The sequence below is a fragment of the Herbaspirillum sp. DW155 genome (assembly GCF_037076565.1).
GTDB lineage: Bacteria > Pseudomonadota > Gammaproteobacteria > Burkholderiales > Burkholderiaceae_D > Herbaspirillum.
In genome coordinates this window covers 514567-572237 of sequence record NZ_AP029028.1, presented here as the reverse complement: position 1 = coordinate 572237, position 57671 = coordinate 514567, and the positions used below count along the sequence as shown (strand labels likewise).

General features: G+C 59.5%; 51 protein-coding genes, 1 tRNA gene and 1 pseudogene (1 of these 53 running past the window's edge). 27 read left to right on the top strand and 26 right to left on the bottom strand.

Annotation, left to right across the window (positions count from 1 at the left end):
• Positions 1-64: 64 nt before the first annotated feature.
• Positions 65-274, bottom strand: coding sequence for a cold-shock protein (locus tag AACH55_RS02585; protein WP_088756495.1), 210 nt, complete (start codon positions 272-274; stop codon positions 65-67).
• Between the two features lie 459 nt (positions 275-733).
• Here AACH55_RS02585 and AACH55_RS02580 point away from each other — a divergent pair, with 459 nt between their 5' ends.
• Together AACH55_RS02580 and AACH55_RS02575 are read left to right on the top strand one after the other, a co-directional pair.
• On the top strand, positions 734-3655 hold the full coding sequence (locus tag AACH55_RS02580) for an HD domain-containing phosphohydrolase (RefSeq protein ID WP_338717846.1): 2922 nt from the start codon (positions 734-736) through the stop codon (positions 3653-3655).
• Between the two features lie 102 nt (positions 3656-3757).
• On the top strand, positions 3758-4432 hold the full coding sequence (locus AACH55_RS02575) for an alanyl-tRNA editing protein (protein WP_338717845.1): 675 nt from the start codon (positions 3758-3760) through the stop codon (positions 4430-4432).
• A gap of 26 nt (positions 4433-4458) precedes the next feature.
• Here AACH55_RS02575 and AACH55_RS02570 read toward each other — a convergent pair whose 3' ends face one another.
• The gene (locus AACH55_RS02570; RefSeq protein ID WP_338717844.1) at positions 4459-5562 is read right to left on the bottom strand and encodes an SDR family oxidoreductase; all 1104 of its coding nucleotides are present in this window, start codon (positions 5560-5562) and stop codon (positions 4459-4461) included.
• 327 nt (positions 5563-5889) lie between these two features.
• On the opposite strand from AACH55_RS02570, the gene AACH55_RS02565 reads away from it, so the two are divergent.
• The 7 genes from AACH55_RS02565 (at position 5890) to trmB (ending at position 11349) form a co-directional block, all read left to right on the top strand.
• Positions 5890-6663, top strand: coding sequence for a hypothetical protein (locus AACH55_RS02565; protein ID WP_338720441.1), 774 nt, complete (start codon positions 5890-5892; stop codon positions 6661-6663).
• Between the two features lie 429 nt (positions 6664-7092).
• Complete coding sequence (locus tag AACH55_RS02560) at positions 7093-7863, top strand: substrate-binding domain-containing protein (protein WP_338717843.1); 771 nt, start codon at positions 7093-7095, stop codon at positions 7861-7863.
• A gap of 217 nt (positions 7864-8080) precedes the next feature.
• Positions 8081-9109 carry a hypothetical protein gene (locus AACH55_RS02555; protein WP_338717842.1) on the top strand — a complete coding sequence of 343 codons (1029 nt, stop codon included), beginning with the start codon at positions 8081-8083 and terminating at the stop codon, positions 9107-9109.
• 114 nt (positions 9110-9223) lie between these two features.
• The gene (locus AACH55_RS02550) at positions 9224-9397 is read left to right on the top strand and encodes a hypothetical protein (protein WP_338717841.1); all 174 of its coding nucleotides are present in this window, start codon (positions 9224-9226) and stop codon (positions 9395-9397) included.
• Positions 9398-9715: 318 nt separating this feature from the next.
• Positions 9716-10219, top strand: a complete 504-nt coding sequence (locus AACH55_RS02545; protein ID WP_338717840.1) for a hypothetical protein — start codon at positions 9716-9718, stop codon at positions 10217-10219.
• Between the two features lie 257 nt (positions 10220-10476).
• Positions 10477-10550 (top strand) — tRNA-Gly (locus AACH55_RS02540).
• A 79-nt stretch (positions 10551-10629) separates the two neighbouring features.
• On the top strand, positions 10630-11349 hold the full coding sequence (gene trmB / locus AACH55_RS02535) for a tRNA (guanosine(46)-N7)-methyltransferase TrmB (protein WP_338717839.1): 720 nt from the start codon (positions 10630-10632) through the stop codon (positions 11347-11349).
• Positions 11350-11484: 135 nt separating this feature from the next.
• Here trmB and recQ read toward each other — a convergent pair whose 3' ends face one another.
• The 3 genes from recQ to AACH55_RS02520 form a co-directional block, all read right to left on the bottom strand.
• Positions 11485-13332 (bottom strand): DNA helicase RecQ, encoded by a 1848-nt coding sequence (gene recQ / locus AACH55_RS02530; protein ID WP_338717838.1) that lies wholly within the window; start codon positions 13330-13332, stop codon positions 11485-11487.
• 38 nt (positions 13333-13370) lie between these two features.
• The gene (locus tag AACH55_RS02525) at positions 13371-14243 is read right to left on the bottom strand and encodes an undecaprenyl-diphosphate phosphatase (RefSeq protein ID WP_338717837.1); all 873 of its coding nucleotides are present in this window, start codon (positions 14241-14243) and stop codon (positions 13371-13373) included.
• 169 nt (positions 14244-14412) lie between these two features.
• Positions 14413-15267 (bottom strand): undecaprenyl-diphosphate phosphatase, encoded by an 855-nt coding sequence (locus AACH55_RS02520; protein ID WP_338717836.1) that lies wholly within the window; start codon positions 15265-15267, stop codon positions 14413-14415.
• A 360-nt stretch (positions 15268-15627) separates the two neighbouring features.
• Between AACH55_RS02520 and arsC the strand changes: the two are divergent.
• Positions 15628-15987 (top strand): annotated as a pseudogene (gene arsC / locus AACH55_RS02515) (arsenate reductase (glutaredoxin)); the annotation flags it as partial.
• Between the two features lie 126 nt (positions 15988-16113).
• Positions 16114-16281, top strand: coding sequence for a hypothetical protein (locus tag AACH55_RS02510; protein ID WP_338717835.1), 168 nt, complete (start codon positions 16114-16116; stop codon positions 16279-16281).
• A gap of 18 nt (positions 16282-16299) precedes the next feature.
• Here the strand turns inward: AACH55_RS02510 and AACH55_RS02505 are convergent, their stop codons facing one another.
• The gene (locus AACH55_RS02505; RefSeq protein WP_338717834.1) at positions 16300-16593 is read right to left on the bottom strand and encodes a YkgJ family cysteine cluster protein; all 294 of its coding nucleotides are present in this window, start codon (positions 16591-16593) and stop codon (positions 16300-16302) included.
• A gap of 133 nt (positions 16594-16726) precedes the next feature.
• Between AACH55_RS02505 and AACH55_RS02500 the strand changes: the two genes are divergently transcribed.
• The 3 genes from AACH55_RS02500 to AACH55_RS02490 all read left to right on the top strand — a co-directional run bounded on the left by AACH55_RS02500 (position 16727) and on the right by AACH55_RS02490 (position 18524).
• Positions 16727-17356: a TetR/AcrR family transcriptional regulator gene (locus tag AACH55_RS02500; protein WP_338717833.1), complete on the top strand. Its 630-nt coding sequence runs from the start codon at positions 16727-16729 to the stop codon at positions 17354-17356.
• 151 nt (positions 17357-17507) lie between these two features.
• Complete coding sequence (locus AACH55_RS02495) at positions 17508-18173, top strand: protein-L-isoaspartate O-methyltransferase (RefSeq protein ID WP_338717832.1); 666 nt, start codon at positions 17508-17510, stop codon at positions 18171-18173.
• Between the two features lie 27 nt (positions 18174-18200).
• Positions 18201-18524, top strand: a complete 324-nt coding sequence (locus tag AACH55_RS02490; protein WP_338717831.1) for a rhodanese-like domain-containing protein — start codon at positions 18201-18203, stop codon at positions 18522-18524.
• 156 nt (positions 18525-18680) lie between these two features.
• Here AACH55_RS02490 and AACH55_RS02485 read toward each other — a convergent pair whose 3' ends face one another.
• Positions 18681-19325 (bottom strand): TetR family transcriptional regulator, encoded by a 645-nt coding sequence (locus tag AACH55_RS02485; RefSeq protein WP_338717830.1) that lies wholly within the window; start codon positions 19323-19325, stop codon positions 18681-18683.
• A gap of 591 nt (positions 19326-19916) precedes the next feature.
• Between AACH55_RS02485 and AACH55_RS02480 the strand changes: the two genes are divergently transcribed.
• From AACH55_RS02480 to AACH55_RS02420, 13 genes are all read left to right on the top strand, one after another.
• Positions 19917-21125: an efflux RND transporter periplasmic adaptor subunit gene (locus tag AACH55_RS02480; protein ID WP_338717829.1), complete on the top strand. Its 1209-nt coding sequence runs from the start codon at positions 19917-19919 to the stop codon at positions 21123-21125.
• A gap of 11 nt (positions 21126-21136) precedes the next feature.
• A complete protein-coding gene (locus AACH55_RS02475) occupies positions 21137-24283 on the top strand; it encodes an efflux RND transporter permease subunit (RefSeq protein ID WP_338717828.1) in 3147 nt (1048 codons plus the stop codon).
• A 2-nt stretch (positions 24284-24285) separates the two neighbouring features.
• Positions 24286-25737, top strand: coding sequence for an efflux transporter outer membrane subunit (locus AACH55_RS02470; RefSeq protein WP_338717827.1), 1452 nt, complete (start codon positions 24286-24288; stop codon positions 25735-25737).
• Positions 25738-25891: 154 nt separating this feature from the next.
• Positions 25892-26863 (top strand): SDR family oxidoreductase, encoded by a 972-nt coding sequence (locus AACH55_RS02465; RefSeq protein ID WP_338720149.1) that lies wholly within the window; start codon positions 25892-25894, stop codon positions 26861-26863.
• Between the two features lie 2 nt (positions 26864-26865).
• The gene (locus tag AACH55_RS02460; RefSeq protein WP_338717826.1) at positions 26866-28269 is read left to right on the top strand and encodes a hypothetical protein; all 1404 of its coding nucleotides are present in this window, start codon (positions 26866-26868) and stop codon (positions 28267-28269) included.
• A gap of 176 nt (positions 28270-28445) precedes the next feature.
• On the top strand, positions 28446-29003 hold the full coding sequence (locus AACH55_RS02455) for a class I SAM-dependent methyltransferase (RefSeq protein WP_338717825.1): 558 nt from the start codon (positions 28446-28448) through the stop codon (positions 29001-29003).
• A gap of 454 nt (positions 29004-29457) precedes the next feature.
• Positions 29458-29835, top strand: a complete 378-nt coding sequence (locus tag AACH55_RS02450; protein ID WP_338717824.1) for a GtrA family protein — start codon at positions 29458-29460, stop codon at positions 29833-29835.
• Positions 29832-31385, top strand: coding sequence for a hypothetical protein (locus AACH55_RS02445; RefSeq protein ID WP_338717823.1), 1554 nt, complete (start codon positions 29832-29834; stop codon positions 31383-31385). Before AACH55_RS02450 ends, AACH55_RS02445 begins: the two co-directional genes overlap by 4 nt.
• Positions 31382-32329: a glycosyltransferase gene (locus tag AACH55_RS02440; protein WP_338717822.1), complete on the top strand. Its 948-nt coding sequence runs from the start codon at positions 31382-31384 to the stop codon at positions 32327-32329. Before AACH55_RS02445 ends, AACH55_RS02440 begins: the two co-directional genes overlap by 4 nt.
• A 61-nt stretch (positions 32330-32390) precedes the next feature.
• Complete coding sequence (rfbF, locus tag AACH55_RS02435; protein ID WP_338717821.1) at positions 32391-33167, top strand: glucose-1-phosphate cytidylyltransferase; 777 nt, start codon at positions 32391-32393, stop codon at positions 33165-33167.
• A gap of 9 nt (positions 33168-33176) precedes the next feature.
• Positions 33177-34250, top strand: a complete 1074-nt coding sequence (gene rfbG / locus AACH55_RS02430) for a CDP-glucose 4,6-dehydratase (protein WP_338717820.1) — start codon at positions 33177-33179, stop codon at positions 34248-34250.
• Positions 34251-34269: 19 nt separating this feature from the next.
• Complete coding sequence (gene rfbH / locus AACH55_RS02425; RefSeq protein ID WP_338717819.1) at positions 34270-35586, top strand: lipopolysaccharide biosynthesis protein RfbH; 1317 nt, start codon at positions 34270-34272, stop codon at positions 35584-35586.
• The gene (locus AACH55_RS02420; protein ID WP_338717818.1) at positions 35579-36490 is read left to right on the top strand and encodes an NAD-dependent epimerase/dehydratase family protein; all 912 of its coding nucleotides are present in this window, start codon (positions 35579-35581) and stop codon (positions 36488-36490) included. The genes rfbH and AACH55_RS02420 overlap by 8 nt, the downstream gene beginning before the upstream one ends.
• A gap of 24 nt (positions 36491-36514) precedes the next feature.
• On the opposite strand, the gene AACH55_RS02415 is transcribed toward AACH55_RS02420, so the two are convergent.
• From AACH55_RS02415 to rfbB, 19 genes are all read right to left on the bottom strand, one after another.
• On the bottom strand, positions 36515-37294 hold the full coding sequence (locus AACH55_RS02415; protein WP_338717817.1) for a glycosyltransferase family 2 protein: 780 nt from the start codon (positions 37292-37294) through the stop codon (positions 36515-36517).
• Between the two features lie 33 nt (positions 37295-37327).
• Positions 37328-38350 (bottom strand): glycosyltransferase family 2 protein, encoded by a 1023-nt coding sequence (locus tag AACH55_RS02410; RefSeq protein ID WP_338717815.1) that lies wholly within the window; start codon positions 38348-38350, stop codon positions 37328-37330.
• Entirely contained in the window at positions 38350-39210 is an 861-nt protein-coding gene (locus tag AACH55_RS02405) for a GDP-mannose 4,6-dehydratase (protein WP_338717814.1), read from the bottom strand. The genes AACH55_RS02410 and AACH55_RS02405 overlap by 1 nt, the downstream gene beginning before the upstream one ends.
• Positions 39207-40241, bottom strand: a complete 1035-nt coding sequence (gene gmd, locus AACH55_RS02400) for a GDP-mannose 4,6-dehydratase (protein ID WP_338717813.1) — start codon at positions 40239-40241, stop codon at positions 39207-39209. Before gmd ends, AACH55_RS02405 begins: the two co-directional genes overlap by 4 nt.
• A 36-nt stretch (positions 40242-40277) precedes the next feature.
• Complete coding sequence (locus AACH55_RS02395; protein WP_338717812.1) at positions 40278-42767, bottom strand: glycosyltransferase family 39 protein; 2490 nt, start codon at positions 42765-42767, stop codon at positions 40278-40280.
• Entirely contained in the window at positions 42760-44370 is a 1611-nt protein-coding gene (locus tag AACH55_RS02390; protein ID WP_338717811.1) for a GMC oxidoreductase, read from the bottom strand. The genes AACH55_RS02395 and AACH55_RS02390 overlap by 8 nt, the downstream gene beginning before the upstream one ends.
• On the bottom strand, positions 44367-45659 hold the full coding sequence (locus AACH55_RS02385) for an NAD-dependent epimerase/dehydratase family protein (protein ID WP_338717810.1): 1293 nt from the start codon (positions 45657-45659) through the stop codon (positions 44367-44369). The genes AACH55_RS02390 and AACH55_RS02385 overlap by 4 nt, the downstream gene beginning before the upstream one ends.
• Positions 45656-45859 (bottom strand): hypothetical protein, encoded by a 204-nt coding sequence (locus tag AACH55_RS02380; RefSeq protein ID WP_338717809.1) that lies wholly within the window; start codon positions 45857-45859, stop codon positions 45656-45658. Before AACH55_RS02380 ends, AACH55_RS02385 begins: the two co-directional genes overlap by 4 nt.
• A gap of 17 nt (positions 45860-45876) precedes the next feature.
• Positions 45877-46278 carry a GtrA family protein gene (locus AACH55_RS02375; protein WP_338717808.1) on the bottom strand — a complete coding sequence of 134 codons (402 nt, stop codon included), beginning with the start codon at positions 46276-46278 and terminating at the stop codon, positions 45877-45879.
• Entirely contained in the window at positions 46275-46838 is a 564-nt protein-coding gene (locus AACH55_RS02370; RefSeq protein ID WP_338717807.1) for an acyltransferase, read from the bottom strand. Before AACH55_RS02370 ends, AACH55_RS02375 begins: the two co-directional genes overlap by 4 nt.
• A gap of 30 nt (positions 46839-46868) precedes the next feature.
• Entirely contained in the window at positions 46869-47894 is a 1026-nt protein-coding gene (locus AACH55_RS02365; protein ID WP_338720147.1) for a glycosyltransferase family 2 protein, read from the bottom strand.
• Positions 47895-47917: 23 nt separating this feature from the next.
• Positions 47918-48901: an acyltransferase gene (locus AACH55_RS02360; protein ID WP_338717806.1), complete on the bottom strand. Its 984-nt coding sequence runs from the start codon at positions 48899-48901 to the stop codon at positions 47918-47920.
• Positions 48902-48920: 19 nt separating this feature from the next.
• Positions 48921-52157, bottom strand: a complete 3237-nt coding sequence (locus AACH55_RS02355; protein WP_338717805.1) for a glycosyltransferase — start codon at positions 52155-52157, stop codon at positions 48921-48923.
• Between the two features lie 84 nt (positions 52158-52241).
• Positions 52242-53618 (bottom strand): ABC transporter ATP-binding protein, encoded by a 1377-nt coding sequence (locus tag AACH55_RS02350; protein ID WP_338717804.1) that lies wholly within the window; start codon positions 53616-53618, stop codon positions 52242-52244.
• Complete coding sequence (locus tag AACH55_RS02345; protein ID WP_338717803.1) at positions 53608-54429, bottom strand: ABC transporter permease; 822 nt, start codon at positions 54427-54429, stop codon at positions 53608-53610. Before AACH55_RS02345 ends, AACH55_RS02350 begins: the two co-directional genes overlap by 11 nt.
• Entirely contained in the window at positions 54416-55330 is a 915-nt protein-coding gene (rfbD, locus tag AACH55_RS02340) for a dTDP-4-dehydrorhamnose reductase (protein WP_338717801.1), read from the bottom strand. Before rfbD ends, AACH55_RS02345 begins: the two co-directional genes overlap by 14 nt.
• Positions 55327-55872 carry a dTDP-4-dehydrorhamnose 3,5-epimerase gene (gene rfbC / locus AACH55_RS02335; protein WP_338717800.1) on the bottom strand — a complete coding sequence of 182 codons (546 nt, stop codon included), beginning with the start codon at positions 55870-55872 and terminating at the stop codon, positions 55327-55329. The genes rfbD and rfbC overlap by 4 nt, the downstream gene beginning before the upstream one ends.
• Before the next feature lie 81 nt (positions 55873-55953).
• Complete coding sequence (rfbA, locus tag AACH55_RS02330) at positions 55954-56850, bottom strand: glucose-1-phosphate thymidylyltransferase RfbA (RefSeq protein WP_338717799.1); 897 nt, start codon at positions 56848-56850, stop codon at positions 55954-55956.
• A protein-coding gene (gene rfbB / locus AACH55_RS02325; protein WP_338717798.1) for a dTDP-glucose 4,6-dehydratase crosses the window boundary here: on the bottom strand, positions 56850-57671 show its 3' portion. The gene runs 258 nt beyond the window's last position; the window shows 822 of its 1080 coding nt (coding positions 259-1080); its start codon lies beyond the right edge, outside the window — the gene reads right to left on this strand; it ends in the stop codon at positions 56850-56852. The genes rfbA and rfbB overlap by 1 nt, the downstream gene beginning before the upstream one ends.

Genomic DNA, 57671 nt, shown 5'->3' with positions numbered 1-57671 from the left:
TTCCGGAGGCGTTCAGGCGCGGTCAGCGAGGATGTTCGGGTTCGCTTGCGCGAAGATCGCAGTCTTAGATGACCTTGATGTTGGTGGCCTTTTCACCCTTGGGGCCGACACCGCGGTCGAAGGACACGCGCTGGTTTTCCGACAGGCTGCGGAAGCCATTGGACTGGATGTCCTGGAAGTGCGCGAAGACGTCGGCGCCGCCGGCATCCGGAGTGATGAAGCCGAAGCCCTTGGCATCGTTGAACCATTTGACTACGCCGGTTTGACTGCTCATGTTTGTTTCCTTTGGAAAGTTTGGACGAATGAAGGCACATGCCTCGAAGGCACTTGAAACCAAGAACTGAAACCGAAGGAAAGAAAACAGAACGACCGAGGAGGGAACGACAGTCAGGCGGAATTGGAACCAACAAGAATACAACTTGATGCAAGTACAAAGCGTATTGTACACCACTTGCAGCAAGATGCCTGCATCTGTTGACAAATATGTGGTTTTTCCGTCGCCACCAGGCAGGCCATCGCCGCGCAAGCCGCGCCTGCACCGGGCTGCCGGCGCACGTGGCAAAACACCAATCAGCGGCATGAATTGCCCCTTGACCGCCTTATGCTGCACCAGCGTAATTCCGGTATATTGGCTCGAACAAAAAAAAGGCCGTGTCCCGTTGTGCGCCGGGTGGTGGGCGGCGCTGATGGCATCGCGGGTTCCGTTGCATGTCACTCAGCTACTGTGTGCTCGATGCCCCCTCCCGAACGCCCTTTGTTTGACCCCTCTGATGATGACGCCACCGTGCCGGGCCTGCCGGTGCGCTTCGGCATTTCCGGCCTGGTGATGGCGGGCATGATCCTGCTGGCGACGGTGCTGGTTTCGGTAGGCTGGTGGGGCGCGCGCCAGGTGCTGCTGGACATGGCCGAACGCTCGGCCGAAGACGCCGGCCGCATCATGACCGAGCGCTCGCGCCGCATCATCGATCCCGCCGTGGCCACGCTGCGCCAGCTGGCCTTCGATCCGATCACGCAAGCCACCCGTCTGGATGAGCGCCTCGCGCGCATCGCCGCTTTTTCCATCGACCTGGTGGCCAATCCGCTGGTCTCGGCGGTCTACGTGGGCTACCCCAATGGCGATTTCCTGCTGGTGCGCTCGCTGCGCGGAGCCGACCAGCGTGCGTTCTTCTCTGCCCCGACCGGCGCGGCCTTCCTGGTACAAACCATCGTGCGCGACGCCAGCGGTGGACAGCATGGCCAGTTCCGCTTCTACAACAACGAGCTGACCCTGTTGGCCCAGCGCGATGAAGCGGCCTATCGGTTCGATCCGCGCACGCGGCCCTGGTATGCCGCCGCCGACCGTTCGCTGATACCGGCCATCTCCGCGCCCTACGTGTTCTTCACCACGCGCCAGATCGGCATCAGCCTCTCGCAGCGCGCCCGCTACAGCGATGCCGTCGTGGCCATCGACATGACCCTGGATGATCTTGCCGCCAGTCTCGGCAACCTGCGCCTGACGCCGCATAGCGAACTGGCGCTGGTGGACGAAAACCAGAAGGTGATCGCCTACAGCGACATGGCCCGCGTGCTGGAACAGGAGGGTGAGAGCTTCCGTTTCCGCAGTCTTGCAGAACTGGACGTGCCAAGCCTGACGCAGTTGTCCGAGCGCGCGCGCTCGGGGGAATCCAGCGCGCTCTACAGCGTGGACGGGCGGGAATGGCTGGGTCTGTCGCTGCCCTTCAACGTGATCGACGGCCATGCCCTCAAGCTGCTCATCGCCGCGCCCGGCGACGAACTGCTGGGCCAGCTGGACCGCAACCGCAAGACCATGGTACTGATGGCCTTCCTGCTGGTGCTGGCTTTCCTGCCGCTGGGCTGGTGGGCCGGGCGCGCCATTGGCCGCAGCATGGAGCGCCTCGCGCTGCAGGCCGGACGCATGTCGCGCTTCGACTTCCGCACGCAAAACCGCGGCCGCAGCACCTTGCGCGAAGTGAACATGCTCACCGAGATGGTGGATCACGTCAGCCTGACGGTGGAGGCCTTCCTCGACATCAGCGCCATCCTCAGCACCGAGACCCATGTCGAAGAGATGCTGCAGCAAGTCCTGGAAAAATTCGTGCAGGCCACACGCTGCGATGGCGGCGCCGTCTACCTGTGGCAGCGCGAGCAGCGGCAGATGCAGCGCGCGGCGGCCTACGGCCAGCAATGCGACCTGGCCGACAGCATGGCGTATGACGAACAAGGCGCCGCCACCGACCAGGCCCACGAGACCGACGATGGGCGACTGCGCGTGGAACTGGACCTGCGCGGCCGCAACGGTTCGCTGGAGGGCGTGCTGGTGCTGATGCATGCACATGACAGTGCGCACGAAGATCCGCGCTTCCTGGCCTTTGCGCGGCGGCTCTCCGGCATGTTGGCCGTGGCCATCGAAACGCGCCAGCTGATCGCCGCGCAGAAGGCGCTGCTGGAATCCCTGATCCGCCTCATGGCCGACGCCATCGACGCCAAGAGCCCCTATACCGGCGGCCATTGCGAGCGCGTGCCGCACCTGGCCATCATGCTGGTGGAAAGCCTGGCGCAGGAGCGTGAAGGGCCTTATGCGGACTTCACCCTGAACGAAGACCAGCGCTACGCTTTCCAGCTGGCCGCGCTGCTGCATGACTGCGGCAAGGTCACCAGCCCCGAGCACATCGTCGACAAGGCTACCAAGCTCGAAGTGATCCACAATCGCATCCATGAAGTGCGCATGCGCTTCGAAGTGCTGTGGCGCGATGCCGAACTGGAGCTGCTGCGCGCACTGCCCGCCGCGCTGCCTGCGGACCAGGCCGAGGACTTGCGCGCGCGCCTGGAGCAGCGCCGTCATCAACTGCGCGACGACTTTGCCTTCGTCGCGCAATGCAACGTCGGCGGCGAGGCCATGTCCGACGAGGCCATCGTCCGCCTGCAACAGATCGCCACCCAGACCTGGCAGCGCCATTTCGATGACACCCTGGGCCTGGCCGACGAAGAGAGCCGCCGCCTGCTAGCTACGCGCGCCGGCTTGCCTGCGCAGACGCTGCCGTGCACCGAGCAATTGCTGGCCGACCGGCCCGAGCACAAGGTGGCCTGGGATGACGAGCACCGCCCCGCGGTGGAACGCGGCGACCCGCGCAACACTCTGGGCTTCGACATGAAACTGCCGCAGTACCGGCAGAACATGGGCGAGCTGCACAACCTGACCGTGCGGCGTGGCACGCTGACCGAGGAAGACCGCTTCGCGATCAACAATCACATCGTGCAAACCCTGGTGATGTTGAAGCGCCTGCCCTGGCCGGACTCGCTCAAGAGCGTGCCCGACACGGCCGCCAATCATCACGAGAAGATGGATGGCAGCGGCTACCCGCGGCGCCTGATGGCGGGCGAGCTGCCGCTGCAGGACAGGGTGATGGCCCTGGCCGATGTATTCGAAGCGCTCACGGCGGCGGACCGCCCCTACAAGCCCGCCAAAACCTTGTCGGAGTCGCTGCGCATCATGGCCAGGATGTGCCGCGAGCAGCATCTGGATACGCAGCTGTTCCGCTACTTCCTGCAAAGCGGGCTGTGGCGCAGCTATGCCGATGAATTGCTGCGACCGGCGCAGCGCGATGCGGTCGATATTGCGTCCATCGAAGAGCTGCTCGACACCGCCCCGGCATGAGGCGGCCAAGCGTCGGCGCGGACCGCTTTCATCGTAGAATCTGCGCTCACCCCATGCGGGGCATATCGAATTGCAGCATCACGGATTCCGCCAGGCCATACCATGACGCAAAAAATTTTCTGGTCCGCCCCTTACCAGACCGAGCTTGACACCATCATCACCGCCGTCGAGGGCGATCAGGTGCAGGTGGCGCAGACCATCTTCTTTGCCTTCTCCGGCGGCCAGGAAAGCGATGCCGGCACGCTGGGCGGACATCCCGTGCTGCAAGCCGAGAAGCGCGAGCAGGACATCCTCTATACGCTGCCCCCCGGCCATGGCCTCAAGGCCGGCGATGCCGTCACGCTGCAGATCGACTGGACGCGACGCTACCGGCTGATGCGCCTGCACTTCGCTGCCGAGATGGTGTTGCAGCTGGTCTATCAGATGCGCCCCGGCATCGAACGCATCGGCGCGCACATCGCAGTGGACAAGGCGCGCGTGGACTTCGCCAGCCAGACCAGCCTGGCTCCGCTGTTCCCGGCCATCGAGGCTGCCGCACGGCAACTGGTGGCAGCCGGGCTGCCCATCGTCACCGCTTTCAGCGACGAAGCGGCCGGGCGCCGTTATTGGGAAGTGGCGGGATTTGCCCGCATGGCCTGCGGCGGCACGCATCCGCGCACCACCGCCGAAGTCGGAACGATCCGGCTCAAGCGCAAGAACACCGGGCGGGGCAAGGAGCGCATCGAGATCCTGCTCGATGCGCCGGAGTTGGCGACAGGAGGCAATGACAGGGGCTGACTGCTCAGGTCTTGCTCAGGTCTTGCTCAGGTCTTGTAGTCGTACTTCATCTGCTGGGCGATCAGAATATCCTTGCTGGTACGCTCGCACAGCGTCACGTAATGCGTCAGCGGCTGCGGCGGCCGCATGCCCTCTTCCATCAGGCGCGCATTGTCGAAGAGCACTTCCTCGGCCGCAAAATACCCATACGAACGAATCGCCTTGAGCACGATGCGCCGGTTGCAGGGGCCGATCAGATCCTTGAAGCGGTCCTGCATCTGCAAGAAGCTTTCGTAACGGGTCTGGCGGTAGCGCGACATTTTCTTGCCGCCCGTTCCCACGCTGATGGCTTCGTCGATCTGGCCGAAAGTGCAGGCGTGCGCGGGGCCGGAAGAGATGTTGTAGGCCGAGTATTTGAGGGTCGCTTTTTCCAGCAACAGGTGCAGGGCCTCGGCGCAATAGTCCACGGGGATCACGTCGATCTTCTGATCCAGTTCGCACGGAAAAGCCTGCAAGGCGCGCGCCAGGCGGAATACCCAGTAGATGCTGCCCGAGGCGGCGCATCCCAGTTCGGTATGGCCGACCACGATGGAGGGCCGCGCGATCACCAGCGGCAGTTCCGGCAATTCGCTGCGCAGGCGCTGTTCGGCCTGGTACTTGCTGGCGGTGTAGTCGAGGTAGTGCTCCACGTCATCACCGGGGGCATAGTCTTCCGACACAGGACGCGGCGCATTGCGGCCGCAGGACATGCCGGTACCGATCTGTATGAAACGCCGCAGCTTGCGGCCGCGACTGAGCCCATGGGCCATGCTGAGAACGCCATCGACATTGGTGGGAAAGATCGAGCGGTGGCTGCCGAAGGAGGCCAGTGCCGCCGAGTTCACCACATCGCTGACCTGCAGCAGGCGCGGATCATCGATCCAACGCTCCACGCCGGTAAGGTCGCCGCAGATGATCTGCCCGGGCGACAGCCGCAGCAGATTCTGTTCGCTCACGCCATGCAGGCGCAGGTTGGCGACAAGACGTGCGCGTCCTTCTTCGCGGTTGGCCGAGCGGACCAGGAACAGCGTGCGCTCCCAGCGCGGTGTCTTGATGAGACGAGCGGCCAGCGCTCCCCCGATGAAGCCGGTACTTCCGGTAAGCAACAACATAGACGATGAGCGTTCCACAGGAGACGAAGCAAGGACCGGCATACCCCATGCCGGCCAGTGAAATGTGGGCGGAGCCCGCTGCCCATTCCTGAAAAAAAGGGGCAGAAAATTATAAGGGAGGACCTGCAGAAATGAAGCAGTCCAAATGGACTGGACGACGTTGGACATACAGGTTGCGTGCAGGCAATGGACTTCATGCGCACGGCTTTCCAGTCCAAACAGACTGATTTCATTTGATGGAGCGAGCATTAAAATTTGCTTAATGCTGCCTCCCCTGACTGATCTCTCTTCCCCCCTTGCCACGACGTGGCGCCGAGGAGTTTTTCCATGCCGCTTGCCGCTTCGCATGCACCTTCTCTTGCGCGCCTGCTTCGCTGCGCAGACACCGCTGCCCCGATCCGCACCGAGGCAGCGGCCGTGAACGATGACCTCCACGTATTGCCGCTGCATCGGCGCGTCCGGCGAGCCATGCAGATGAGCATCGCCGTGGCTGGCATCGCGCTGGTGGCGGCGGTGCTGCTGCATCGCGCGCTGCCATTAACCGCCGTCGTCACGAGCGTGCTCACTGGCCTGCTGTGCGGCGGCTGTTTCGCGCAACTGCTGTGGCGCGAGCAGCGTGGGTTGTCCGCCCCTACAGGTACCTCAGCAACGCTGGCGGTCTTGCTCGTCTGCGTCGTCCTTGCCGGGATGGCTGATGCGGGAGTGGCATCGGGACAGCGGTTGGAACTGCTGCCGGCCGTAGTGAGTACGCTGCGTCACGTACTCTTGCCGCTGCTGGTGTTCACGTACTGGCTATTGTTCTGCGGACCGGTGGTGCTGCGATGGCGGGTGATGTTGCCGTTCGTGCCGAAGATGGGATGGCTGGCAGGAATGATGATCTGGCCAGCGCAGGCCGGACAGGTACGCTTTCTCTTGCCCACACCGGGCCTGCCGATGTGGGGCGAAGCGCTGGTGCGCACGGGATTGCTGGTCGTGATGTTCGGGCTGGCGCTGGTGGTGTTGAGGCTGATGAAAAAGTGCCTGATCCAGACCGGCGTAAAGTCGCGGGCGTTTGGCGACTGGAATGCCTCGGCGGGCTTTCGGCCCGGCACGCGTCTTTGATCTGAGATGACGCCTCATGGCACGACCCGGAAGATAATAACGATGATCCTCGCCCAGCAGCAGCCGGGCGATGTGTGGCGCCACCGCGCCACTGTGCCCCCGTTCCAGCACCAGCACCGACAACAGTGCGCTCACGCACGCACTGGCCGAAATGATCATGCCCGATGGCAGCAAGGGGAAGTGTCGCGGAAATCGATGAAGATGACGGGAACGCCAGCGTCATGCAGTGCGCGCAGCATGGGATGGAGGGCGTGGGGCCGTGACAGGTAAGCCCGAAGATGACCATTACATTCCGGGTGCGAGGCGCTCCTGTCGCCCCGGCCGCGCAGCGCCAACGCGGTAAAACCACACGACGTATAATCAGCGCGGCTGTCCTTCCCTTCTTCTTGCGCCTGTCTCATCGACCGTGATCGATATCCTGGAGAAACCGTGCGTTCATTCTGTGTCTCGCTTTTTGCTCTCGCCTCCCTGTCCGTCTCGATCGCATCGCCTGCTTCGGCGGAGGAGCTCAAGGTATTCGCTGCCGGCGCCATTGCGCCGGTCGTGCGCATGGTTGCTGCGGACTTTGAACAGCGCAGCGGCATCCATGTGACGGTGGAGAATGCGACCGGCGGTGCGATGGATAAACGTGTGCGTTCAGGAGCGGCCTTCGACGTGGCGGTGCTGCCGGAAGGCGTGTTGAGCGCGCTGGGCAAGGATGGCTATCTGAACTTGTCCAGCAGCCGGCCGATTGCGCATGTGGGCATCGCGGTGGCGGTGAAGCAAGGTGCGCCATTGCCGCTGATCGCTACCGTCGCGCAATTCAGGAAGGCATTGCTGGATGCGCCCTCTGTTGCGCTGATTGATCCGAAGGCGGGGGGATCGAGTGGTATCTATCTGGAAAAATTGTTTGCGCAGTTGGGCATCGCTGCGCAGATGCATGCCAAAGAAGTGTTGGTGCCGGGCGGGTTGGTGGCAGAAAAGCTGGTGGATGGCAGCGCTGCGCTGGCCTTGCATCAGCAGAGTGAAATTCTGCTGGTCAGAGGGGCGCAGCTGGTGGGGCCGTTGCCGGCTGCCATTCAGAGCTACACCGTGTATGCCGGCGCGGTTGGGACGCGCTCGGGATCTGCTGTGGCGGGGCGGGCTTTCTTGACCATGTTTGCGGGGCAGGAGGCGCGTAGGGGGATGGTGGAGCATGGGTTGTTGCCGGAAGACAAGTAAGGGTCATCAGCATCGGCCAGCCCTTGCTTGGTATTTGGCATCCCTCTGCTGTTTGGACTCCGCTTATTGCTTCGCAAAGCGATCCATCACGTGGTGCTGAGCAGTACATCCGGAGAAACACCGGCGTTGAATAGCGAAAACAAGGAAGATCGCAACGAGCAGGAGGCCAAGTTCTTAACTGCGCTATTTTTTATATTGTTCATGGTCAACAAAGGATATGAGCTCAATACATTTCTTCCAAAGATATTCGCAAAAGGAAAATCTTGTAACGAATAACAGTCTGCTATTTCTTAGCAAGCTGCACAGCTACAACCGTTTGAAATTTGAAAAATTTTTTTCGTTGTTGTGTGCAGAAGAAGATGCGGCTGTCCCTGATATCTCGCTTCACTTCAAACAACAGATCGGCACCGAAAGAAGCATACTTGACGGGTACATCTATCAAGAGGGGTTCAAGATTGCGATCGAGACAAAATTAGGCCCAAACTTTCGAATAGAACAGCTAAGAAATCATCTGTCTCATTTTAAGCAGGGACAACCACAGCAATACTTGCTTTTACTGAGTACTAACGGCCCTGCGTTAAGTCAAGAGGAAATCAGATCATTACAGAGAGATGAATCTGGAGGCCCCCAAATCTTGCAAACTTCATTTGAGAAGGTCATATCGCATTTCAGAAGATGTCTTTCTGAACACGACGAGGAAATGTTGGCTTTAGCAGCAGATTTCGAGGCCTTTTGTAGCGAAGAAAAATTACTTGATACAGATAGCCATACGATATTTGCTCCGCCGTGCGGCCGTTCGTTCCGGGAAAATATCCGTTATAAACTCTACTATTGCCCATCTACTTGGAGCCGCCGCCATTCTGCCTATCTCGGGATATATCACCAGAAGGGAATCCGAGCACTAGGAAAAATCAGCAAGGTAGTTATATGCGATATAAATCTGGAAAAAAATACTGTAGAAGCGGTTGATGCAAAGAGGAAGAGGCCTTCCTCTGCAATACTAACTTCCGAAGAAATTGCTCGGATTATTGCTGTTGCCAGAGAAGCCAAAGAGAACAATGGATGGGACCTGACCACAGAGACGCAATTTTTCTTATGCGATGAAATGGTGGCTTGTGACTTCCGCAAAGAATCAGACGGGGGAATTATGGGGCACAGATATCTTGATCTTAAAAACTATCTAGCGTCGATACCCGACAACTTAGAAGAAATTGCCAGGGGTCTCAGTGAAAGGAAGTGGCAATAGCGTAGTTTTCTCAGCTTCTATTTGACCTGCTCTCCGAGATTAGTACGGTAATGATTTAAAGTCTCGCTGGCAGATGACAACAGCGAGCAAACAAGCCCAGTAGGAGAAGAGATCATGAGCGAACGTCGCGTTCCACCCGTCAGTCCAGTCCGGGCTATCCAACCTCTCTCGGAGGTCAGCGTCAAAAGGACTTACTTCCGGCAATTGAATCAGTGGCGCAAGATGTCGGAGAAATATGCCAAAGAGAGGAAGGCGCGGGAGGCCAAGGAACAAGATAAGGATAAGTAAACTGGGAAACAGAAGTTACTTTGGATTAATTTGCCTTACAACAAGCATGAGCGACCTCCGTCCTCCAATTCCCGCTCCTTATAACCGACCTCAGTTTTCCGGAGCATTATGATCGGCTCTTGGCGGTGTAGCCCAACGTGAGTGCATATGTAATCACCCAGTTTGATCAGCTTTTTGCAAAGCATGCGTGCTCAATAATTTGAATCAGTAGCTAGGCCGATACTAGATCCAGAAAATTCCACTTCTTCCACCTAGCTCTATTAAACCAGTGCCATCCACATGAGACTCAATCCAAATTCAGCAGAAGGGCGAAAGCGCATGCTGGCGCTCATTGAAGAGATAGAAGAACAAACGGACCGCGGGGTGGCGATAGTTGGTGCGGCATGGGTAGAAGAAGCGATGACTGCCGCGATAGAGTCATCGCTTCATTCCGATAATAAAGCTTGGAGCAGACTATTTTCTGGCAATGGTCCGCTTTCAACATTCTCTGCAAAAATCGATCTTTGCAGTCTTTTAGGATTGGTAAGTGCGACCATAAAATCGGACCTACACATCATTCGTGAAATCAGAAACGAGTTTGCACACCAAATTGTTCATCGTTTCGAGCACACGAAGCTCAGCTTCGTATCACCCCACATCAACGATAAATGCAAAGCGCTTAAGTGTATCGCTCATGAGGATATCCTACTTTCGCGAACGACTTTCGTACGGGCATGTGCTACGCTCAGTTCAGACTTTGAGTTATTGATTTACGCAGGAAATAAGTTGCCTGATTTAGGGCAAGTCATCACAAAAATCGAAATGCCGTCTCAAGCAAGTTAGTCCATAGGCAATAGATTTTTTTCGTCACAACCTCGGCTAACAGTCCTAAGTTTTCTTCTGACTGTGGTCAGTAGATTGGGCACAGACAATTCTTGCCCTCCTTTAGGTAGATTTACGTCTTAAGCGCTGCATCATTTATTCCGCGACTACTGATTTTTCGAGAGCTTGCCTGAAGCAATCGGCTAATTCAGAATCGCTACTATTGAACAATCTTCTAGTTCGCAACAACCTTAAAACCGCGTAAAATGCCGGTCTTCGCGGGTGTAGCTCAATGGTAGAGCAGAAGCTTCCCAAGCTTAAGACGAGGGTTCGATCCCCTTCACCCGCTCCAGACCGCTTCCCAGCAGCCCTCCCCTCCGCCCCCGACCGGCGCGACCTCGCGGGCTGCCCTCAATTGCTTCGAGTCATCCATGTCTGAAAACAAATCCGGCAAGCCGCTGTTCTACGATCCCAGCGAGCGCCGTATCCGTAGTTTCGTCACCCGCGCCGGACGCGTGTCGGTTGCGCAAGGACGCGCCCTGGAAGAACTGGGCCCACGCTTCCTCGTCCCTTACGACAAGGCGCCGCTGGACCTGGCGGCGACCTTCGGACGCCAGGCGCCGACCATCCTCGAGATCGGCTTCGGCATGGGTGAAACCAGCGCCAAGATCTCGGCCCTGATGCCTGAGAAGAACTTCATCGGCGTCGAAGTCCATACACCCGGCGTGGGCAGCTACCTCAAGCTGATCGGCGAAGGCCAGCTGGAAAACGTGCGCATCATCCAGCACGATGCCGTCGAAGTCCTCACCAACATGATCGCGCCCGGATCGCTGGCCGGCGTGCACGTGTTCTTCCCCGATCCCTGGCACAAGGCGCGCCACAACAAGCGCCGCCTGATCCAGTCGCCGCTGGTGCAACTGATCAGCACGCGCCTGGCGTCCGGTGGCTATATCCACTGCGCCACCGACTGGGAAGAATACGCAATCCAGATGCTGGAAGTGCTGTCGGCTGAACCGACCCTGAAGAACACCGCAACCGATCCCTCCGGCTACGTGCCGCGTCCGGATTACCGCGATACCACCAAGTTCGAAAACCGTGGCCTGCGCCTGGGTCATGGCGTGTGGGATCTGGTGTTCGAGAAGCGCACCTGATCGATTCGCTCTCCCCGGCTCCATGAAAAACGGCATGTTCCTTCACAGGACATGCCGTTTTTCATGGGGCTACGGGGCAGCTGATGCAGAAAACTTCATATTGACCATTTTCCACCCATCCCCAGCCTCCTGCCGCTATCCCGCCTGCATCTCGGCAATCAGTTCGATGATCTGGGCACCGTAGGTTTCCAGTTTCTTCTCGCCCACGCCGGTGACGTGGCGCAGGTCGTCCAGCGATTGCGGCCGGGCCTTGGCGATTTCGCGCATGGTGGCATCGTGGAAGATGACGTAGGCCGGCACGTTGTGGGCGCGCGCGGTTTCCATGCGCCACCAGCGCAGTTTTTCGAAGAGCGCCTGTTCTTCGGTGTTGAGATCGGTCTCGACGAAGCTGGAACGCTGTGAACTGCGCTTGGCCTTCTCCGGCTTGCGGTAACGACGCAATTGCACCTGCTGTTCGCCGCGCAGCACCGGGCGCGCAGCTTCGGTGAGTTTCAGGGCACTGTAGTTCTCGGCATCGACCGTCAGCAAACCCAGCGCGATCACCTGGCGCAGGATGGCGCGCCATTCGGCCTCGCCGCGATCACTGCCCACACCAAAGACGGAAAGCTGGTCATGCCGCCACTGCTTGACGCGTTCGCCATCGATGCCACGCAGCACCTCGATCACGTGGCCGGGCGCAAAGCGCTGCTCGACGCGATAGACGGTGGAGAGCAACTTCTGCACCTCGACCGTGGCATCGAAGGACTCCGGCGGGGTCAGGCAGGTGTCGCAATTGCCGCAGGGGCTGGAGTGTTCGCCGAAGTAATCGAGCAGGTGCACGCGCCGGCAATGCAAGGTCTCGCAAAGCGACAGCATGGCGTCGAGCTTGGTGCCGAGCACGCGCTTGAAGGTTTCGTCGGCTTCGGATTCGTCGATCATGCGACGCTGCTGCACCACGTCCTGCAGGCCATAGGCCATCCAGGCGTCGGCGGGCAGGCCGTCGCGGCCGGCGCGGCCGGTTTCCTGGTAATAGCCTTCCACGCTCTTGGGCAGGTCGAGGTGGCAGACGAAGCGCACGTCGGGCTTGTCGATGCCCATGCCGAAGGCGATGGTGGCGACCATCACGATCTTGTCTTCGCGCAGGAAGCGCGCCTGGTTCTTCGTGCGCAGCGCGTAGTCCATGCCGGCGTGATAGGCCAGCGCATTGAGGCCCTCGCCGCGCAGGAACTCGGCGGTCTCCTCGACCTTCTTGCGCGAGAGGCAGTAGACGATGCCGGCGTCTTCCGGATGTTCGCTCTTGATGAAATCCAGCAACTGCTTGCGGCCATTGGCCTTTTCCACGATCTGGTAGCGGATGTTGGGACGATCGAAGGAGGAGACGAACTGGCGCGCATCTTCCAGTTGCAGGCGATGGATGATTTCTTCGCGGGTCTGCTGGTCGGCGGTGGCCGTCAACGCGATGCGCGGCACCTGCGGGAAGCGTTCGTGGAGGATGGAAAGCTTGATGTATTCCGGACGGAAATCATGGCCCCATTGCGAGACGCAGTGCGCTTCATCGATGGCGAAGAGCGCGATGCGGGCCGATTCGAGCAGCTCCAGGCAGCGCGGGGTCATCAGGCGTTCCGGCGCGACGTAGAGCACGTCCAGATCACCCTGGCGCAGGCGCCGTTCGATCTGCAGGGCTTCGTCGAAACTCTGGGTGGAATTGAGGAAGGCCGCGCGCACGCCGACTTCGGCCAGCGCATCGACCTGATCCTGCATCAGCGCGATCAGCGGCGACACCACCACGCCGGTGCCCTCGCGCAGCAGCGCCGGCACCTGGTAGCAGAGCGACTTGCCGCCGCCGGTGGGCATGAGCACCAGGGCATCGCCGCCACTGGCGACGTGCTGGACGATCTCGCCCTGATGACCGCGGAAGGACGAGTAGCCGAACACCGTTTCCAGCACGTGCAGTGCGCGTTCTTGCTGGGTGGCGCCGGGAGGCAGGGAATCGAGATCGACCATGGAAAAACCTGAAGCTGCTGCGTAGCAAAGGCGCTATTTTATTGCAGCCAGCCTCGCGACACCGCCAGCAGCAGGAAAACGCCCAGCGCAGCTCGATAGGCAATGAAGGGCCATGTGGAGAAACGCTCCAGGAATTTCATCAGGCCCCAGATGGCAGCGAAGGCCGACACGCTCGCCACCACCAGGCCAAAGAGCAGCACGCCCCAGGCTTCCAGCGGGATATGCGCATGCAGCAGCACGGCCAGTTCCTTCAAGCCGGCCAGGGCGATGGCAGGCAAACCCAGCAGGAAGGAAAAGCGCGCCGCTTCCTCGCGGCGGAAGTTCAGGAACAGCGCCGCCGTGAGCGTGGAGCCGGAACGCGAGACACCCGGGATCAGCGCACCGACCTGCGCCAGCCCGACGATCAGGGCATCGCGCAGGCGCATCTGGTCGACGCTGCGGCGATGGCGGCAGACCATTTCAGAAATCGCCAGCAGCACCGCCATGACGATGCAGGACCAGCCGATGACGCTCAGGCTGCGCAGCGGAGAGCCGCAGGCATTCAAGACATGCGACAGCGCCAGCCCGGCAATGCCGATGGGAATGGTCGCCAGGATGATGGCCACGGCCAGCTTGAACATGGGATCGTTGAAATCGCGGCGACGCCAGGCGGCCAGGCTGCCGCCGGTGACCGCGCTCACGTCGCGCCGGAAGTAGCTGATGACGGCCGCCAGCGCGGCCAGCTGCATGGCTGCCGAGAAGGCCGAGCCCGGATCATGCCAGCCCAGGAAGGCCGGCACCACGCGCATGTGGGCCGTCGATGAAATGGGGAGCAGTTCGGTGATGCCCTGGACGATGCCGAGGAAACCAATCTGTGCGTAACTCAGTGAGGCAAAGCCGATATCAAGCCCGGCGCTGCAGACGTTGGCCATGGAGTGTGCTCTGAAGGGAGTTGGCGAAAAGGATGTTGTTGACCGCCGCCAGCATCGAGGCCAGCGGCGGGTACTGCAGTGTATCGTGCCGGCCTTGGCGCTGGCTGACAGCTGCCTGACGCACCGGCATCAGGCGCGAAGTACCGGGTTGTACCGGCCTGGCGGGGCGTCACTCCACCCAAACCACCACGCCGGTATAGGCGGTCACCAGCACGATGATGCCGAAGACGATGCGGTACCAGGCGAAGACGGTGAAATCGTGCGAGCTGATGTAGCGCAGCAGCCAGCGCACGCACAGGAAGGCCGAAACGAAAGCGGCCACGGTGCCCACGGTGAAGAGCGGCACGTCGGCGGCCGACAGCAGGGCGCGTTCCTTGTAGAGCGAGTAGATGGTGGCGGCAAACAGCGTCGGGATGGCCAGGAAGAACGAAAATTCGGTCGCCGCCTTGCGCGACAGGCCGAACATCATGCCACCGATGATGGTGGCGCCCGAGCGGCTGGTGCCGGGGATCAGGGCGAAGGCCTGGGCGATGCCGACTTTGAGGGCATCCAGCGGGGTCATGTCGTCCACGGTTTCGACGCGGGCCGAGGCCATGCTCATGCGGTCCTTGTTGCGGCGTTCCACCCACAGAATGATGAGGCCGCCGACGATGAAGGCAATGGCCACCGAGACCGGATTGAACAACACTTCCTTGATGCGGCGGCTGAACAGGAAGCCGAGGATGGCCGCCGGCAGGAAGGCCACGATCAGGTTGATCACCAGGCGCTGGGCCTTGCGGTCGGTAAACATGCCAGTCAGGACCGTGGCGATGCGCACGCGGTATTCCCAGCACACCGCCAGGATGGCGCCGGCCTGGATGACGATCTCGAAGACGTCGGCCTTGTCCTTGGAGAACTCGGGACCGGTGAATTGCAACAGGCTGTTGGCCAGGATCAGGTGGCCGGTGGAGGAAATGGGCAGGAATTCGGTCAGGCCTTCGACGATGCCCATGATGAGCGCCTTGAGCGCGAGGAGAGTATCCATACGGGTGCTGTGGGTGGCTTTTGATGAGGGGTTGAAGGGAAATGAAGGAAATTGCTTGGTTTGCCGCTGGAAAGCCGGCTTATTCATCCATCCGACCGCGATAAGGTGGTCAACATGAAGCATTTGCCCATTTTTTTGCGCTCCGGCTGCCGCAATGTCGCGCGCGGGCTGTGTCGGAGGGGGCTGGCGTCATCCTGAGTCACGATAAAAAGCGGCCTTTCGACCACACCATCATGCAAAAAGTGCAATCGGTGCGCTGCAACAAAAATGGATTCTACCTTAGCAGGGTGACAAAACTCGCGTTTTGCTGTCGTGAATCCGCGCTAACATGGCTTTTTCTTCATCTCATCACTTGGCATCATGAGCAACGACACCCGCGTCACCATTTATCACAACCCCAAATGCGGCACCTCGCGCAACGTCCTGCAAGGACTGCGCGACGGCGGCGTCGAGCCGACCATCATCGAATACCTGAAAAGTCCGCCCGACCGGGCCACGCTCAAGCAGCTGATCGCGGCCATGGGCGTGCCGGTGCGCGAGGTGGTACGCACCAAGGAAGCGCTCTACAAGGAATTGGGGCTGGACGCGCCATCGGTGAGCGATGAGCAGCTCATCGATGCGATGCTGGAGCATCCCATCCTCATCAACCGTCCCATCGTGGTGGCACCCCGGGGCACGATGCTGGTGCGTCCCAGCGAGCGGCTCACCGAAATCTTCCCCTGAGAACCGAAACGGGGCACATCGGCCCCGTATCAGCGTTCATTTGATGCCAAACTCGCCAAATGACGCCGATCCGTGGTACAAAGGCAGAGTTCCTCCCTCCCCTCTATCGATTCAGGAGCAGCGGTGCATCATCGACACGAAGAAAGTACTGCCGATCTGAAGGAGCTGACGACCACCGCTCCCATCAGCCGTGAAGCCCATGCCGCCCACCTCAAGGAAAAGGTGGATACCCGCCGGCTCATCGAGGATATCCGCGAAGAAGCCCGACGGCGGCGCGAGGAAGCCTTCTAGACAGGCTTTCCCGTTCGTTCAGGCGTTCACTTCCGGTCGCTGGTCAGCATCATCGCTGCCCGGCGCTGTCAGCGTCTCCAGCCGGTTCAGCCAGGCGATGGCTTGCGGGCGCGACTCTCCACACATCTCCAGCGACGGCTGCAGGCCGGCGCAGAAGGCCGGGCGTTCGGGCCGGCCGAAAATCTTGCAGCGCATGTCATCGCCCAGTTGCACGCAGGGCACGTTGGCCGGTTTGCCTTGCGGCATGCCGGGAATCGGGCTGGTGATGGAAGGGGCGATGCAGCAGGCGCCGCACGCGTCTCGGCAGTTCATGGGCTTTCCTGGTGGAGCAGCGGGCCTGCATTGTAGTGCATCGCGCCGTGCTTGATCCGGTGGCTTGATCTGCCCGCTTGACGGCGGCGCGGCTTGGCACTTACAGTGCCCCGTCCCGGTAATCTTGTTTCTCATGTCTGCATCGGCCAAAGAACCGCGTTGGGAACGACGCAAGCAGGACCGCCCGCACGAATTGCTGGCGGCGGCCCTGGAATTGTTCGTCGAACGCGGCTATGCCGCCACCCGTCTGGAAGACGTGGCCGCCCGCGCGGGCGTGTCCAAGGGCACGCTCTATCTCTATTTCGACGGCAAGGAAAGCCTCTTCAAGTCGGTGGTGCGCACCAACCTGCTCCCCTTGCTGGACCAGGCCGAAGCGCGCATCGAAGGCCACGCCGGCAGCAGCGCCGAATTGCTGCGCGACCTCATCATGCACTGGTGGCAGTCCGCCTCGCAGTCGGGCCTGATGGGCCTGGCCAAGCTGATGGTGGCGGAATCGGGCAACTTCCCCGAACTGGCGCGCTTCTATCATGAAGAAATCACCGAGCGCGGCGATGCCACCATCGTGCGCGTACTCGAACGCGGCATGGCGCGCGGCGAATTTCGCCGGGTCGACGCCGAAGCGATGAAGAAGGTCATCGTCGCGCCCCTGATCATGCTGATGCTGTGGGAACAGTCACTCGCACCTTGCGGGGCCGTTCGCCTCGATCCGCTGACCTATCTGGAGAACATGATCGACCTCTGCCTCCATGGCCTGAAAGCCTGATGGCCACCCGCCCACTCGCATTGCACTGAGGAAAACCCGCAACACCAGCCCAATCCCGGCCTTTTTACGCGCACAGATGGGCTGATTACCCTGGCGGTGTTTGATAAAATGCTGCCTTTCCGTCGCTATTAGATTAGATCGAGCCACCGCCATGAATATCGAACAAGCCCGCTTCAACATGATCGAGCAGCAAATCCGCCCCTGGAACGTGCTGGCGCAAGACGTGCTGGACCTGCTGATGGTCGTCAAGCGTGAAGAATTCGTCCCGGCCGCCTATCGCAGCCTGGCCTTCTTCGATACCGAGATCCCGCTGCCGGGTGGTGAAAACATGCTGGCGCCCAAGATCGAAGCGCGCATCCTGCAGGAAGCCAATGTGAAGAAGCACGAATATGTGCTGGAAATCGGCGCAGGTTCGGGTTACATGGCCGCGCTGCTGGCGCACAAGGCGCGTCACGTGACGACCGTGGAAATCTCGCCGGAACTGAAGGCCCTGGCCGAACAGAACCTGGCCGACTACGGCGTGGCCAACGTGGACGTGCAACTGGGCAATGGCGCGCAAGGCTGGACCGGCGCCGATGGCAAGGCCGCCGAATACGACGTGATCGTCATTTCCGGCTCGCTGCCGGTGCTGCCGGATACCTTCGGCAAGCAACTCAAGATCGGCGGCCGCCTGCTGGCCATCGTCGGCTCGGCCCCGGTGATGGAACTGCAACTGATCACCCGCACCTCGGAACACGTCTTCGAGACCGTCAACATCGTGGAAACCCTGGCCAAGCCGCTGCATGCAGCGATCACGCCCTCCCACTTCACGTTCTGAACCGCACGGCCGAGACAGGAAAGCACCATGGAGCACATCACTGCCCCGGAACTGGCGGCCTGGATCAACGATCCGGACCGCCCCACGCCCCTGCTGCTGGACGTGCGCGAGCCCTGGGAATACCAGACCTGCCACATCGCCGGCGTACAGCTGATCCCGATGAACACCATCCCCGGCCGTTTCTCGGAGCTGGATGAAGAACAGCCGGTGGTCTGCATCTGCCATCACGGCGGCCGCAGCATGCAGGTGGCGGCCTTCCTGGAGCGCCAGGGGTTTTCCAAGGTCATCAACCTGACCGGTGGGGTACATGCCTGGGCGAACCAGGTCGATCCCTCGATGCCGACCTATTGATTCCGGCTTATTGCTTCATATCGCACCTGGGCCGGCGGGCGTCATGCACATGACGCAGGCCGGTCTGGCGGGGGCCGGGTTCTCCGGCCTGCCTGATTTCCCCCCGATTTTTACCTGATCCTTCATATCGCCTGAAAACCGCCCGGTTTGCGAGGCTCACTCCGGCTGCGGCTTCTGCAGCGAAGGCGCAGTCTTGAGCGCATAGAGCGAGGCCGCCAGGATGCGTTCGCCATCCTTGACCAGATCAAAACTGTCGGGTGAAAAGAACCAGTCCGTGAGCAAGCCGCTGAAGGTGGCATGCGCGGCCAGGCAGGCCAGGCGGATATCGAGCGTGGCCGGGAGCTGGCCGCGTGCCACCGCGTTGCCCAGGATCTGTTCCAGCCGCAACAGGCCATCGACGTGGCATTCGCGCTGGCGAATCAGGATCGGGTCATGCGCGTCGGCGAATTCGCACTTGTTGAAGATGATGTCGAACACGCGACGGCAGCGCTCATCGGTCGCCGCCATGGTCAGCACGTAGATGCCGCTGCGCAGAAACTGGCCCAGCGGGTCTTCCACCTGCGGGCTGGCGTTTTCTTCCAGCACCGCTTCCATCGGCAGGCGCACCCGCTCGCACATGGCATCGAACAGATCCGTCTTGTTCTTGAAATGCCAGTAAATGGCGCCGCGCGTGACCTCGGCCGCCTTGGCCACGTCGGCCAGTGAGGTTTGCGACACGCCGCGCTCATGGAACACCTGCTCGGCCGCATCGAGGATGCGGGAACGGGTTTCCAGCGCTTCTTCCTTGGTCGATCGGGCCATGTCAGCAAGCTCCCGGAGAAATGACCATGACGGCGCCCGTCAGCTCAGCCATGGCGCGCCCCTGCTGCGCATGCACATGGCCTGCAAACGGCGGATGGATGCCTTGGGCTTCATTTGAGCAGGCACGGTCATGAATGACTATTTGAGATTCAGGCACAATATTCTGGCGTTGGTTTTCGTCTTTCACTCGACCCGGCGGTAAGGCCCGCGTAGGGAAGAGCTCGGATTCACTGCAGCGGGAGCGGCATCAGAGCCGCTCTTTCAAGAAAATGCAAGGTTTCGCTCATATTTAGCTACGCCATTTCGAACAATTTTGCTAAATTAAGGTGATGTTTAGAAGAAATACATACATTCATGGATGTATGTATAATAGCATCCGCTTCAAGTCCTGCCGTTCAACATCTGCAAAAAAATTCATCACCCTGCCGGGAAGCGGGTGGGGGATTTCTTGCATTGCAGCAATCTGCGGCCTGACGCATTCATCCGACCATCTGCGGGTGACAGGCACAGCATCATCGTCGTGACCGGTTTTACCGAATTCGTTTCATCGCCGCTCTGGCGGCGTCAACTTTACTTTCGTGCGAGATATCTATGAGCTCAGTCAGTCGTTTCACGCGCCTCACCATGACCGTCGCCGTTGCCGCCGCGCTGGTCGCCTGCGGTCAGAAACCCGCCGCCCAAGGCGGCCAGATGCCGCCGGCCGAGGTCTCGGTGGTGACCATCGCCCAGCAGCGTGTGGCCATTACCAATGAACTGCCGGGCCGCGTGGAAGCCTTCCGCACGGCGCAGGTGCGCGCACGGGTGGCGGGCATCGTCCAGAAACGTGTCTTCAAGGAAGGCAGCGAGGTCAAGGAAGGCCAGGTGCTCTTCAAGATCGATCCGGCCCAGTACAAGGCCAGCCTGGAAAGCGCGCAAGCCACGCTGGCACGCGCCCAGGCCAACCTGACCCAGACCACGCTGACGGTGCAACGCTACAAGCCGCTGGTGGAAGTCAATGCCATCTCCAGGCAGGATTACGACAACGCGGTCGCTTCCCAGAAACAGGCCGAGGCCGATGTGGCCTCCGGCAAGGCGGCGGTGCAAACGGCCAGCCTGAACCTGGGCTATGCCACGGTGACCTCGCCGATCTCCGGACGCATCGGCCGCGCGCTGGTGACCGAGGGCGCGCTGGTGGGCCAGAGCGACGTGACCCAGCTGGCGCTGGTGCAGCAGCTTGATCCGGTCTACGTCAACGTCACCCAGTCCAGCGCCGACCTGCTCAGGCTGCAACAGGCCATGGCGGCCGGCCAGTTGAAGACCGTGGGCGACAACAAGGCCAGCGTGACCCTGGTGCTGGAAAACGGCCAGCCCTACGACCAGCCGGGCAAGCTGCTGTTCTCCGATGTGAGCGTGGATGAGGGTACCGGTACGGTCTCGCTGCGCGCCGAGTTCCCCAACCCCAAGCGCCTGCTGCTGCCGGGTACCTATGTGCGTACCAAGATCGAACAGGCCGTGGACGAACAGGCCCTGCTGGTGCCGCAACAAGCCGTTACGCGCGACGCCGGCGGCTCCTCGGTGATGGTGGTCAATGCCGAGAACAAGGTCGAGGCCCGTCCGGTCAAGACCGGCGGTGCGCGCGGCAACAACTGGCAAGTCACCGATGGCTTGAAGGAAGGTGATCGCGTCATCGTGGAAGGCCTGCAGAAGGTCCGTCCGGGCGCCACCGTCAAGCCGGTCCAATGGAATCCCGCGGGCGCTTCCGCACCGGCTGACGGCCAGCCGGCCAAGCCAGAGGCGAGCACCCAACCGAAAGCTAACTAAGAGGCTGCCAGATGGGAAAGTTCTTTATTGATCGCCCCGTATTTGCGTGGGTGCTAGCGATCTTCATCATGCTGGCCGGTGCGCTGGCCATCACCGGCCTGCCGGTGTCCCAGTACCCCAACATTGCGCCGCCGACCATCGTGGTCACCGCCACCTATCCGGGTGCGACCGCGCAGACCCTGGACGATTCGGTGACCAGCCTGATCGAACAGGAAATGAACGGCGCCGATGGCCTGCAATACATCGAGTCGCAAAGCCAGGCCAACGGCCAGGTGCAGATCACCATCACCTTCTCGCCCGAAACCAATCCGGACCTGGCGGCGGTGGATGTCCAGAACCGCCTGAAGCGCGTCGAGGCCCGCCTGCCGGCGGCCGTGACGCAACAGGGCGTGCAGGTCACCAAGTCGCGTTCGAACTTCCTGCTCTTCATCGGCTTGTCTTCCACCGATGGCAAGCTCGATCCGGTGGCGCTGGGTGACTATCTGTCGCGCAATGTCCTGAACGAAATCAAGCGCGTGCCCGGCGTGGGCCAGGCACAGCTGTTCGGCACCGAACGCGCCATGCGCATCTGGATCGATCCGAACAAGCTGATCGGCCTGAGCCTGACGCCCGGCGATGTGACCGCCGCCATCACCGCGCAGAACGCGCTGGTGGCCGGTGGCACCCTGGGCGCCCTGCCCAGCCCCGGTACCCAGCAGATTGCCGCGACCGTGGTGGTCAACGGCCAGCTGACCTCGCCCGAGCAGTTCGGCAACATCGTGCTGCGCGCCAATGCCAATGGCTCGACCGTGCGCCTGCGCGACGTGGCCAGGGTGGAAGTGGGTGGCCAGAGCTATGACACCTCCGGTCGCCTGGACGGCAAGCCTTCATCGTTCATCGGCGTGCAGCTCTCGCCCACCGCCAATGCGCTGGGCACCGCCACGGCCGTGCACAAGAAGATGGAAGAACTGTCCAAGTACTTCCCGGCCGGTGTGAAGTACACCATCCCCTACGACACCTCCAAGTTCGTCAAGATCTCGATCGAGGAAGTGGTCAAGACCCTGATCGAAGCCATCGTGCTGGTGTTCCTGGTGATGTTCCTGTTCCTGCAGAACATCCGCTACACCATCATCCCCACCATCGTGGTGCCGGTGGCGCTCTTGGGTACCTTTGCCACCCTGCTGTTGTTCGGCTTCTCGATCAACGTGCTGACCATGTTCGGCATGGTGCTGGCCATCGGTATTCTGGTCGACGATGCCATCGTGGTGGTGGAAAACGTCGAACGCATCATGAGCGAGGAAGGACTCTCGCCGCCTGAAGCGACCCGCAAGGCGATGGGCCAGATCAGCGGTGCGCTCATCGGCATCACCCTGGTGCTGATCGCGGTGTTCATCCCGATGGCCTTCTTCGGGGGTGCGGTGGGTGCGATCTATCGTCAGTTCTCGCTGTCGATGGTGGCCTCCATGGTGTTCTCGGTGCTGATGGCCTTCACCCTCACACCGGCGCTGTGCGCAACCATCCTGAAACCCGTGGAAAAGGGTCACCACCACGAGAAGAAGGGCTTCTTCGGCTGGTTCAACCGCAAGTTCAACACCACCGCCAGTGGCTATCAGGGCTTGATCGGCCGCATGCTGACCAAGGCCGGCCGCTACATGATCGTCTACGTGGTCATTCTGGCCTGCGTGGGTCTGCTCTACGTGCGCCTGCCGGCCTCCTTCCTGCCCAACGAAGACCAGGGCTACATCATCACCAACGTCCAGCTGCCGCCGGGCGCCAGCACGGCACGCACCCTTGAGGTGGTCAAGCAGATCGAGCAGTACTACCTCAAGGATCCGGCCGTGGAACACGCCATTGCGGTGCTGGGTTATTCGTTCTCCGGTAACGGTCAGAACGCAGCGCTGGTGTTCACTCCGCTCAAGGACTGGTCCGAGCGTGACAAGTCGCAATCGGCCGATGCCATCGCCGGCAAGGCCTTCGGTGCCTTCTCGCGGATCAAGGATGCGATCGTGTTCCCGCTGAACCCGCCGCCGATTCCGGAACTGGGTAACGCCACCGGTTTCACGTTCCGTCTGCAGGATCGTGCCGGCCTGGGTCATGCTGCGCTGGTGCAGGCACGCAACCAGGTCCTGGGCATGGCCGCGCAGAGCAAGGTGCTGGCCGGTGTACGTCCGGAAGGTCTGGAAGATGCGCCGCAGCTGCAACTGGACATCGACCGCGACAAGGCCAATGCGCTGGGCGTGCCGTTCTCGACGATCAACAGCGTGCTCTCGACGGCACTGGGTTCGTCCTATGTGAACGATTTCCCCAACATGGGCCGCCAGCAGCGCGTGATCGTCCAGGCCGATGCCAACCGCCGCCTGCAACCTGAAGATCTGACCGGTTTGTATGCCCGCAACTCCAACGGTGGCATGGTGCCGTTCTCGGCCTTCGTGACGGCCAAGTGGATCAACGGCCCGGTGCAGCTGGTGCGCTACAACGGCTATCCGGCCATGAAGATCGCCGGTGGTGCCGCTCCCGGACGCAGTACGGGTGAAGCCATGGCCGAGATGGAATCCTTCGTGACCAAGCTGCCGCCGGGCTTCGGTTTCGAATGGACCGGCCAGTCGCTGGAAGAAAAGACCTCCGGCAACCAGGCGCCCGCGCTGTATGCCCTGTCGCTGATCGCGGTGTTCCTGGTGCTGGCGGCCTTGTATGAAAGCACCTCGATCCCGCTGGCGGTGATGCTGGTGGTGCCGCTGGGTATCCTCGGTGCACTGCTGGGTGTGACGCTGCGCGCCATGCCCAACGACGTGTACTTCAAGGTGGGGATGATTGCGGTGGTGGGTCTGTCGGCCAAGAACGCGATTCTGATCATCGAGTTTGCCAAGGATCTGCAGGCGCAAGGCATGGGCCTGATCGAGGCGACGCTGGAAGCGGTACACCTGCGCTTCCGTCCGATCATCATGACCTCGCTGGCCTTCATCCTCGGTGTGCTGCCGCTGGCCATCGCCTCTGGTGCCGGTTCGGCCAGCCAGCGCGCCATCGGTACCGGCGTCATGGGCGGCATGATTACCGCCACCGTGCTGGCCGTGTTCCTGGTGCCGATCTTCTTCGTGGTCGTGCGCAAAGTATTCAAGGGCAGCGAGCGTCAGCGCAAGTTTGACGCCGAGCACTCGCCCAAGATTGATAGTGGAGAATGACAATGACCAAACTGTCGTTGCCGCGCTCGCCTCGCCTGCTGCAATTGTGCGCAGCGCTGATGGTGGCCGGCGTATTGGGGGGCTGCTCGCTGGCGCCCACTTATGATCGTCCGCAAGCGCCGGTGGAAGCCTCCTATCCGGCCGATGCCGCTGGCCGTGCCGAACTGCAGGCGGTGAACCTGGGCTGGCGCCAGTTCTTCCCCGACGAGCGCCTGCAGCAGCTGATCGCAGCCGCCCTGGAGAACAACCGTGACCTGCGCACGGCGGTGCTCAACATCGAGCAAGCGCGTGCCCAGTACCAGATCGCCCGCGCCGATTTGCTGCCCGGCCTGAACGTGAGCGGCAATGCCGCGCGCACCCGCACGGCGGCCAGCCAGTCGCTGACGGGACAACCGGTCATCAGCAACAGCTATCAGGTCGGACTGGCCGTTCCGGCCTACGAGCTGGACTTCTTCGGTCGCGTGCGCAGCCTCAAGGATGCGGCACTGGCGACCTATCTCGCCACCGAAGAAGCGCAGAAGTCGGCGCAGATCAGCCTGATTGCCCAGGTGGCGCAGGCTTATCTCTCCGAGCGTTCCTATGCGGAGCAGCTGCAGCTGGCCAATGACACGCTCCAGTCGCGCGAAGCCAACCTCGCGCTGGCGAAAAAGAGCTTTGACGTGGGCGCCAGTTCGGCGTTGGATTACCGGCTGTCACAGACGCTGGTGGAATCGGCCCGGGTTTCCAAGGCGCAGCTGGAGCGCCAGCGGGCGCAGGCCGAGAATGCATTGACGCTCCTGGTCGGCAAGAAGGTGGGCAATCTGCCGCCGGCGCAACTGCTGTCGGATGAAAAGATCGTCACCGACATACCGGCCGGCCTTCCCTCGGATCTGCTGACCAATCGTCCGGACATCCGCTCGGCCGAGCAGAGCCTGCTGGCGGCCAATGCCAACATCGGTGCGGCGCGCGCAGCCTTCTTCCCTAGCATCACGCTGACGGGCAGCTACGGTAGTGCCAGCAACACACTGGGGGGCTTGTTCGAGTCGGGTTCGGGTGCGTGGAGCTTTGGTCCGTCGCTGTCGCTGCCGATCTTCAACTACGGCCGCAACAGCGCCAATCTGGATCTGGCCGAAGTACGCAAGAACCAGGCTGTGGTGACCTACGAAAAGACCATCCAGACGGCCTTCCGCGAGGTGGCCGATGCGCTGGTGGCGCGCGGTGCGCTGGACGATCAGGTGAAAGCGCAGGAGGCCTTCCTCGTCGCGCAGCAGGAACGCCGGAACCTGACCGACCTGCGCTTCAAGAATGGCATCGCGTCGTCGCTGGATCAGCTCGATGCGCAGCGTGATCTGTTCTCGGCGCAGCAGTCCTTGATTCAGGCGCGGCAGTTGCGGTTGAACAATGCGATTGATTTGTACAAGGCGTTGGGTGGCGGGTTACAGGAAAATACCACACCTGCGCAAGCTGCCAGATAGCAACAACAGGCCACGCGGACCGCTTGCCCGGTCCGCGCCGCACACGCCCCCGATGGCGCTGGCTCTGCCACCAGCGTGGTCGGGGGCGTTTTACGTGGTCAACGGTGCTAGTATCTCGGCTTCGTTCATCTTCGGTCCGCACCTTATCCCCGTCATGCGCATCCTTGTCACGGGCGCCTCCGGTTTTGTCGGCAGCGCGCTTGTCCGCCACCTCGCTACCTCCTCCAGCTATGCCGTACGTGCATCATTGCGCGACAGCGCAGGCTGGGACGCTCCCGCCGCCGTGGAAGTGGTGCGGGGCGGCGCCCTCGATGCGCACACCGACTGGCGTGCTGCGCTCGCCCACGTGGACGTGGTGGTGCATTGTGCCGCGCGGGTACACGTGATGCAGGAAAAGGCAGCCGACCCGCTGCAGGAATTCCGCCGCTGCAATGTCGATGGCACGCTCAACCTGGCGCGCCAGGCCCAGGCGGCGGGCGTGAAGCGCTTCGTCTTCCTCAGCTCGATCAAGGTCAATGGGGAGCACACGCGCGCCGGCCATCCCTTCACGGCCGACGATATCCCGGCCCCGGCAGATCCTTACGGCATCTCGAAACTGGAAGCCGAACAGGGCTTGCTGCAACTGGCACGGCAGGGCGCCATGGACGTGACGATCATCCGGCCGGTCCTGATCTATGGTCCCGGGGTGAAGGCCAATTTCCTGAGCATGATGCGTTGGGTGCGAAAAGGGATACCGCTGCCGCTGGGTGCGGTAACGCATAACCGACGCAGCATCGTGGCCCTCGACAACCTGGTTGACCTGATCACCGTCTGCTTGCACCATCCGGCTGCGCGGAACCAGGTTTTCCTTGTCAGTGACGGGACTGATCTGTCAACTGCCGAGCTACTCACGCGCATCGCGCGGGCACTGGGTGTGCCATCACGTTTGCTGCCGGTACCGCTCTGCTGGCTGCAGTTCGCCGCAGCCGCCACCGGCAAGCGTAGTGTCATGCAGCGGCTGTGCGGATCACTGCAAGTCAACCAGGACAAGACGCTTCAGTTACTGCAATGGCACCCTCCCGCTTCCACTGACGCGGCGCTCAGAGCTCTGGCAGATGTATTCTCCTCAACAAACCAATCCAAATAACAATGACACCGCCTACCCTGTCGATTTTTGCCGTGCTGTTCCTGTCATCCACCATGGCACTCGCAAATGAACCTGCTGTGCATGCAGCACCGAAAAACCCGTCGAGTGCGGCAGCCAGCTTGCGCACGCCGGCCTTCGAGAAGAACCGGATCAGATACAAGGGCGCGGTCGCAGATGAATCCGCTGTCATGAATGCCTTCATCAGTTACGGGCAGTCCTGGCGCTCACAATCGGTGGCGATCAGTTCTTCCGGTCTGATACCGGACGATGGACCGGGATATGCATTCGCCCCGAAGGCCAAAAACACCAATACCCTGCTGCCAGCGATCAGCCTGCCATGGGTGGCCGAGCAGTACGGCGACCTCGAAGAGCTCAATTGGAACAATACGGTGACGGGAAGCAGCAACAATGCCACCGGGAACATCGGAAATATCGCCGCGCGATCGTTTGTCAAACTGAGCAAGAAAAACGGCTATTCGCCATTCAAGGTGGTCGATGCCGGGATGGCCTATCCAGGGTACACCTGGAAACAACTACAGCCAGGCACGCAGCCATGGGAGGTGATGGTCAAGGCCGTCAAGAAGGTCGCGGCAATCAATGAGGCCAATGGAAAACAGACCCGGTGGCTAGGCGTGGGCTGGACCCACGGCGTTTTTTCTCCCACTGACGATTTCGACTATTACGCTCAACTCAAGGAAATGGTCGCAGCATTCGACAAGCTGGCACTCAATGAGGGCAACGGCGGGACACACAAACCGCTCCACTATTTCACCGACATGTTCGGCGGCGTCTCCGACATGAACGTGCAGGCGGCCAATACGCTGCGACAGCTGGACTTTGCCGTGGCCCATGCGTCTCGCGTTCATCTTGTCAATCCACGTTACCCCTACCCGATTGCCGAAGGCGACAACGTGCACAATACCGGAATGGGCTATGCGCAATATGGTGAAGTCGAGGGCTTGGCCAAATATGTCACGCTCGTTGAAGGGAAGACCTGGGAGCCGTTCCGGATCCTCTCTGGAAAAATCGAGGGTTCGACCATCTCGCTGAAGGTATCGCAGCCCATGTCCGGCTTCGGCAAGCCGGAGATCGACGTGTCGCAGATCGAACAGGCGTCTCAGTATGGATTCCGCGTAAAAGCCAACGGCGCCGACATCCCGATCAAGAAGGTTTCCTTCCCCAACGCGACCACCATCGCACTGGAGCTCGCTCCACCCAAAAAGCTCGCGGCCAAGCTTGAAGTTTCTTATGCGTGGTACGGACCGGGCGCTCCGTTCGGCACCCACGTGGGCGTTTGGGGCAACATCAAACGCAAAGGTCCGCCTTCTGTGCTGTTCCAGGGCAAGACAATCGATCTCTGGTTATGCAACTACCTTGGCACCGTCGAGCGCACGCCAAGTAAATAATGTCTGCGGGCGCGGCCGAGGGGCGCCCGGGACCGCCCCTTGCCAGCGCTGCAAGCTCATCCCGACCGGATCAAACGGTACCGATCCGCCCATTGCATGGGCAAAAGGGAGAACTTCCCGACGAGGGGCTATGCAATAGCGTGTAAAATTTCGCATCTTTTTCATAACTACACACCATGAAATGCACAGTCTGCGGCGGAGAACATTTCGAAGCCCGTACAATTCTCTGGGATGAACTGACCAATGACTGGCAGTTGTCCGAATACGAAGCCGGCTATATCAACAGGCAACAGGGAGAGGCTTGCACGCAGTGCGGCGCCAATCTTCGGTCGATCGCATTGGCGGATGCCATCCGCCATCACATTGGTACCACCGATACGCTGCTGGCCTTTGCTTCCAGCAAGGACGCCGAAAAGTTTTCGATACTGGAAATCAATGAGGCCGGCAACCTCACTCAGGCGCTGCGTCGGTTTCCGCATCATGTGTTCGGGGAATATCTCCAGGTCGACATTCATGCTATTCCTTATCCGGACGCGTCCTTTGACCTGGTGGTTCACTCCGACACATTGGAGCACGTTCCCAATCCCGTCCACGCGCTGCAGGAATGCAGACGTGTATTGAACCCGGGCGGCGCGCTTTGCTTTACGGTTCCGGTCATCGTAGACAGGATGACCAGAAACAGGACCGGAATGAAAAAAAAGCTTTCACGGCGACTACAACACCGGCACAGATGACTTCATGGTGCAAACCGAGTTCGGGGCGGACGCATGGACCTACATCATGCGTGCAGGCTTCAAGACCCTCTCGATGCATGCGGTCGAATATCCGGTCTCCGTGGCGTTTCGTGCCCTGGCCTGAGGGCAGGAGCGGCACTCCCCATCTGAGAAGAGGCAGTCTGACGCCGCAGCGCCACCGGGGCGCCGGCGTAATGTCATATGCCGAAGGCCACCAAGAGGGCCCGGCTTGTTGCCAAAAAACACAAGAATTGGCGTTTCGTTTTGCCAGCGTCAGTATTTTCCACCCACGACTCTGCGCATGTCAGTTACGCTCCGGGCTCATCCGGACACACGAGGCGCGCTCAATGAATGGCAGTTCAGCCTCGTCCAGGCACTGATCTGGACAGAAATTGCGATGTGGCCGGTAAACATATGTAGAATTGCAAAATTTTATAAGTAGCGGAACTTTCTTGTGCAAAACAAGGTTGCAGAATTCAAGACACTCGTCAGATTCGGCGTGACAGGCGTACTGGTCACCACAACGGCGTACGTCCTGTATCTGATCGCCTTCTCTTTCACGGGAAATGATTTTGCCTCGGTGCTGGTTTCATACATTCTGGCCATCCCGCTGTCGTTCCACCTGAATTGCAAATTCGTCTTTCATAAAGAATACGCGCTCAAGTCGTTCGGCCAGTTCGCAGCCATGCAATTGGCGGCCATGTTATTGAATTACGCTATCTTGCATCAGCTAAATGCCTACTGTCCGCGGTACGTCTCAGCATTGCTCAGTTACGGTCTCGTACCGGTTATTGTTTTTGGCGTAAGTCGATTGGTTATTTTCAAAAAATGAAGTACTTAAAGCTGATTGCCGGCGGCGTTGCGTCACTGCTCATCATCACCTTCCTGGCCAAACTGAATTACGTGCGGGCGCTTCATCTGGCCGGGGATACTGCCGGTTACGTGGATTTGTTGAAACATATTTACCGTTTCAACGACATGCGCTCCAGCGTATTTGCCGCTGCCTATCCCGTCTTCGATCTCACCAAGACGGCAGCGGGCGTCTGCTCGAGTGCCTTGTTGAATACCTATGAGCAGGCCTCTTTTTTTCGCTGGCATTCCTACGGACTGGCCTTCCCCATCGCCTGGATAGGTGGACGGCTGACCAATGACTTCGCGGCAGTCGCGGCAGTGGTCAACGCCCTGAGCGTCTACGGGATCTTTGCCGCTGCCCTGCTCATTGCCAGGAAGCAAAAATTCAACCTGATCGAAATCGGCCTGTTTGCTCTTCTGCTGGTGAGCTTCACGCCACTGGTGGGCGCCATCTCCGGCCAATATTATTTTGATCGCCTGTTCATTCCGTTGGCGCTCTTCTATTACTACCTGCATCTGGAGAATGAACGGCGCGCATGCTGGATTGCCTCGGTGGCGGTCATCATCTGTGCTGCCCTGGTCAGTGAACGCTCTTCCTTGATGATTGGCGCACTGGCCATTTATCTTTCGGCTTTCGATACCAAGGACAAGAAAGCGTACCGTCTGCTCACCATTGGTGCCGGATTGCTTGCCATAGGATATTACGTGCTGTGGAGCAAGGTTTTTCAGAACAGCCTGTATGCAAGCACGACCAGCCTGAGCGCCATGATGGCGAATGTGCGGACCATCTTCGACCTCTCATCGCCGCTGTCGATGATGACGCGCGAATTGCTGGTGGTTCTGCTGCCGATGCTTGTCTTGCTGTTCGGGAACAAAAAATATCTGTTGCTGGCACTGGCGTTTCTCGCTCCCAATCTGCTGCTCACCGTCGGCGGAGCGGAAAAGACCGGGTATGCCACGCATTACCATAGCTACTACATCCCCATCATTCTGTTTGGCGCACTGATGGGCTATGCCAGGTATAAGCAATCGATCAGCAATATTGCGTTGCGCTACGCTCTGCTGGTCGTTCTCCTGGTATGCAATATCGCCAATATCCACAATCGCCAGTTCCCGGTTGGCCCCACGCTCACGCATACGCTCTCCGGTGATGCCGCCATGCTGGTGGAAGGAACGGCCCGCCAGCAAGCTGCGCAGGCCTGGGTCTCCGGACTCAATGAATTGTTGTCGCTGATCGATAAACCCGATCCGACGATTTCAGCCAATGAATTCGTCATGCCGATCATGGTCTCCCGGAACATTACCCGTATCAGGCTGTTCCCCATTGGCCTTTACGATTCGGACTACTTGCTCATCGAAAGCGCGGCAGGCGGGGACGATTCGCAAATCATCCTGCCGATCTACGGCGATCCTGCCGATCTCCAGGACATCGTGAAGTGCCTCTACCCCAAGATCGGAGAGCGCTTTACCGAGATTGGCAGCAAAGAGATCCTCGGAATCAAATACAGACTATTCAAAGCCAAGCAATGATGAAAGAGATCAATATCCTGTGTCCGGTCTATAACGAATCGGAGAACATTCATTTTTTCATTTCCGAGTTTGATCGGATCATTGGCAAATATTCGGAAAAATATAAATTCACGTTCTACTTCGCCGACAACTGTTCGACCGACGACACGCTTTCGATCCTGAAAGAAGTGGCAGCGACGCGAGGTGATGTCCGGGTCTTGGGATACGCAAAGAACTACGGCGTGATGAAGTCCATCTATACCGGCATCCTCAACAGCAAATGCGATGCGCTGGCCGTGTTCGATTGCGACCTGCAAGACCCGCCCGAACTTCTCGACAAGTACATCGCGCTGTGGGAGCAGGGATATTCATTCGTCTATGGCATCCGCGCATCACGGCAGGAAGTGCGCTTGCTGTCCTGGTTCCGCAAGGCCTACAAGAAAATCGAACGGATGGTCAATCCCAATCCGGTGCTGGTCGAAAGCGGCGCATGGTTCCTCGATAACGAGATCATCGACGTCATGCGCAGAAACAACAACTTCGACAGCTACCTGCCCGGCTTGTTATCACGGGTCGCGTACAACTCGATAGGCGTGCCCTACGCCCGTGTCAATCGGAAATTCGGCACGTCAAAATTCAATTTCTTCGGCTATCTCAATTACGCGAGAGACGGCCTGTTGAGTGGCACGATCACGCCGCTACGGATATCGGTAGCCATCGGCCTGTCGCTGTTCGTACTGTCGATGCTTTCTTCGCTTTATTTTCTGTTCGCCAAGTTCTACCTTCAGATCCAGTTCTCCAACGGCATTGCGGCGTTACTGGTTCTGACGCTGACCCTCTTCAGCTTCAATTTCCTCATCCTCGGGATCTTCGGCGAATATCTGGGCCGCTTGTATCTTGCGCGCAGCACGCAAGAACCTGCGATCATCCTGTACGACAGTGATCGCGCTGACAAAGCGAACTGACAACCGGTTCTTTCCCGTTACGATACACACCACCAGTCAATTATTCTGAAAGTCTTCAGTCATGAAAGCAGTGATCTTAGCCGGCGGTCTTGGCACGCGCATCTCGGAAGAAACAAGCTCACGTCCCAAACCGATGGTCGAAATCGGCGGCAAGCCGATACTCTGGCACATCATGAAGATGTACTCATCACATGGCGTCAATGACTTCATCATTTGCTGTGGGTACAAGGGCTACGTCATCAAGGAGTACTTTGCGAATTACTTCTTGCACATGTCCGATGTCACCTTCGACATGCAAAACAACAAAATGCAAGTGCACCAGCAATATGCAGAGCCATGGAAAGTCACGCTGGTCGACACCGGCGAGGGCACCATGACGGGCGGTCGCCTGGCGCGTGTGAAGCGCTATATCCAGGACGAAGAAGCGTTTTGCTTCACCTATGGTGACGGGCTGAGCGACGTCGATATTTCGAGCCTCATCAAGTTCCATCAGGCCCACGGGAAGAAGGCCACGCTGACTGCCGCGTCTCCTCCGGGCCGCTTCGGGGCGCTCAACATTGCGGAAAACCATCATGTCGCCATGTTCAACGAAAAGCCCAAGGGCGACGGCGCGATGATCAATGGCGGCTTCTTCGTACTGTCGCCGTCGGTCATCGATCTGGTTGCCGATGACACCACGACATGGGAAAAAGAGCCTCTGGAACGCCTCGCCGCGGCCAATGAACTGGTCGCCTACCAGCATCACGGTTTCTGGCAGCCCATGGATACCCTGCGCGACAAGAACCTGCTGGAAGAATTGTGGGCAGCCGGCAAAGCGCCCTGGAAATCGTGGACTTGAGGCCAGACCATGAATAGAGCATTTTGGAAGAACCGACGCGTCTTTGTCACCGGGCATACCGGCTTCAAAGGCAGCTGGCTGTGTTTGTGGCTGCAAAGCATGCAGGCTGAGGTGACCGGCTACGCGCTGCCGCCGCCGACCCAGCCGAGCTTGTTTGAAACCGCCAGGGTTGCGGACGGGATGACCTCCATCATCGGCAACGTCCAGGATCCCGTGGCCTTGAATGCCGCCATCCAGAAAGCTCAACCAGAAGTTGTCATTCATATGGCCGCCCAGCCCCTGGTGAGATATTCGTACGACAATCCGGTCGAGACCTATCTGACCAACGTCATGGGACCGGTCTATCTGTTCGAAGCCATCCGGCAGGTTTCCTCCGTACGCGCCATTGTCAACGTGACGACGGACAAATGTTATGAGAACAAGGAGTGGCTGTGGTCGTATCGGGAAAATGAACCGATGGGTGGCTACGATCCCTACAGCAACAGCAAGGGCTGCTCCGAGTTGGTCACGGCCGCGTATCGGAACTCCTATTTCAACCCGGCCCGATACGACGAGCATGGAGTTGCCCTGGCATCGGCACGGGCCGGCAATGTCATCGGCGGCGGTGATTGGGCGCTGGACCGTCTGATACCCGATATCATGCAAGCCATTGTTGAAAAGCGTTCTGTGCAAATCCGCAACCCGCATGCGATACGGCCGTGGCAACATGTGCTGGAACCGCTGTCCGGATATCTGACATTGGCCGAAAAGCTGGTCGAGGAAGGTGCACAGTTTGCACAGGGATGGAACTTCGGCCCGCGCGACGAAGATGCGCGACCGGTGCAATGGCTCGTGGAGAAGCTGACCGAGTACTGGGGCGAGGGCGCAAATTGGGCGCTGGACGCTCGTCCACAGCCCCATGAGGCCAATTACCTGAAGCTCGACATTTCCAAAGCCGGCGCCCTCTTGGGCTGGCAGCCTCGCTGGAAACTGGAGCATACGCTGCAAACTATCGTTGATTGGGGGAAAGCCTTCCGCGCGCATGAGGACATGCGTGCCCTTACCCTGAATCAGATCACAGCCTATGAGCGCTGGACACAATAATTGGACTGACGATTACATCATGAACAAAGAGCAACTTAAACAGCAGATTCTGGACCTGGTAAAACAATATGGTGAACTCGACAGTGCACCGAAGACGTTTTTCCCGGGAGTCACCGTGGTTCCTCCGTCAGGCAAGAAGGTCGGTCCTGAAGAGATGGTGTTGATGACGGAAGCATCACTGGATTGCTGGCTGACCACCGGACGCTTCAATGAGCAATTTGAAAAGAAACTGGCTGCGTTTATCGGCGTAGAGCACGCCATTACGGTGAACTCGGGCTCGTCCGCCAACCTGATTGCATTCTCCACACTCACCTCCCCCAAACTGGGTGAGCGCGCCATCAAAAAAGGCGATGAGGTGATCGGCGTTGCCGCCGGCTTCCCGACCACGGTCAACCCGATCCTGCAATTCGGTGCCATTCCGGTCTTCGTGGACATCGAAGAAAACAACCACAATATCGATGCGTCGAAGATCGAAGCTGCGATCAGCCCCAAGACGAAAGCGATCATGCTCGCGCATTCGCTGGGTAATCCTTTCAATCTTGCTGCCGTCACTGCCATCTGCAAAAAATACAATCTCTGGCTGGTGGAGGATTGCTGCGATGCCTTGGGCACGACCTATGATGGCAAGATGGTCGGCACCTTTGGCGATATCGGTACGCTCAGCTTCTATCCCGCGCACCATATTACGATGGGCGAAGGCGGCGCCGTATTCACCAATAACTACGAATTGAAGCAGATTGCTGAATCGTTCCGTGACTGGGGCCGTGATTGTTACTGCCCGCCGGGGAAAGACAATACCTGCGGCAAACGCTTCTGCTGGAAACTGGGCGACCTGCCCGAGGGCTACGATCACAAATACACGTACTCGCACCTCGGCTACAACCTCAAGATTACCGACATGCAAGCCGCGTGCGGCCTGGCTCAGCTCGAGAAGGCGCCAGAGTTCATCCAGGCGCGAAAAGACAACTTCGCCTTCCTCAAAGAGCTGCTGGCACCCTGCGAAGAGTTTCTGACCTTGCCGGAAGCCACTCCCAATTCCGACCCATCATGGTTCGGCTTCCCCATCACGTTAAAAGAAAACTGCCCCGTGACGCGGCTGGATCTGCTGACCTATCTGGATCAGAACAAAGTGGGCACCCGCCTCTTGTTCGCCGGCAATTTGGTTCGCCAGCCCTACATGGCCAATGCTCAGTATCGTGTCAGCGGTGATCTTAAAAATACCGACTGGGTGATGAACAATACGTTCTGGATCGGTGTGCAGCCATCTCTCACCAAGGAGATGATGGAATATGCTGCCGACAGAATCAAAACGTACCTGGGTCTGAATTTTGATTGAAGGGCGCCCCACCGTCATCCTGACCGGGGTCAATGGCTTCCTCGGGTCCTGGCTTGCCCGAGGATTGCTTGATGCCGGATACCAGGTAAAGGGAATACGGCGCCAGGCCTCGAACATGGATCGTGTTTCCGATATCGCCGGCCAGATCACCTGGCTCGATATCGACACCGCATCGGCTGCGGATCTGGCCACATTCTTCGAGGGCGGGAGTGTGGTGATCAATACCGTTGGCAATTATTGCCGCCAGGGCGAGAGGGTTTCAGCAGCTGTCGAGGCCAATCTCCTGTTCGGCCTCAAGATTCTGGAAGCTGCCATCAGCGCGAAGGTGGGGTGCTTCATCAATACGGCCACTTCGCTACCGAAGGCGACCAACACCTATACCCGATCGAAGGCACAGTTTTCCGAATGGGGTCGCACTCTGGCTGAGGCCAACAGCATCATGTTCATCGACGTTTTACTGGAACACATGTACGGCCCCGGCGACGATGTGATCAAGTTCGTCGAATACATCATCAAGGCATGTGTCGATAACCTGCCGCGGCTCGAACTGACCGCCGGCACTCAGCAACGTGACTTTATCTACATCGAGGACGTTGTTTCGGCCTACCTGACGCTCGTCAGGATGAGCGACAAACTGGGTCCGGTCGGCTACCACGATGTGGCCGTTGGTTCCGGAGAGACAATTTCGGTCAGATCCCTGGTTGAATCGGTCCACGCCATCGTCGGCTCAAGCACCGTGCTCGACTTCGGCGCGCGGCCAACCTCTCCGACCGAGGTGATGCATTCGTGTGCCGACCTGACGAAGATGCGCGCACTGGGCTGGTCGCCGCGCATGCCGCTACGCGAAGGCCTTGAGCACACTGTCGCCCGGCAGCGTGTGCGCTACGAGAGCAGATCGAACTGAGGCGATCCCGGCGGATGATCTACTTCAATGGCCAGCCTTGGCACCTCGACATATCGCCCGATAGGTCGAGGAACTGAAGAAACGCAGTGCGCTTCCGACGTGCCAGGCCAGGAAACGCAACTTGCGGTGGCTTGCCCGCTGGGCGTTGTGAATGACTGCAACCGACCTTGCCACCCTGACCTCATATCCGGCAAGACGTGCGCGGGCACACAGATCGACGTCTTCGTAATACAGGTGATAACCCAGGTCGAAACCACCCATACGCTCGAACAACGTCCGCGGCAACACAAGAAACATGCCTGCCACCCAGTCGGGATAGGCAACATCGCCCTCCACCCGAATAACGTCATTGGCCAACGATATCCCCAGCCTGCGCGCAAGGTAACGCTTGAATACCAGCGCCAGGGTCGGAAAATGCCGGGCACTGTCCTCTTCTTGCCGCTGGTCATTGACGATCAGGGGCGCGACGATAGCGGGCGGCTGCCTGCGTGCGGTATCGAGCAGCACGTCAAAGGGATCGGCCGGCAGACGGATATCGGGGTTGAGGACCACAAACCACTCTCCGCTGGCGTGTTCGAAGGCGGCGTTATGGTTGGCGCCAAACCCCTTGGGGATAGCATTGACGATGGTCTTGACCGGGAATGGCAGATGTTCCAGCACATCCTTGAAGTCTTCCGGCAGATTCAGCGTCAGGATCAGTTCAATATCCGTACGGCCCAGCGCCACCAGGTCCGCCAGCAACAGGACGACGTGGCTGCGGTGGCCGTGGCTGACCACGGAGATGGAGACGAGAGGCTGACTCATGACAAGGATCGCTATTGGCTGACTGGATACTGCTTAACGCTTGATGATGTCACGCAGCGCGCTGGCGCTTCCGCGCCCGAAACGCCGATAGTGACCAGTGAGCACGGCGCGCCTGAGCACTGCGACCATGCGGAGGACCGCGTTGTCGGGTAGCGTGGCGCCAAACTGGACGAAGCTGAACCAGTCCTGCAGCATGTCGGCCAAGTCCGCAGGCCACCCACCGACCTTATCCAGGCGAGCGCGCAGTTGCTCCACCCGCATCAGACGCTGCGCCTGATATTTTCCGCGCGGCAAATTCAGAATGAACTTGAGTCGCTTGATCAGCCTGGACACTCCCGGCGCTTCCATGCCGATGGCGTTGCGGCCATGCTGGCGATACAAGATCGTACTGCGCTCTTCAAGCTTGAGCTTGCCGGTGGCGGCGGCCAGCGCCGCAAGCCATTCATCGTGGACCCACCCCGGTGCAAACGGCAACGCCACATCCAGCAGCTCCCGGCGAAACGCCGCCGTGGCACCGGTGACGATATTGCGCCGGCACAGTACATCGAGGGCGCGGCCCTGCTCGATCCAGGCCCGCTCTTGCGAGCTGACGCCCAGCGACTGGAACAGCGAGGCTTGCATGTCATGACCACCGGAATCGACCAACCGGGCATCGGTATGAACCAGCGTGAGAGCGGGATCTTTTTCGAAATGCTCGCGCAGCAACCGCAACTTGAATGGCAACCATATGTCATCCTGATCGCACAAGAACACGATATCGGTATCGACAGCCTGAACCGCTGCTTCAAAATTGCGGACGACGCCCAACCTCGACTCGTTGCGCCGCAATCTGAGCGGGATCTGCTGATTCGCTGCCCATTGCTGCACATATTCCCATGTACCGTCATCGGAGGCGTCATCGAAGATGGCGATCTGGTCCGGCAACGTATCTTGCTGCAACAAGCTGTCAAGTTGCTGCGCAAGATAGGGCATGCCGTTGCACGTGCACATGACGATGCCGCAGCTCAAGGCCTGACCAGCAATGTCACCGAAGTTTGAATGCGATATCGACTGCATCAAGCATCCGGTTGATAACCATCAAGCATCCACTGCAAGGTCTGCCGCAGACCGGGATGGTCTGGCTTGCCAATGGCCGCCTCCAGCTTGGCCGGGCTGCCACTGAGCGTACGCAGCTCGGAGGCGCGCACAAAGGCTGGATTGACGCGTACATCCAGCTGATGGCCGGACAGCTCCTCAAGCAAGGTAATGACCGCGCGCAACGTGATGACATTGCCAGAGCAGATGTTGTAGCACTCGCCAGGAACACCATGCTGAAGCAGCTGCAGGTAGGCGGCACAAGTCGTGCGCACGTCGTTGAACTCGCGCTCAACATCCAGGTTGCCCAGATCGACCGCCTCTGCCCTGCGCGCGAAGTGCGACACCAGCTTGGGAATCACGAACGATTCGTCCTGCCCCAGACCGGTGTAGTTGAAGGGGCGCGCAACGATGATGGGCAAGCTATCCAGATAATTGCGCGCCATGTATTCCATGGCCAGCTTGCTCATCGCGTAGTGATTCAGAGGTGCCGGAGGCTGTTGCTCGGTGATCGGCGATGCATCGGCATTGCCATAGATATTGGCACTGCTCGCCAGCAGGACGGCCGAAGGCCGCTTGGCCAGGGACGCCGCCACGTCGAGCAGATTGGTGGTACCGACCACGTTGACATCGTAAAAGGCGCGGGCGTCCGCATGGGCGACAAACGCGATGGCGGCCAGATGCACGATGGCATCCGGCTCGGCGAGCGTCAATTGCTCGGCCATCGATTGCTTGTCATCCAGCTTTGCACGCATGGCGATGACTTCATGGCCATGCGCGCGGGCGGCGCTAACGAAATGCCGCCCTGTAAAACCGTCCGCGCCCGTGACGAAAATCCTCAAAATGACACTCCAGCCTCGGCGCGCCGCAAGTCAGCCTGGACCATCATTGCGCACAGTTCTTCGAGGGTCGTCTGCGGCTTCCAGCCCAGGACTTCGCGTGCCTTCGAAGGGTCGCCGATGAGCAATTCGACCTCTGCCGGACGATAGAATTTCGGATTCACACGCATGACCACCTTGCCGGTGGCGGTGTCAACTGCAGTCTCCTGCTCGGCCGCACCACGGAATTCGACCTCGATACCGGCGCCCTTGAACGCCATCGTGACGAAGTCGCGTACCGTCTCGGTGCGGTTGGTGGCCAATACGAAAGTGTCGGGCTCGTTGGCCTGCAACATGCGCCACATACCTTCCACGTATTCCTTGGCAAAGCCCCAGTCACGCTTGGCGTCGATGTTGCCCAGCTCCAGGCAGTCCAGTTGACCCAGTTTGATGCGCGCGACTGCATCAGTGATCTTGCGAGTCACAAACTCGCGGCCTCGCAGCGGGCTTTCGTGGTTGAACAGGATGCCGCTGGAGCCGAAGATGTCATAACTTTCGCGATAGTTGATCGTGATCCAGTGGGCATAGAGCTTGGCGACGCCATAAGGGCTGCGCGGATAGAACGGGGTGCTTTCACGCTGCGGGATTTCCTGCACCTTGCCGAACATTTCGGACGTCGATGCCTGGTAAAAACGGATCTTGGGATTGACCAGGCGGATCGCTTCCAGCACGTTGAGCGCACCGACGCCGGTAATGTGTGCGGTGGTGGAAGGCTGTTCGAAACTGACACCAACGAAACTCTGCGCCGCGAGATTATAAATTTCATCGGGCTGGACCTTCTGTACCAGTGCGATCGTGGCACCCAGGTCAGTCAGGTCGTATTCGACCAGATGCAGGTTCGGATGGGACTGGATGCCGAGCTCATTGATACGCCAGAAATTGACTGAACTGGTCCGGCGGTAGGTGCCGTAGACGGTATAGTTCTTTTCCAGCAATAGCTGCGCCAGATAAGCGCCGTCTTGTCCTGTAATGCCGGTAATGATCGCAGTTTTCATATTTGCAGTAAGGGTAGGTTGAGGTTTAGAGAACTATCACCGCGATGTGCGGAGGGAAATTTTTTGGATGATGACTATGTTTTCGTCCTGAGAACTGCCATAAACCACTCCGGCACTGACACCCGCCGGCACCTGCACAAGTCTTTTGATTATAGTGTTATTACCCTGACATTTATGTATCTGGATGTCTGTGGCCACCATTTTTTGTGCGGCGTCCTGCCAATTAATCTGGGAACGGAAAAAACCACCTGGTTTACAGGAGACGACCATCTCGATCTCACCTCGCACAATGGCCATCGGGGGCACGGTAATCAGTTGCATGATCGGATGAGACACGGTGACCGCCACGCCTTCCGGCGATACCGGGGCACCATTGAGTTGCCATGCCGGGTCGGGCTGCCGCAGATCCGTCCCCTTGATCTTTTCCAGTGGGAAAAAGCCGGTGGTGTCGACTTCTGCGACGCGTACGCCGAATGTCGTAAACAATTCTTTCGAGTGGGCAAATACCGATTCGCCATAAAGGAAGTTATCGGTCGCGGGGGTAACGACAAGCTCCACGCCGTAATCACGTATCTGATTCTCGATCAATGCGCCTTTGCTGACCGGATAAAAGAACGACCAGAAATGCCACGAAAATCCGATGGTGTTCAGCGGGTAGTGGGCATAAGGCGGATTGAGCCCCATGATCAATATTTTTTTATCCCTCAGGGACTCCATGTTCCGTATGAGGTCACCAACGAGCGCTACAGGAAGATCCTTTTCAAGCAGGCGCTTGTGTGCGTCACCGTCGTAGAGAAGCTCAGGTGAAAACTGGGCCAGCGGCCAGAACGCCACAGGATATCGGGCGACACCCACAATGCTCAGCAGAAACACCAGCAAGACCGCAGTGAACCGTGCCAATGGAAGTCGCGAAAGTGCCCATACACCGAAGACGATAAACCACGGTATGACCTGATACACATAGCGCAGGTAGGCTTGCGACTCGAATACCAGCGTGCAATATGCCAAACTGGCCAACATGCCTGCGCACACCCACCACTTCCGGTACAACACTGCGCCAATGGCCGCCAGCGGAATCAGCACCAACAAGGTGATGCCCAGTGCGCCATTACCGGCGAATTCGCCATATGAATGCGAGCGGATGCTGGAATCCCAGAACATCTTGAAACTAAGCGGATGCAGATAGGCCGGATTGGCGAAGTTTCTGCCATTCTCGAAAACACTTCCCGTGATGAAATCAGGCGACCTGAAAACGGAGTTATAGAATGGGAACAGCGGGTTCCCCGTTTTCAGATACGCAACGAGATAGGGCTGCATGGCGATGACCATGCATACCAGAACCGCCGTGGTGACCACGCCGATGCTGGGTCGCTCGAACTTGCCCTGCCAGGAGCGAATACACACCGCCAGCAACAATATGGGCAACAGCGGCGCACCAAGCAGCTTGCTGGCGCAGAGATAACCGGCGAATGCGCCGAGTACGATCCAGCTCCCCTTCTGCTGTTCCGAAGTACCTGTTACCTCTGCCAGGCAGATCAGGAACAGGAAAGCGATGATCGGCTCGACGAAGGTCGACGCCGAAACAGTAAAGCTCAGGGGAAGCGTAAACAGCAGCACGGGCGCCGCCAGCGCCAGGGGCTTCTCCACTCTGTCCTGAAGCATTCGATAGCACACCCAGGCAGTGGCCATGAGAAACGAGGTGCTCATCAATCTCGCAGCATGTTCTCCGGCGAGAAAATACGGAGGAAGCATCAGCCAGTTTGCTCCCAGCGGCATCACCGCCCAGATGAACTGCTTCACGTCGAAGGGCCAGGACCTCAATTCCAGTATGCGGGCAAGGATCGCAAGATGCATGGTCACCGCATCGTGGCCGATCTCGGGCAGCATCGTTACAAAGAGCAGGATGGATATGCCCACGCATATCAGCGAAAGCAACACGACCTCCGCTGCACCTCGTCGACGCCACTTCAAAAGGTGGGTAATGCCGAAGGAATCAAAAACCAGAGGGTCAGCCCGCCGCAAACGCCAGCCGGCCAGCAGCGCAGCACCGGAGATCAGGCCAGACACCAGAAATGGAGTCATGATGGGGAAATGGGCCAGCACAGCGGTCAATGAACCGCTCACGACAAAACCGGCAGTCGCATTCCTGACATTCCAGACCGTTCCCGAAACAACCGTCACACGCGCAAGCAGCCACCTTCCGATCACTGCCGCACAGCCCCAGTACCACAACACTGCGATGACCGGCCCAATGCCGCGCACGCCGGCAAACATGGCCACGGGTACCAGCAACAGCAGCAACAATGGCACCCTCAGGGCAAGACAGACCAGCGAGACCACCAGGACGCCAGCGACGCAGGTAAAGAACGACGAGCCCGCACTCGCAGGCATCCACAGATGCCCAGGCCACCAGCCCTGGCTACGGGTGCCCCAGAGACCCGAACAAAACAGCAACACCACCAGCACCAGCAGAAGCCGGGATTTCAATGGCGAATCGGAAGCACGCCTGCTCAATTGTTCAATCATGAAAAACTCTTTGTATAGGTTGGCGCTGCATGCGACGCACTGCCGCGTTCGCAATCCGGTCGGCGTTGGCCATGATCGTCAGGGTGTGCGATTTCTCGGACAATGAAGGCAGGCTCGCACCGTCGACTACATACAGTCCGGAAAGTCCATGCAACTGCCCGTCGGCATCGGTCTGGCCACGCACGGGCTGACTGCGCATAGGTAGCGAACCGGCATAGTGGATATCACCGCCAGGTGGTCCCGGCGTAAAACTCGTCGGCAACATGAAGGCGCCAAGCCGCGCATAGGCCCGACGAAGGCGGCTGGCAGCGAGTTTGAGCAGGTCAGCCACATCACCATGATGGCCCCCTGTGATACGCAGGCTACCATCCGGCGTGAGCATCGCCTGGTTATCGGACAGATGCCCCGGCAAGAACATGTTGCCGACCACGCACGAACTCATCAATGCACGCAGAAAATCTACCGCATAACGCCGGCGCAACGGTAAATGCCGTGCGAACTCGCTCATCGGCAAACCCGTTGTGGAGAAAGTAGAACCGAGCGCGGTGACATCCTCCCGAAGCTTTTGCACGAACGCCAGTTGTGCGGAACCAAATGCGTTGGTGCGATGCGCCCCCAGAAATGTCGGCAGCCACAAAATGAACGCTGCCGTAGGGCAAGACAACATCCGCACAGGCGCTGCAAGTTGCAGGGCATTGAGCGCCAGGCGGGTCGAAGCGATGGTGCCCGCCGCAAGGTACACCTGGCCCGCACGGAATGCGCCGGGACTGCCATCCCGTGGTTGCGTTCCGCGTACCAACCAGCCCTGCCCCTGCTGCTCAAGATCTTCCACCACCAGCTCGGCATGATGAAAATTATCGAAACGCTTCAACAGCAGCAGATCTTCCGTAGCCGAATACAATGAGCGCCGCTCGCAACCAAACAGGCAATTGCCGGACTGGTTGCAACCGAGACGCTCGCCCCGATCCTCGCTCAGCGCTGCCAAGCGAAAACGCCCCATGCGGAAACCCTCTGCGGCCAGGCCATCACGCCGTGCCAGATATTTGCGTTGCATCGCGGCGTGTATGGTATCAAGCGGAATTTCGCGCTGGCCCCAGCCATCCAGCGCGAAATAGTCCGACAATTCGTCGCTGGCCGGGCCACTGATGCCGATACGCCGGGCCACACGCTGGTAAGAGCTGGCCAGTTCATCCGGATCACATGGATAATCGTCCAGCTCGGCCCCGGTCAATCGGGCTACGCCGCACCCCCAGGCATTGGACAGCCCGCCGGGAGCCAATGAACCGAGCGCGACGAAACGGTCGGTGTCAATGCGGTTTCCTTCGCGAAAGCCATCGAACACATGCGCATGACCGGGCACCCGCAGCTTGGGTGAAAGGGCGTCACGCATTTGCAGCGGGTGGAAATGCTCACCGACCATCCACTGCCACTGATCGTCTTGAGTGGCGCGCTCCTGAATAAAATTTTCGGCTGGCCGAGGTGCAGATGCCTGCTTGCCACCATCGAGCATCAACACGCGCAAACCGGCCTCGACCAAGGGAAAGGCCGCCGATACGCCAGCCGGACCGCTGCCGATGATCACCACGTCGAAATCGGTACTCACTTGAAACTCCGATCGATTGCAGCACGCAAGAACAAGGGCATTGATATCGCGCGCGCCAGGCGCCAGAAAATTTCCATGCTTACGCTACCCGCCAGTTGCAGCCCATATCTGAAAAAACCAGCTGGGCGGCCGATGCCCAGATAATGACTGGCCCCCGCCGGAGTCGCCTCAGCCAGCAGCGTTGCCGCGTCCAGGCGCCATGCAAAATCAGCGCCGCGGGGGCTGGCCAGAAAAGCGCGGTCATCCAGCAGCGCGAGCAACGCCGGGCGGCGCAGTACAAAACCTGGGAGAGCAAGGGCCCGGCTGTCACGGCACTGCTTGATCGCGCGCACATAGCGGTCGAGCAAGGCAGCGTCCGGAGAACGTTTGAGCAGATAGGTGAGCATCACACGGCCTTCCGTCAGCAATGCAGAATCGGTGGCATCGGTTGCCTCCGGATCGGTACGCATGCCTTCTTGCAAAGGTCGCAGTACCAATCCCAGCGTGGCCAGGTCGTCCCGGGACGACATCAATGGCAGACCAAACAGCGACAATAGCCGGGACAGCCCAAGACGGTCGCTGCGCTCCTGTCCCAATACGGCAACTGCAGCACGCACCAGCAGTACCGGCACCGGGACAAACAAACGCCTCATCCCCAGACGGTGGGTGCCGATGGTCTTGAGAAAAGCAGTGAAAGACAAAGGGTCAGGTGCAGCCACGGCAAGCGCGCGCCCGGACAGATCATGCCGTTGCGCCACCTGCAACAAGGCCTCGGCAAGATCGTCGACATGCACAGGCTGGACCTGGGGCGCCGGCACGAAGGCTGGCAACACGGGCAGGCGCGCCACGACATTGACGAGCAAACCAAACAGTCCCTTTTCATCGCCACCATAGACCTGCCCCGGACGCACGCTGCAACCAGCGCGTGCAGCCACCAGCACTTCGATCTGTGCTTTGGTCCGTCCATACAGGGTGGGTGCGTTTTCACGGGCAGTCTGACTGGAGACGAATACCACGCGGGCGCCAACTGCTTCGGCCGCGTCGATCAGCGAACCGGCCGCCCGAACTTCATTGGCGCTGTCGGTGGCGCTGGCCGCGCCCGGGTTGATGGCAAGGTGGATCACTGCATCCACATCCGGCGGCAGCGTCACGCACGCCGGCCGGGTGAGATCAAACGGCAACCACTGCTCTGTGGCCTCCAGTGCGGGGGCGTTACGGGTCAGGTGAACCACGCTGATACGGCGTCGCCGCGCCAGGGCCACCAGGTGGCTGCCGATGTACCCATTCGATCCGGTGATAGCAATCTTCATGGTGCCGATCCGCTGTTATCGAAATGAGTGCGGATGAAGGGTCGAGCCTGCCGGAAGACACTTCCCTGACGATAAAAGCCGCACCTATCGTACATGGGGCAGCCATGCTGAAATTTTATGGCCTGCGAAAAACAGGCCGGATACAGCTTGATGTAATCAGCCTGCCGCGAGACGTTGGATTCAATCAGTTCAATGTCCATTGATGCCCCGTCAGATTTCATAGATCGCCACCGGCGCTGATACCGTTTTTCTTGCGTGTAAAAGTGAATTTGGAAGTGATCCAGAAAGTCACGATGAAGAGCAGCACATCGGAAATGGCCTTTGCGGTCACCGGATGCGGAATCACCAGCATCAGCAGGTAAAGCACCAGGGAAGACAGCGGCGTATACAGGAGCGCCGTACCGAAGTACTTGGCGGCCTGCCCCATTTTCCCGTCGGCTTCGACTATCTGGTAGGTAAAACGACGATGCATGAAAAAGCCGCAAATGGCGGCAATCACCTTGACCACGACATTGGATACGATCGGGTTCATGCCGGCTTGAATCAGGCAATAATAGCCGCCCATGTCGATGACATAGGCGAGCACCGCCACGATGAGATACCTGACCAAGGTGCTCATGCGCTGGTCCGCTTGCGAATCTGTCGGGCCGGCGCGCCAACCATCACCGCATACTCTTCCGTATCCTTGGTGACGACCGAGTTGGCACCGATCACCGTACCACGCGCAATGGTGACGCCGGGCATGATGACGGCACCGGCGCCGATCCACACATCGTCGCCGATGACGATCTTGCGGGGCAGCGTCTCGCGGGCGAACACGGGGGGCTCGGCACCTTCGATGGGATGCTGTCCTGAAGAGATGGTGACGTTGCTTCCGATGAGTACATACGAACCAAATTCGATGCCGCCGACCCCATTGATGTAACTCCCCGAGTTCACGCCAAAGTTCGACCCGACGGTGATACGGTCCGAGTGCACAATGATGACCCTCGGCTGAATCCAGGCAAACCCCTTGCAGCTCTTGAAGAACAGCTTGCTGACCAGCGCGCGCAGGATCACGCCACCGGTGGTAGGCACCAGCGAGAACAGACCAAAGAACAGTGACTCGAACTCCAGCCGCAGCATTTGTCCGAGCGAATAACCCTTGGTCTTTTCCTTGAGAAACTGCAGATATTTCATGATCTCACCTACCCTGTACGCGTAGGGCGGTCAACGCGGCGCACGGGGCTTGGCGCCAAACCGGCGCAGCCGACCGAGATGCCGTGCCCGGCGCGGCACCGCTGCGATATCGTGTCCGAGAAAAGCCAGCACCAGCTGCAAACCGGTGAGGATAGGCAGCGCCGCCATCATGACGGTGCCGGCGGGCGTCGGCAATCCGCTGCCGGCTGCCGCGATCCAGTGATAACCGCCATATCCGATCCCAAAGCCCAGCAACAGCAAACCGATCGGTAATTCCAGGGACGCCAGGGTCAGGTCGCGCAGATAGTAATTGTAGAAAATCCGTTTGACGAAATTACGGGCATGCTTGACCAGGAACTCGCCAACGATCTTGGATATCTTCAATCCGCTGACCTCATCGCCATATTTGGCGGCCATCGGGATATCGACCACCGCCGCACGCAAGATGTTGAGGCGGAACAGCATATCGGTTTCGAAGAAATACCGACGACTGATCTTGTCATAAGGAAGATGGCGAGCCACGTCGGCGTGGATCGCCGTAAATCCGTTGGTCGGGTCGAACAGATCCCAATAACCCGTAGAGAACTTCGCCATCAGCGAGAGCACCGTGTTGCCGAACAGGCGCATCGGCGGCATGGCGCCAATTTCTTCGAGGTCATAGAAACGATTGCCCTTGGTGTAATCGGCCACTCCATCGAGGATGGGGCGCACGAAATGCGGGATCAGCTCCGGGTCCATCTGACCATCGCCATCGACCTTGACGATCACGTCGGCACCGTCGGCCACCGCAGCCTTGTATCCGCTCATGACAGCCCCGCCGACACCCTGGTTAACCTCATGGCGCACGATGCGCACCCGCGGATCATTGCAATGCTGCGCCACGAAATCGCCCGAACCATCGGGACACTTGTCGTCGACCACGTAGATCAGCGAGATTTCCTCGCCCATCGCTTCGATGACGCCAAGAATGTGCCGGGTGACCTTGTAGCTGGGTATGACAACCGCGATGACCGGCGCGTCTTCGCCTGAGCCGGTATCGGCGTCGCGGTTGGGCATCCGACTCTGAGCCTGTCGATCGGTCATGCTTTCTCCAGATTTTCTGTACGTTTCTTCTTGAGACCAGCCAGTGGCTTGTCCACCAGGCGGACAACAAGCCACGACACCACCAGCGTGATCACGAAAGCGAGCGCGAAGAACGAGAAGGTCCTCATCTCGACGCCGAGGGGCAGCAGCCAGATGGCTGCGGTCGTGTGAAACAGGTAGACGGGATAAGAGAGATCGCCCAGGACGGTGTCCAGGTGGCCCGTCTTGCGCGGCGCCAGCGACAGGACGACCCAACCGGACAACACCAGCGAGAAATACACTCCATAGGTCCAGGGCCATGGGTCATACTTGAGCCAGACCAGGCCATGCAGAAGCCACACCAGCGTGCTCAGCACAGGCGCGCGGAACCTGGCCAGCGGTTCGCGATAATGGGACAGCAACGCGCCACATGCAAAGGCCATGAAACAGGTCAGGAAACCGGAGTAGCGATCACCGAAGGTCTCCAGGGCAAAGCCCAGCCTGAAATTGAACGCGATACTCAAGATCAGGCCCAGCCATGTGGCCGAACGACTGAAGGCCATCAGCGGCATGAGCACGTAGGCACCCACCTCGACGGCCAGGGCACCCGCGACCGGCACGAACAAACCAGGGGTAGGTACGGGGAGCAGGAAGATATTGCTCAACCATTCAAACGCCCCATGCGGTCGCACGAACTGCGGATTGAGCGCAGAGGGCAGAATCCCCATGCGCGGCAGGAAATACAGCGATAGCGCACCGACAGCCATGGCGATGGCGTAGGCCGGGTAGATCCGCAGGAAGCGGTTGATGGCGTAATCACGCAGGCCGGCTTTTTCTTGCCCGTACTTGAAACGCAGCACATGCGCCATCAGGAAGCCGCTCAGGATGTAAAAACCCCAAACGGCATAGGCCGCCGGGCCACCGATCATGTCCTTCCACAAATGGGAAATCACGACCACAAAGGCGAGAAAAAATCGCCACGTCCCCAATCCTAATTTCACGAGTTCCCCTTCGATTGATTCAGGCAGCTTTTGGTCGCCACAAGGACAATGGCCGCTCTGATTTTGTCACCGACAAGTCCACCGATGCCAGAATGCCGGCCAGCGCATCGAAAGCGGCGTGTGCTCCCCAGGCGTGTTCGGCAAACTGCACACCGGATGCGCTGAGCTTGCGCCACAGCGCCTCGTCGGTATAAAGCCGACAGATCGCGTCGGCCATCGACTGCGCCTGATCGGCCACCAGCACATGCTCACCGGCCTTCAGACCCATACCTTCCGTGGCCATGGTGGTGGCTACGGAGGGCAAACCCACGGCCATCGCACTGCCGATCTTGCCCTTGATGCCCGCACCGTAGCGCAGCGGCGCCACGTTCACGCGCACCTTATCCTGCAAGGGTTGCAACTCGTCGACGAATCCGGCGATGACGACGTGCTCGCTGGCCAGCGCCTCGATTTCGGGAGGAACCTTGCTGCCGACCACGATGAAACGTACTTCCGGCAGCTTCTCGCGAACCAGCGGCAACACTTCATTGACGAAATACAGGACGGCGTCCACATTGGGCGCATGCTGGTAGCCACCGACGAACATGATGTCACGACGATCGGCAAAGTCCGCCTTCGTCCCCGGAATCTCCATGATCAGGGGCAACACGTGCACATTCTGGTCCGGCAGTTCCTTGTTCAACAAGGTCAGCTCGGCGGTGCTGACGACGATGCTGGCATCGGCGGCACGGATCGATTCAAACTCGAGCGATTTCATTTCTTCCACCGCGCCCGACGCTGTTGTCTCGCCACGCACACCGGCTTCGCGCTGCATGCGCAAATAGTGAAGATCGACGGTGTGATAGATAATCTTGGCTGCGGGGCAGTACTGGCGCACGGCCGCGAGATGCTGCTCGACCACGCCCGGCCGGATCATGAACATGAGGTCATAGCGCGGGCCGCACTCTTTCAGATGCTGCTCCACCGAACTGCAATAGGGGTCGTACAGGACTTCTATACCCGCTCCTTGCAAGGCTTCGGTATAGCCGGGCATATAGAGGAAGTTATGCTCCGGGATGAAAGTAACCTGGAAGCCCATCTCCCGCATCAGCAGCATGATGTTGAAGACGATGATCGAACCGGCATCCTGGTCGGGAGTCGGGGTGCAATGATCCAGCACCAGCACGCGGCGAGTGGCGGCGCGATCCTTGGCACTGTCCACGTCTACACCGTTCTCCTGATAGCCGGCCAGCATATGCTGCCAGCGCTCGTACTGCTTCTTCAGGTTCTCGACCTGGTACGCCTTCACGCCGGCTCCGGTGTCGGTACCGTTGCTCACACCTTCGTAATGCACCACCACCGACAAGGGCTGATAAATGACGCGATAACCGCGATCGCGAATACGCAACGCAAGGTCCGAATCTTCGCAGTAAGCCGGTACGTAGAGCTCGTCAAAACCATTGAGCTCGTTAAACAGTGCGGTCGGCACCATGATCGATGCGCCCGAGCAATAATCGGTCTCGCGTGCATAGTTGTAGGTCGGGTCCAACTGGTCCTGATAGCGGCCAAAGTTCCAGGCGCTGCCGTCTTTCCAGATGATGCCACCGGCTTCCTGCAACACGCCGTCGGGCCAGACCAGCTTGGAGCCCACCAGGCCGGTGCCGGGAAACTGGTCGAAAGTACGCGCCAGCGCATCCAGCCAGTCCGGAGTCACTTCAGTGTCGTTATTGAGGAAGTAGAGGTACTGTCCCCGGGCCTGGGCAGCAGCGAGATTGCAGGAGCGCAGGAAGCCCTGGTTGCTTGCATTGCATACCAGTCGGATGCCATCGACCTTCGAGAGGATCTTGCGCGAATCGTCGGGAGAACAATCGTCGACGACAATCACCTCGAAAGGCAAGCCAGGTGGGTGCTGCACAATCGATGCCAGGCAGCGCAGCGTGTAGTTGACCTTGCCATAGATGGGGATGATCACCGACACCAGCGGCTGCTCCGAAGTGGGCAGTGCCAGGTGGGTGGTCTCCCATGGAAAGTCCACCAATGGCGTACCCTTGACCATACGTGCATTCTCCCGCAACTGTACCGAGACCGTCTGATTGAGACGACGCCAGAGGGCAGGGAAATTCTTTTGCACGAACCGTCTTTGTGCCGAGCGCTGCTTGGCGGTAAAAGGCATCTTGCGATAGACCACACGCATGATGGATACGCCGCGCCGCAAATACAGCCTCACCTGCGCCGAGGGCGTCAATGTCCAGCGGCGTATTTCTCGCAATGGCCAGGATGCCCGCCAAGAAATGCTTCGGATCAGGCTCGCGTAGAGCTTGTTGGCTTCTTCAAGCTGTGCTCGTGTGGCCAACAGTTGAACATCCGATGCATGCAAGTACTGCTGTGACTGCTTGAACTCTTTCTGCGACTGCTTGAGCTCGTTATGCATCTGCCTGAACGCCTTCTCCAGCTGCCTGATCTTGTCAGCGCGCTCATTGGCCAGGCCTGCTTGCGCATGCACTGCATGCTTCCAGTCTTGCAGCACTTCTGAAGTCAGGACGTCTTGTTCAAATATCCCTGCGGGCAGCTCAGGCAGCGCCACATCCGACGCCAGGGCCACCCAGTACAGCGGACGAGGCAAGCCCTGGCTGGTCTGGATCTGTTGGTCAACCATTTCGTAGTGAACCGATCCGGCCTGCCCCGATTCAGGCAGGATGACCGATCCGTAGATCAATCGCTGTCCGAAATAGCGCGTGTTCTTGTACCACGTCGAGAGCATCTGCTTGAACTCGCCTTCGTAGAGTTCCTTGACGTGGTATTCGTTGTGATAGTTGGGCACTTCCGAATAGAAATGCTTGTCCGGATTGGAAATCAGGAGCAGTCCGTCAGGACGCAGCACGCGCTTGAATTCGCGCATCATCTCCTCGTGCTGGTCGTGGTGCTCAATGGTCTCGAAGCTGACGATCAGATCGACGCTGTGATCCGGCAGCGGAATGGCGGCACAGTTGCCCACCAGATAGCGCAAGTTGTCGCGCTGGTAGCGCTGGCTGGCGTGCTGGACGGCTTCGGGCGCAATATCGACGCCGGTGACATGCTGGGCCACCTTGGCCATCATGGCCGATCCATAGCCTTCGCCACTGGCAATGTCGAGCACGACCTTGCCTGCGGCAAGCTCGGTGGCCTGCAGGTAACGGTGCCAGTGTTCGAGCTCGATGTTGCCATGTTCCTCGGGGACAAAACGTTCCCCCGTAAACTCCATGACTGGCTTGGTTTCGTTGCTTGCTTGGTCGCTCATTTTAATATTAGTGATGGCTCGCCATTGCCTGGGAAGAGACCGTTTATCAGGAGATAACCGATGAAGACCGAATGATCTACATGGTCAGATGCGCTTGAGTTCGATCGACTGCATCGGCACGCCGACCAACCCGCTCAACAAGCTGGAAGACTCGGATTTGAAAATCAGGGCGTCGTGAATCCAGTGCAATTGTACATGCTCGCTTTGCGTGCCATCCGCTACGGCCGCGTTGATCGAGTATTGACCATTGGGTAGCGTCGGCATGCGGAAATCGAATCGTCCGACCAGTTGCTGCCCTGCGCTGCAGGCTATGGGATCAGATTCGTAGACCAGATAGGTATTGTCGCCAAACAATGTCTGGCCCAGCTTGTCCCGGATGTAGAACCCGACAATAGGCGACACCAGGTCAGTCAGCACATCGACGGTAATGGCCAGCGTCACTGCCTCACCGCCGACGACCCAACCCAGGCGCTCGCCATCCTCCCCCATGAAGGCGACGTCGGTGATACGCGCGCCACCGGTCCCCAGCGCCGCAGCATCAGGGTCGAAGGAAAACACCTGCAGATCATTGCGCAGGTTGCTGGCATTGATCTTCTCGCGACGACAATCGATCACCGGCGCTGACGTGACCGGTTTGCTTCGTGCACTGGGCGCGATGGCGCTCTTGCCTTGTTGCGCTTCGTAGAACTCTTGCAGGTAAAGATCGCATACCTCTCGCGGCTCTCCCGTGGCTCGCATCTGGCCGCGATCTATCCAGACAGCGTGAGTACAAAGGTTCTTGATCGATGCGGTATCGTGGCTGACAAACAGCACCGTGCCGGTCTTCATGAAGCTGCGCAGGAAACGCATGCACTTTTGCGTAAAGAACGCATCGCCCACCGCCAGTGCCTCGTCGATGACCAGGATGTCGGCATCGACGTGCGCGATCACGGCAAAGGCCAGCCGCACATACATACCGCTTGAGTAGGACTTGACCGGCTGGTTGATGAAGTCGCCAATATCGGCGAAGGCCTCAATATCTGCCAGGCGCTGGTCGATCTGCTGGCGCGTCAAGCCCAGCAGTTGGCCATTCATGTACACGTTCTCGCGGCCGCTGTATTCGGGATTGAAACCCGAGCCGAGCTCAAGCAGGGCCGCCACACGCCCGCTGACCTCCACCTCGCCGCCAGTGGGATTGAGGGTGCCGCAGATGATCTGCAGCAAGGTGCTCTTGCCCGACCCATTGCGACCAATGATGCCCACCGTTTCCCCCTTCTTCAGCTCAAGGGAAATGTCGGACAGGGCATGATGCTTGCGTGCCAGCGCCGCAGCACGGCTGGCCAGTCGTGCGCGCAGTCCGGCGAACGGCATCAGACGCGCCAGGGCGGAGAGCAGCGCCTGATTCAGGCGGTCCGAAGGCTTGTCGTAGGTATTGAAGCTCTTGCTGACACCTCGTACCCGAATGGCGATATCAGAGGACATCGGCGAAACCCTTCCTTGCCTTCTGGAAATAGTAGAAACCGGACCATGCAATCACCACTGCCACGCCACTGTAGAGAGCCCATTGGCGCCATTCGAACCACTGCCCGTACACAAGCACCTGCCGCGCCTGCTCGATGGGCGTGGCCAGGGGGTTCAAATGCGCCAGGGACTGCCATTGCGCAGGCAATGCAGAGGTCGGGAAGAAGATGGGAGACAGGAACATCAGTCCCGTCAGGAGGATGCCGATGGTCTGACCGATGTCGCGCAGGTAGACGCCCGTGGCCGCCAGCCACCAGCTGGCGCCCATGATGAGCAGTCCCAGCGGCAGCAATACCAGCGGTATCAGCAGAGCCGTGACCGGCAGGCGATCGGCCACGCACCACTGAAACACCAGCAGTACCAGCAGACTGACGCTTGCATGGAACACCGCCGAGAGCAAATTCACGACCGGCAGAATCTCGAGCGGGAACACCACTTTCTTGACGAAGTTGACGTTGCTCAATACCAACCCGGGCGCGCGCCCGATGCATTCGGAAAACATGTTGAATACGATCAGGCCCGCAAACAGCACGATGGCAAATTGCGACTGTGACTCATCGCCGGTCCCGCCCCATTTGGCCTTGAAGACGTGGCTGAACACCAGCGTGTAGATGGTCAGCATGAACAAAGGCGTCACCAGGCTCCAGAACACACCCAGCAATGAGCCCTTGTAACGGCCGACGGCCTCCCGGCGCGCCAGGTCCAACATCAGTGCGCGATGGGTCCATAGGGAACGGCACATCGCCAACGGCGAGGTCTTATGCAGGATCATGTTGTCCCAACAGTTCCACCAGGCAACGATCAACATCGTCCTGCCACTGCGCCACCGGCAGTCCGAAGGTGCGCACGAATTTATCGACCGAGAGACTGGAATTGGCCGGGCGCGGTGCCGGCACGGGATAAGCCGAGGCTGGAATGGCCTCGATATCGGCAGCCTTCACTTGCAGAACCTGACCGGCCTGTTCGGCGCGCATGATCACGTGCTGAGCGTAACCGTGCCAGCTGGTGCGACCGCCCGCACTGAAGTGATAGATACCGGCACTGCCGCGCACGGCGTCGGCCAGGTTGTCTGCGCCCCGCGCGCGCAACGCATCGCGGGTGGCATCGGCAATGGCGCGCGCAAACGTCGGCGCACCAAACTGGTCGGCAACCACACGCAAGCTGGGCCGTTCGGCCGCCAGGCGCAACATGGTCTTCAGAAAATTACCGCCATGTACGCCGTAGACCCAGCTGGTCCGCCAGATCCAATGAGCGTCGCACAGCGCCGCCACAGCCTGCTCGCCAGCCAACTTCGTCTGACCGTATACGCTTTGCGGATTGGTCACGTCGGTTTCGCTGTAAGCCCCTTCCTTGCTGCCATCAAAAACGTAATCGGTCGAATAATGGATGAGGGCCGCACCCAGCTTCTGCGCTTCCTCAGCCATGATTGCCGGCGCGTCTGCATTGATGGCCCGGGCCAGATCGGGTTCAGACTGGGCCCGGTCGACCGCCGTATAGGCAGCCGGATTGACGATGAGTTGCGGGCGCAACTGGCGGATCACGCTGCGCAACCGGGCGGCATCGCCCAGATCAAGCGTCTGGCGATCAAAAGCGACCACCTCGCCCAGACCTGCCAGCGAACGGGTCAGCTCGCCACCCACCTGGCCGTTGATGCCGGTCAACATGATCTTCATGCAAATACCTCGGCATCTGCCAGCAATACCCCGGCCTGGTCCTTCGCGGATAAGGTCGGCGCCTCTGACAGCGGCCACTGGATACCCAGCGCAGGATCATTCCACAGCACGCAGCGCTCGTGCTGCGGCGCCCAGTAGTCGGTGGTCTTGTACAGGAATTCGGCGTGCTCGCTGGTCACCACGAAACCATGGCCGAAACCGGGCGGGATCCACAGCTGGCGACGGTTTTCGGCAGACAGGTACACACCGGTCCAGCGCCCGAAGTGCGGCGAACTTTTCCGCAGATCAACGGCAACATCATAGACCTCGCCGGAAATCACCCGAACCAGCTTGCCCTGCGCCTGCTCGATCTGGTAGTGCAAGCCGCGCAGCACATTCCTGGCAGAGCGCGAATGATTGTCCTGGACGAAGCTGACCCGCTCTCCGGTCAGCTCGGCAAAGCGCTTTTCATTGAAGCTCTCGTAGAAAAAGCCCCGTTCATCTCCGAACACCTTGGGTTCGATGATCAATACGCCGGGCAGCTCAGTCGTCTGGATTTGCATGATGGGGTCAGGATGGACAAGATAAAAATCAAAGCGGACCCGCTCGGGATCCGCCTGCGCTTGGCTTGACTTGCGCGAGGACTAGACGATATCTCCCTTGAGCAATCTGAACAGGTACTGGCCATAGGCATTCTTCTTGAGCACTTCTGCCTGGCGTTCCAGCATTTCCGCAGTGATATAGCCCTTGCGGAAGGCGATTTCCTCAGGGCAGGCCACTTTCAGTCCCTGCCGGTGCTCCAGCGTGGCGATGAACTGCCCTGCTTCGAGCAAAGAATCCTGGGTCCCGGTATCGAGCCATGCCATGCCGCGTCCCATCAGCTCGACGTTCAGTGCCCCAGCTTCGAGGTAGGCGCGGTTAACGTCGGTAATCTCTAGCTCGCCGCGCGGCGATGGCTTGATCGAGGCGGCGATGTCGCATACCTGCTCGTCATAGAAATACAAACCGGTAACGGCATAGTTGGAACGCGGCTTGGCCGGCTTTTCCTCGATGCTCACGGCGCGGCGCTGGGCATCGAAGTCAACCACGCCGTAGCGTTCCGGGTCCTGCACGTGATAGGCAAAAACGGTGGCGCCGCTTTCGCGTGCTGCAGCGTGCGTCAGGTTGCGCTCGAAATCCTGACCATGGTAGATGTTGTCGCCCAGGATCAAGGCCGAGCGCTGGCCGTCGATGAAATCGCGACCGATGATGAAGGCCTGAGCCAGTCCATCCGGAGTCGGCTGTACTGCATAGCTCAGCGCCAGCCCCCATTTGCTGCCGTCGCCCAGCAGGTCACGGAAGCGTGGCAGATCTTGCGGTGTGGAGATGATCAGGATGTCGCGAATGCCGGCCAGCATCAGCGTGCTGAGCGGATAATAGATCATCGGCTTGTCGTAGACCGGCAACAACTGCTTCGACACGACGGTGGTCACCGGATAAAGCCGTGTGCCAGAGCCGCCGGCGAGAATGATGCCCTTCTGGGTTCCGCGTGAGGCCTGCATCACGCACCCCGCCCAAGCTGTTCTCGTCCCACGTAATTGCCTTCGATCCAGGTGCGGTATTCACCCGATCTGACGTTGGCCACCCAATCCTGGTTCTCCAGATACCACTGCACGGTCTTGCGCATGCCGGTCTCGAAGGTCTCCCGGGGCGTCCAGCCGAGCTCTCTGGCGATCTTGTCGGCATTGATCGCGTAGCGCCGGTCATGACCAGGGCGGTCGGCCACAAAGATAGCCTGGTCAAAATACTTGCCATCCTGCTTGGGTGACAACTCGTCGAGCAGTGCACACAGCACCTTGACGACTTCGATGTTGGCTTTTTCGTTGCGACCGCCGACGTTGTACTCCTGGCCGGGAACGCCCGCTTCCAGCACACGGCGAATCGCCGCACAATGATCGGCAACATACAGCCAGTCACGCACCTGCATCCCATCACCATAGATGGGCAGGGGCTGACCGGCCAATGCATTGGAAATCACCAGGGGTACCAGTTTCTCCGGGAAGTGGTAGGGCCCGTAGTTGTTGGAACAATTGGTCACCAGGGTCGGCAAGCCGTAGGTGTGGTGATAAGAACGCACCAGGTGGTCGGATGCCGCCTTGGACGCGGAATAGGGGCTGTTGGGGGCGTACGGCGTGGTCTCGGTGAACGCCGGGTCTTCCGGGTTCAGCGAGCCGTAGACCTCATCCGTGGAAACGTGCAGGAAGCGGAACGCCTCGCGCTCGGCCGCGTCCAGTGTCCCCCAATACGCACGCGCCGCTTCGAGCAGCGAGAAAGTACCGTTGATATTGGTTTCGATGAAGGCGCCGGGCCCGAGTATGGAACG

Excerpts from the sequence above, each read along its gene's own strand:
- AACH55_RS02350 (WP_338717804.1), bottom strand. The coding sequence starts at position 53,618 with ATGTCCTCTGATATCGCCATTCGGGTACGAGGTGTCAGCAAGAGCTTC.
- AACH55_RS02410 (WP_338717815.1), bottom strand. The coding sequence starts at position 38,350 with ATGCAGTCGATATCGCATTCAAACTTCGGTGACATTGCTGGTCAGGCC.
- rfbA (WP_338717799.1), bottom strand. The coding sequence starts at position 56,850 with ATGCAGGCCTCACGCGGAACCCAGAAGGGCATCATTCTCGCCGGCGGC.
- trmB (WP_338717839.1), top strand. The coding sequence starts at position 10,630 with ATGTCTGAAAACAAATCCGGCAAGCCGCTGTTCTACGATCCCAGCGAG.
- AACH55_RS02475 (WP_338717828.1), top strand. The coding sequence starts at position 21,137 with ATGGGAAAGTTCTTTATTGATCGCCCCGTATTTGCGTGGGTGCTAGCG.
- rfbF (WP_338717821.1), top strand. The coding sequence starts at position 32,391 with ATGAAAGCAGTGATCTTAGCCGGCGGTCTTGGCACGCGCATCTCGGAA.
- AACH55_RS02395 (WP_338717812.1), bottom strand. The coding sequence starts at position 42,767 with ATGATTGAACAATTGAGCAGGCGTGCTTCCGATTCGCCATTGAAATCC.
- AACH55_RS02585 (WP_088756495.1), bottom strand. The coding sequence starts at position 274 with ATGAGCAGTCAAACCGGCGTAGTCAAATGGTTCAACGATGCCAAGGGC.
- AACH55_RS02480 (WP_338717829.1), top strand. The coding sequence starts at position 19,917 with ATGAGCTCAGTCAGTCGTTTCACGCGCCTCACCATGACCGTCGCCGTT.
- recQ (WP_338717838.1), bottom strand. The coding sequence starts at position 13,332 with ATGGTCGATCTCGATTCCCTGCCTCCCGGCGCCACCCAGCAAGAACGC.
- AACH55_RS02550 (WP_338717841.1), top strand. The coding sequence starts at position 9,224 with ATGAGCGAACGTCGCGTTCCACCCGTCAGTCCAGTCCGGGCTATCCAA.
- AACH55_RS02525 (WP_338717837.1), bottom strand. The coding sequence starts at position 14,243 with ATGGCCAACGTCTGCAGCGCCGGGCTTGATATCGGCTTTGCCTCACTG.
- AACH55_RS02485 (WP_338717830.1), bottom strand. The coding sequence starts at position 19,325 with ATGGCCCGATCGACCAAGGAAGAAGCGCTGGAAACCCGTTCCCGCATC.
- AACH55_RS02490 (WP_338717831.1), top strand. The coding sequence starts at position 18,201 with ATGGAGCACATCACTGCCCCGGAACTGGCGGCCTGGATCAACGATCCG.
- AACH55_RS02505 (WP_338717834.1), bottom strand. The coding sequence starts at position 16,593 with ATGAACTGCCGAGACGCGTGCGGCGCCTGCTGCATCGCCCCTTCCATC.
- rfbG (WP_338717820.1), top strand. The coding sequence starts at position 33,177 with ATGAATAGAGCATTTTGGAAGAACCGACGCGTCTTTGTCACCGGGCAT.
- gmd (WP_338717813.1), bottom strand. The coding sequence starts at position 40,241 with ATGAAAACTGCGATCATTACCGGCATTACAGGACAAGACGGCGCTTAT.
- rfbH (WP_338717819.1), top strand. The coding sequence starts at position 34,270 with ATGAACAAAGAGCAACTTAAACAGCAGATTCTGGACCTGGTAAAACAA.
- AACH55_RS02440 (WP_338717822.1), top strand. The coding sequence starts at position 31,382 with ATGATGAAAGAGATCAATATCCTGTGTCCGGTCTATAACGAATCGGAG.
- AACH55_RS02385 (WP_338717810.1), bottom strand. The coding sequence starts at position 45,659 with ATGAAGATTGCTATCACCGGATCGAATGGGTACATCGGCAGCCACCTG.
- AACH55_RS02500 (WP_338717833.1), top strand. The coding sequence starts at position 16,727 with ATGTCTGCATCGGCCAAAGAACCGCGTTGGGAACGACGCAAGCAGGAC.
- AACH55_RS02470 (WP_338717827.1), top strand. The coding sequence starts at position 24,286 with ATGACCAAACTGTCGTTGCCGCGCTCGCCTCGCCTGCTGCAATTGTGC.
- AACH55_RS02575 (WP_338717845.1), top strand. The coding sequence starts at position 3,758 with ATGACGCAAAAAATTTTCTGGTCCGCCCCTTACCAGACCGAGCTTGAC.
- AACH55_RS02455 (WP_338717825.1), top strand. The coding sequence starts at position 28,446 with ATGAAATGCACAGTCTGCGGCGGAGAACATTTCGAAGCCCGTACAATT.
- AACH55_RS02345 (WP_338717803.1), bottom strand. The coding sequence starts at position 54,429 with ATGATCCTGCATAAGACCTCGCCGTTGGCGATGTGCCGTTCCCTATGG.
- AACH55_RS02365 (WP_338720147.1), bottom strand. The coding sequence starts at position 47,894 with ATGCCCAACCGCGACGCCGATACCGGCTCAGGCGAAGACGCGCCGGTC.
- AACH55_RS02460 (WP_338717826.1), top strand. The coding sequence starts at position 26,866 with ATGACACCGCCTACCCTGTCGATTTTTGCCGTGCTGTTCCTGTCATCC.
- AACH55_RS02520 (WP_338717836.1), bottom strand. The coding sequence starts at position 15,267 with ATGGATACTCTCCTCGCGCTCAAGGCGCTCATCATGGGCATCGTCGAA.
- AACH55_RS02375 (WP_338717808.1), bottom strand. The coding sequence starts at position 46,278 with ATGAGCACCTTGGTCAGGTATCTCATCGTGGCGGTGCTCGCCTATGTC.
- AACH55_RS02570 (WP_338717844.1), bottom strand. The coding sequence starts at position 5,562 with ATGTTGTTGCTTACCGGAAGTACCGGCTTCATCGGGGGAGCGCTGGCC.
- AACH55_RS02445 (WP_338717823.1), top strand. The coding sequence starts at position 29,832 with ATGAAGTACTTAAAGCTGATTGCCGGCGGCGTTGCGTCACTGCTCATC.
- AACH55_RS02545 (WP_338717840.1), top strand. The coding sequence starts at position 9,716 with ATGCTGGCGCTCATTGAAGAGATAGAAGAACAAACGGACCGCGGGGTG.
- AACH55_RS02465 (WP_338720149.1), top strand. The coding sequence starts at position 25,892 with ATGCGCATCCTTGTCACGGGCGCCTCCGGTTTTGTCGGCAGCGCGCTT.
- AACH55_RS02370 (WP_338717807.1), bottom strand. The coding sequence starts at position 46,838 with ATGAAATATCTGCAGTTTCTCAAGGAAAAGACCAAGGGTTATTCGCTC.
- rfbC (WP_338717800.1), bottom strand. The coding sequence starts at position 55,872 with ATGCAAATCCAGACGACTGAGCTGCCCGGCGTATTGATCATCGAACCC.
- AACH55_RS02380 (WP_338717809.1), bottom strand. The coding sequence starts at position 45,859 with ATGGACATTGAACTGATTGAATCCAACGTCTCGCGGCAGGCTGATTAC.
- AACH55_RS02580 (WP_338717846.1), top strand. The coding sequence starts at position 734 with ATGCCCCCTCCCGAACGCCCTTTGTTTGACCCCTCTGATGATGACGCC.
- AACH55_RS02555 (WP_338717842.1), top strand. The coding sequence starts at position 8,081 with ATGAGCTCAATACATTTCTTCCAAAGATATTCGCAAAAGGAAAATCTT.
- AACH55_RS02565 (WP_338720441.1), top strand. The coding sequence starts at position 5,890 with ATGCCGCTTGCCGCTTCGCATGCACCTTCTCTTGCGCGCCTGCTTCGC.
- AACH55_RS02355 (WP_338717805.1), bottom strand. The coding sequence starts at position 52,157 with ATGAGCGACCAAGCAAGCAACGAAACCAAGCCAGTCATGGAGTTTACG.
- AACH55_RS02495 (WP_338717832.1), top strand. The coding sequence starts at position 17,508 with ATGAATATCGAACAAGCCCGCTTCAACATGATCGAGCAGCAAATCCGC.
- AACH55_RS02415 (WP_338717817.1), bottom strand. The coding sequence starts at position 37,294 with ATGAGTCAGCCTCTCGTCTCCATCTCCGTGGTCAGCCACGGCCACCGC.
- rfbD (WP_338717801.1), bottom strand. The coding sequence starts at position 55,330 with ATGAAGATCATGTTGACCGGCATCAACGGCCAGGTGGGTGGCGAGCTG.